Here is a 56,673-nt window from a genome sequence, read left to right on the forward strand (position 1 = left end):
TCCGTTAGAGTAGAGCAGCGCCGGCGGAGCCGGTGAGGGTCTTTAGCTCAGCTGGTAGAGCGCCACGCTTACACCGTGGATGTCATCGGTTCGATCCCGGTAGGACCCACTCTCTTCAATCCATGACCCCCGGCGATCCAGTTCCTGGACCCCGGCGTCAGAATGTCGGTGCCGGTCTATAGCTTCTGGGCATGGAGAAAGTCCTCGTTCGCATGGCCCCTGACGGTGCCCCCCGTTCCTTCACCCGCGGAAGCCTGGACTGGCGCGTCGCAGCCACCCCAGTGCGCTGGTTCGAGCGCGTGCGGTGGTGGGAGGCGAAGCGCGGGCTCCCACGCGGGCACGGGCGCGTCGACGTCGAGGTATGGCAGGTGCAGGCGTTGCCGGGCCCGCGCGGCCGCGGCCTCACGACCTTCGAGCTTGTACGTGACGCGACGGGCGGTTGGAGCGTGCGCGACAGCTTGAACTGATGCCGGCGGGGCATGGAAAGAGCCTCCCGCCGCAGCCATTGGGGGATGCCGCGGTGGGAGGCTCTGTGTGAATGCTAGGTGAACTGGATGTGAACTCCAAATCGGATCGCGGCCTTCTCGGCGCCCCTTCGGAGTGGTGCGCGTTCAGTATTCTGGACAGAGAGCGGGTAGCCCCCCGCAGACGTGAGGAGCGCCGTGGCACCGAGCCGATCATCACACCCGACCGACTCAGCGCGGAAGCCGGGTGACGCACTGGCCTCTTCGCCCGCGCCCGCCGTCACCCGCGCGGCGGCCGTGCTGGAGGTCCTGGGTGCCTCCGCCACCGGTCGGGCGACCCTGAGCGATCTTGCCCGCGAACTCGGGATTCCGAAGTCGTCGACGTCGAATATTCTCCAGGCCCTCGAAGATGCGGGCCTCGTATCCCGGGACGGAAGCGAGTTCTCGCTCGGACGGAAGCTCGTAGAGCTCGGCGCGTCCTACCTGAGCCGGAGGGACGAGATCCGCGAGTTCTACCAATTCTGCGGGCAGGCGCCGGCACTGTCCCGGGAGACGGTGCGCGTCGCACTCCTCGACGGCGACCACGTCATCTATCTGGCCCGATATGAGGGCCATCCCGCGGTGCGGCTCACCTCGACCATCGGCGACAAGATGCCGGCGTCGCTGTGCGCAGTGGGCAAAGCGCTCGTCGCCCGGCTCCACGAGCGCGACTGGGAGGAGATGTACCCCGACGACGCAGAGCTCCCCGTCCTCACGCCGCGTTCGATCAGCAGCGGCCGCCAGTTCAAGGAAGAGCTCCGCCGGATCAGGGAGGACGGCTACGCGTTCGAAGACGAGGAGTCCACGCTCGGCGTGGTGTGCGTCGCAGTTCCGGTTCCCACCCGCGGCGCACATGGACCCAACCTCGGCGTCAGCGTGACCGCTCTCAAGGCGACGTTCACGGAGGAGCAGAAGAAGACGATGGTCTCTGAGCTCAAGGAACTCGCCCGGGCGTTGGGCAACCCAATGGGGCAGTGGCCGACCGGCTGAACGGGAACTCCCGTGGTGCAGGCCGGCCACCCCGGGGCCGGCCACCCGGGGGCCGGTCAGTAGAAGTGCACGGGGTCCACGCGGTGGGGCAGCGGCTCGCCGGCGAGATACTTGCGCAGGTTCTCCGTGAATCTCTCTGCGATGAGACGGTTCTCGGCCGCGCTGAGCGCTGACGTGTGCGGCGAGACCAGAACGTTCGGATGGTCCCACAGGGGAGAGCTGGCGGGCAGCGGCTCGGTGGCGAAGACGTCGAGGCAGGCGTAGCCGACGGTGCCCGCCTCGAGGGCATCCAGGAGGGCGTCCTCGTCGACGACCGTCCCGCGCCCCACGTTGACGAGGGTCGTTCCGGGTCGCATGGCCGCGAACACGTCGCGGCCGATGAGCCGCTCCGTGAACGGTGTCCCGGGCAGGGTGTTGACGACGGCGTCGGCGCCCGCGACGAGCTCGGGCAGCCGCTCCGCTGTGGCCACCTCGTGGATGCCCTCGATCGGCTCGGCGTTTCGCTTCGTGCCGCTCACGGTCATTCCGAGGCCGCGCGCGAGCCGTGCCGTCTCGAGGCCGATTTCGCCAAGCCCTGCCACGACGACATGGGAACCGGCTGCAAGACGGGTCGGGGTGCGGAGTTCAGGCCAGTGCTTCTTGCGCTGGTCCGCGGCAAGTTCAGAGGTCCTCTTGAGGCCGTTGAGGATTCCCATGAGCGCGAACTCGGCGAGCGGGAGTGCATGCACTCCGGCCGACGTCGTGACGACGACACGTTCGAGGTCCGCCGTCGACACACCGCTTGCCTTGACGGCTCCGCCAGCCCCAGCGGCCATGGCGTGGACCCACCGCAGCCGCGGGTTCTCGCCGACCACCCGCGCGAAACCCGCTGGCGACTCGTTCGGGAACCCGTAGAGCACGTCCGCCGAGTTCATGAGCGACCAGTAGCGCTCCTCCGCATGAGGGGAGCGCCGAAAGCCGGGGTCGCCGGAATGGTCTGCGGGGAAACGCTCCGGCGGAAGGAGATCGGGTTCGTACAGGACCGTGATCTGGGGGTGGGCGACCCGGATGGTCTCGACGAGCTCGGGCTCGAGGGGGACTGCGATGGCCACCTTGAGCGGTTGGACTTCCTGAGCGGGCGGGGCAGCGACGACGGAGTGTGATTCGGGACTCATATGTCCAGTCTACTGAAAGGCGACTAGCATGCTGAACAAGCCTGCTCGTTCCTTGGCAACGGCGGCAACCTGGGCGAGAAGTTAGGTCCGCCGAAATAGGGTGTCAAGAAACCCCACCGCAGCGAGCGGTCCACTAGCGTAGTCTGCGGCACTTGGCTGCGGCCGCACCGCGCAGCAACCTGGGCACGGCCCGAGAAACGGAGAGTACATTGTCTGCACAGATCGGCGTCACCGGACTCGCGGTGATGGGCGCCAACCTCGCCCGCAACCTCGCTCGCAACGGCTACACCGTCGCACTCCACAACCGTTCGGTCGAGAAGACCGACGCCCTGCTCGCCAAGCACGGCGACGAGGGAGACTTCGTCCGCACCGAGTCCCTCCAGGAGCTCGTCGACTCGCTCGAGAAGCCCCGCCGCGTGCTCATCATGGTCAAGGCGGGCGGCCCCGTGGACGCGGTCATCGACCAGCTTGTGCCGCTTCTCGAAGAGGGCGACATCGTCATCGACGCCGGGAACTCCCACTACGAGGACACCCGCCGTCGCGAGGCCGCGCTGGCCGAGAAGGGCCTCCACTTCGTGGGCGTCGGCGTCTCCGGCGGCGAGGAGGGCGCGCTCAAGGGCCCGTCCATCATGCCCGGCGGCTCCAAGGAGTCCTACCAGGCGCTCGGCCCGCTGCTCGAGAAGATCGCAGCGAAGGCCGACGACGGCACGCCGTGCTGCGCGTGGATCGGCACCGACGGCGCGGGCCACTTCGTGAAGATGGTGCACAACGGCATCGAGTACGCCGACATGCAGGTGATCGGCGAGGCCTACGACCTCCTCCGCGCGGGCGCCGGCATCGAGCCCGCCGACCAGGCGGCGATCTTCGACGACTGGAACAAGGGCGAGCTCTCCTCGTTCCTCATCGAGATCACGGCCGAGGTCCTTCGCCACGTCGACGCGAAGACGGGCAAGCCGTTCGTCGACGTGGTCGTGGACGCTGCGGGGCAGAAGGGAACGGGCCGCTGGACCGTCCAGTCGGCGCTCGACCTCGGTTCCCCTGTCTCGGGCATCGCCGAGTCGGTGTTCGCACGCGGCATCTCCTCCCAGCGAGCACAGCGCGAGATCGCGCAGGAGACGCTCGCCGGCCACGAGGGCGACGTGAGCCTTCCGGAGAACTTCGTCGAGGACGTGCGCCAGGCGCTCTACGCCTCGAAGCTCGTGAGCTACGCGCAGGGTCTCGACATGCTCTCGGGTGCCGCGAAGGAATACGGCTGGGACCTCAAGCTCGACGAGATCGCGTCGCTGTGGCGCGCAGGCTGCATCATCCGCGCCGAACTCCTCAAGGACATCATGGAGGCGTACAAGGGCGACGAGAAGCCCGCGAACCTCCTGTTCGCGCCGGCCTTCGTCAAGTCCGTCGGCGACGCCGTGCCGGCCTGGCGCCGCGTCGTCGCCACCGCGGTGCAGCTCGGCATCCCCGTGCCCGTCTTCTCCTCCTCGCTCGCGTACTACGACGGTCTGCGCCGCAAGCGCCTCCCGGCCGCCGTCATCCAGGGCCAGCGGGACCTCTTCGGCGCCCACACGTATCAGCGGGTGGACACTGAGGGCACGTTCCACACGCTCTGGGGCGAGGACCGCTCAGAGGTGTCGGCAGTCGACACGCACTGACCCCGGGCAACTTGCGCGCCCCACGTGTCGGGCGCCTGACGGCACCAGACGACGACGGCGCCGCCCACCTCGCGTGGGCGGCGCCGTCGTCGTCTGTCCGATGCTCCAGACGCGCTTTAGCTAGCGGTGGGCGTCCGAGCGGGGACGGCGCAGCGTGAAGGTCTCGAACACCTCGAGTCCTCCGCCGACGCCGGTCACGTTGTAGTAGGTGACCTTCATGGTCGTCTCCCCGCCGGGCACGCCGGGATCGACCTCGAAGGCGCCGAAGCCATACGACTTCGCCGCGTCCCGGACTGCGGACCACGGGGCTGGCTCGTGCACGTAGACCGGCGTCCGGTGCCCCGTGCTCGGGTCCGGCTGGGCCGAGACGGAGACGATCACGCGGCACTCGGGCGGCGTGAAGAGGAGCTGGTTCGACGGCGCGGACGTCCCACCGCCGCCGAGGATCATGTGGACGGTGCCCTGCGTGGTGTCGACGCTCTGGGTCCCCTTGGCAGCGGGGATGGGAGTCAGGGTCTGGTTGGCCTGCTGGCCCCGGATCGGGTGCGAACGCTCGTAGTGGTGCTCGTGGCCGCACACGACGAGGTCCACCCCGTACCTGTCGAACAGCGGGACCCATTCCTGCCGGACGCCGAGGTCTGCGCCGTTGAAGTTGTTCGCCGTGCTGATCGCGACCTGGTGCATGCACACGACGATCCAATCGACGTCGCGGCTCGCCCGCGCTGCCTTCAGCTCGCTCTCGAGCCACGCCTTCTGGGCGCCCTTCGAGTATCCGCGGACGTAGGAGTTGCCGCCGTCCTGGTAGCAGATGTCGTCGTTCGCCAGTGAGATGACGCGCACCGCGCCGACCGTGAAGCTGTACCAGAGGCCGCGGGTCACGTCGGTCTGGCCACCGGCTTCGGGAACCTCGAAGTAGGTCTGGTAGGCCGCGTAGCCGATGGAGCCGTTCCCGAGCTCGTTCTCGTGGTTTCCCGCGGACGGCATCCACGGACGGTTCCGTGCGCTGCGGGAGTTGTTGGCCCAGAAGTCCCACCAGGTCCGGATGCGGTCGGTAGCGAGGTTCGCGTAGCAGAGGTCGCCGTTGAAGAGATGGAACATTGGCTGGACACGCTCGACGCCGCCGGTCGTGTCCCCCGCGGCGGGGGAGCCCAAGTTGTCGTTGACCCAGGTGGTGCTTCCGGGCTGCTGCTTCCCCAGGGTCGGGGTGCCCTGGTCGCCGAAGCTCGTGAACGTCACGCGGGCCCGGCCGCGTGGACCGGTCGTGAAGGTCCCGAATTCGGGGGTGGCGCCGGCGTGAACTGCTGCGTAGAGGTAGCCGGTCGAAGCGTGGAGCCCATCGAGGGCTGCGTGATGCGTGTAGACGGTGCGCCCGGACTTGGCGTCGACGTAGCTCTTGGTCACCGCGGCAACGGCCGCGTTGAAGTTGCCGTGCCCGTCGCCGAGGAGAACGCGCGCGTCGGCGACGGGCTGCAGCGTGTGCCACGAGACCACGACCACGCTCGACGCGTCGGCGCCGAACTGGAGGTGGAGGCCATCGACAGCGGGGACGGAGGCGGCGTCGGACGCCGAGAGGGACCCGGGGAGGTCCTTGTTCGAGCCCTGCGGCGTGCCGGGTGCGGCGTCCGCAGGGGCGGCGATGGCGGTTGAGCCGGCGGCCGCGGCGAGGCCCGCGCCGATGAGCAGGCGACGGCGCGTGACGGGGGAGTTTTCAGGAGGCGTCGTGGTCATGGGGCAACCATGCCCGCCTCAGTCCGCCAGCTAGCCAAGCCCGAGTGAACCCGGGGTGCACGCCCGGAGAAACCTCATCCGCTCAGAGGCGCCCGACTGGTCAGATGTAGTAGTACTCCGCGGGGTCGACCGCCGGCTTCGTCTCCTTGACGGCGTCCCGGTGGCGCCACGTCGCGGGGATCCCGGTGACGATCGAGTTCGGGGGAGCGTCCTTCACCACCACGGCGTTCGCGCCGACGGCACTGCCGTGGCCGATGGTGATCGGTCCGAGCACCTTGGCTCCCGCCCCGATCGTGACACCGTCGCCGATCGTGGGGTGGCGCTTGACCTTGGCGAGCGAGCGCCCGCCAAGGGTCACGCCGTGGTAGATCATCACGTCGTCGCCGATCTCGGACGTTTCCCCGATGACGACTCCCATGCCGTGGTCGATGAAGAATCGACGGCCGATGGTGGCGCCCGGGTGGATCTCGATCCCGGTGAGGAATCGACCGGCCTGGGAGAGGAGGCGCGCCGGGAAGCGGAGCTCGGGCTTCTGCCACAACCGATGGGTCACGCGGTGGATCCAGATGGCGTGAAGCCCGGAGTAGGCGAGGAAGTTCTCGACGTTCCCGCGGGCTGCGGGGTCGTGGGCCCGGGCGGACTCGAGGTCCTCCCGGAGCCGCGCGAAGGTGCGTTTGATCAGAGACACAGACTTCTTTCTACCGCAGCCCGCCGGAAGGGGCGACTTTAGCCGCGGATGTCGTCGAAGAGGACAGTCGAGACGTAGCGCTCGCCGAAGTCGGGGACGACGACGACGATGAGCTTGCCGGCGTTCTCGGGCCGCTTCGCGAGCTCGAGGGCGCCCCACACGGCAGCACCCGAGGAGATGCCGCCCAGGATGCCTTCCTGGGTCGCGAGGGCGCGGGCCGTCGCGACGGAGTCCTCGAGGCTCGCGTCGAGCACCTCGTCATAGACGTCCCGGTCGAGAACCTCCGGTACGAAGTTCGCCCCGAGGCCCTGGATCTTGTGCGGCCCGGGTGAGCCGCCGTTGAGGATCGCCGAGTCCTTCGGCTCGACGGCCACGATCTGGACGCCGGGCTTGCGCTCCTTGAGGAGCTGGCCGACACCCGTGATGGTGCCGCCCGTGCCGACGCCGCCGACGAAGATGTCGATCTTGCCGTCGGTGTCGTTCCAGACCTCTTCGCCCGTGGTCGCCCGGTGGATGGCGGGGTTCGCGGGGTTCGCGAACTGCTGTGCCCAGATCGAGTTCTCAGTGTTGGCGACGATCTCCTGTGCCTTCTCGACCGCTCCGCGCATCCCCTCGGATCCGGGCGTCAGGACGATCTCGGCGCCGTAGGCGCGGAGCAGAACGCGACGCTCGGTCGACATTGTCTCCGGCATCGTGAGGACGACCTTGTAGCCGCGGGCAGCGCCGACGAGCGCGAGCGCGATGCCCGTGTTGCCGGACGTTCCCTCGACGATCGTGCCCCCGGGCTTGAGTGCCCCTGCCTTCTCGGCAGCGTCGACGATGGCGACGCCGATGCGGTCCTTGACGCTGTTGGCCGGGTTGTAGAACTCGAGCTTGGCCGCGACGTCCGCGCCAAGGCCCTCCGTGAGGCGGTTGAGCCGGACGAGGGGCGTGTTGCCGACCAGCTGGGTGACGTCATCGTAGATGCGCATGTGTTCCTTCTTGTCGATTCGGGGCGCGTTCAATCCAGGCAGCGCGTGGGGCTGGCCGCGCTCAGCCTAGCCATGCCCCTAAATGAGAGCTAGGCGTCAAGCCATGCCGAGTAATATTTCCGCGCCTTGGCAAGCTTCGGATTGATGATGACGCTGCAGTAGCCCGCATCCGGGTTCTTGGCGTAGTAGTCCTGGTGGAATTCCTCGGCGGGGTAGAAGGTGCTCGCGCGAGTGACCTCGGTGACGATGGGACGGTCCCACAGGGGCTGATTCCGTTCGATCGCCTCCTCGAACAGGACCTTCTCCTCGTCGTCCACGTAGAACATCGAAGACCGGTACTGCGTGCCCACGTCGTAGCCCTGCCGATTGAGCGTGGTCGGATCGTGCATTGCGAAGAACATGTCGAGCACGGTTTCGGCGGGGATGACCGTTTCGTCGAACGTCACGGCCACCACCTCCGCGTGTCCGGTCATGCCGCTGCACACGCTGTAGTAGTCGGGATTGGGCAGCTCGCCGCCCGTGTAGCCCGAGACGACGGACGTCACACCCCGGGTCTTCCGGTAGAGGGCGTCGAGGCACCAGAAGCATCCGCCGCCCAGAATGAAGGTCTTCATGCTGCCTACAATGTCCGGGACGAGCGGAAGATTCCCGAGAGAGGGCCGGGTCTGGTGGCTGAGGAGAGCGGTACGGGGCAGAGCACTGGATCTGAGACGCCTGGCGACGAGGTCCTCGCGCAGGAGAAACGTCCTGAGCAGGCTCCAGAGAAGCCGGCCGATCAGGCGCCGGGAGAGCGGGCGCCCGGCGAGGCTGCCGACGATCAGGCCGCGGGCGACGCCGCCGGAGAACAGACCGCGGGCGAGGCTGCCGATGATCAGGCCGCGGACGACGCCGAGGCCCCGGCTTCCGTGCCGACCCTCGCCAAAGTGCTCCTCGCCGTCGAGGAACTCTGGCCCGAGTCGCTCGCCGAAGGGTGGGACGCCGTCGGGCTCGTGACTGGCCACCCCGCCCAGGAGGTGACGAAGGTCCTCTTTGCGGTGGACCCGGTCCTCGAAGTCATCGAAGAGGCCGTGACATGGGGAGCCGACCTCCTGATCACCCACCACCCCCTGCTGCTGCGCGGCGTCCATTCCGTCGCCGCCAACACCCCGAAGGGACGCGCGGTTCACCGGCTCATCGAGTCCGGCACCGCGCTCCTGACCGTGCACACGAACGGCGACAGCGCCGTCGGCGGCGTCTCGGACGTGCTCGCCGACGCCCTGGGACTCGAGAATGTGGAGCCCCTCACGAAGGCGGAGAACGGCCTCCCGGAGGAGGGCATCGGCCGGGTTGGGGAGCTCCCAGAGGTCACGAGCCTCGCCGACTTCGCCGGTACGCTCTTCGGAATCCTCCCCACGGTTGCCGGGGGAGTACGGGTCTCGGGCGACCGCGACGGACTCGTGCGCCGCGTGGCGCTGTGCGGGGGCGCGGGAGACAGCCTGTTCGAGAGCGTCCGTGCCGCGGGGGCCGACGTCTATGTGACCGGGGACCTGAGGCACCATCCCGCTTCGGAGGCGCGCGAATCCAGCCCGGACGGCCGCCCCTACCTGATCGACGTGAGCCACTTCGCGAGCGAGTGGCTGTGGCTCCCTGCCGCTGCCCAGGCGCTCGACAACGTGCTCCACGACCAGGGCCACAACGTGGACATCCGCGTCTCCACGGTCAACACCGACCCGTGGGACTTCATCCTCACGCCGGGCGAGGGATAGAGTCGCAGCCACGAGCGGCACGCTCGATCCCGCTAGGAGGAACTATGCCCAAGGCCCCCGCCGCAGAACAGCTCAAGCTGCTCGACCTCCAGGCGCTCGACGCGAAGCTCCACTCCTTGGACCTGCGCAGACAGGCGCTCAACGCCGACCCTCGGCTCGCGCCGACTGCGGAGGAACTGGCCGCGGCCTCGCGCGCAGCGCGTGAAGCGGATCTCGCCGTCGAGGCGGCGCAGGCAGAGCTCGTCACGGTCGAACAGAACGTCGAGCAGGTCAGCACCCGGATCGAGAAGGACGAGGCGCGGCTCTATGCGGGGGGCCTCTCGAAGGACCTCCAGGCGCTCCAGCACGACATCGAGGGGCTCTCCGCGCGCCGCTCGGCCCTCGAGGACGCCGAGCTCGAGGTCCTCGAGCGGCTCGACGGGCTGCGAGCGCAGCAGGCCGCTGCGGCCGCCGAGCTTGCGCGGGTCCAGGCGGCGAGTGCCGCGCTCCGGAGCGAGCTCGACGCCCAGCTCGCTGCAGTCGCCGAGGAGCGCTCGCACGTCGCCGCCGAGCGGTCCGAGGTGGCGGGAAGGATCGAGCCAGGGCTCGTCGAGGTCTACGAGAAGACGCTCGCCAAACGGGGCGTCGGAGCCGCGCGCCTGTTCCATGGCACATCGGAGGGATCGGGCATGTCCCTCAGCCCGGGTGATCTGGCAGCCATCCGTGGGGCCGCCGAGGACGATATCGTCTTCTGCCCCGACTCCGGCTGCATCCTCGTGCGCTCGCCCGAATGGAGCTGATCACCCCTCGAGGATGAGCGCGAGCGAGGCCGGCTTCCGGCCAGTGCTCCCTTCGCGCAGCTCAGCGTTCCAGCGTTCGCGCGCGGCCGCCAGAAGCGCCTGCGGCGTCCCGGGGGTCCGCCCCCTGCGCGTGAGCAGATGGCGCACGAACTCGCCCCGATGATGCTTTGCGAAGTGGCTCACCACGGTCCGCTTGCCGTTCCGCTCAGTGAGGACATCGACCGTGACGGTCCGGGCTGGCGGGGGAGCGTAGGCAGCTGCATAGGTGCTCGAGCGGCAGTCGACGATGAGGCCGTCCGAGGCGCGTTCCTCGAGCGCCTCCGCGAGGAGCGGCTTCCAGAAGGAGGCGAGCCGCCCGAGGCCGGGAAGCGCCGTCGCCATCGAGAGGCGGTAGGCAGGGACGAGGTCGGCGAAGCCCACGGCTCCCCACAGGGCTGAGACGACGACGATGGCGGCGTCGGCCTTCCGACGCTGGGCCGGGGTGAGCGAGGCGTAGTCGAGCGCCTCGTACAGGACGCCCGAGTACACCCGGTGCGCGGGGGCCGCGGGCTCGGCATGGAGCCGCCGGTTGCGGTCGACGTCGTCCGCCAGCGAGGCGCCGACGCCTAGGACGTCGAGCGCGTCGTGGCGCCCGCTCACCTCTGCAAGGCTCTCCATGACCTGTTTGCGGGCCACCTCGAGGGAGGGGAAGCTCAGCGCGGAGAGGTCGACGGGGGCTCCGCCCGGCGCGGGGGTCTTGCCTTCGGAGGGCGGGAGGAGGATGAGCACCTCGGAATCCTACCCGCGAGGCCCGGGAGGCAGGGGCCGGTACAATATTCGGGCGAGGTCAGGTCGGCCGGGCGATCGCGGGACGGTTCCCCTCGGGGGCCGTCGCGAGGAAAGTCCGGGCTCCACAGGGCAGGGTGGTGGGTAACGCCCACTCGGGGAAACCCGCAGGCCAGTGCCACAGAGAAGAGACCGCCGACGCGTGCCGCGTCATCGACGCGGACCGCGACGGTAAGGGTGAAACGGCGGTGTAAGAGACCACCAGCTCCTCAGGTGACTGGGGAGGCTCGGTAAACCCCACCCGGAGCAAGGCCAGACAGGGCGCGTTCGAGGGCTGCCCGCCCGAGCGCCCGGGTAGGCCGCTCGAGGCCGCCGGCAACGGCGGTCCTAGATGGATGATCGCCTCCCACGCCCGGGCAACCGGGCGTGGTGACAGAACCCGGCTCATAGGCCGGCCTGTCCTCGCATCCCCCGGGAAGTGAGAGCCTGTGAGTGAGTTCACAGGGCTCGCCACCCCTTCCCGGTGGGGCGCCCCGTAGAATTGAAGACGAACGTAGAAGTTCAGGAGCCGGCTCTGCGATCGCAGTTGTCGGCTTTCTTCGTGTCGGGCGCCAGCACCAGGCCCCGGCCGCGCACGACGGCGTGCGCAAGACCGCAGAGAAAGGCACCTGTGTGAGCATGACGGAGACCGCCCGCAAGACGGAGGCCGACCTCAGCACGTGGATCGGCCGAGAGGCCGCGGCGGAAGCGATGATCCCCCTGATCGGGCGCCTGTACCGTGAGAACAACGTCGTGACCTCGGTCCACGGGCGGAGCCTCATCAACCAGTCCGTGGTCAGCCTGCTCAAGCTCCACCGCTGGGCCCGCCAGATCGACAGCGAGGAGCTCGACCTCGAGGAGACGCTCCCCATCCTGAAGGTGCTCGACTCGCTTCAGCTCGGCGCCGCATCGATCGACCTTGCGCGGCTCAACGAGAAGTTCCGCTCGGAGGGCGCAGGGCGCACGCTCGAGTCCTTCCTCCGCGACGAGCTGGCTCCCATCGTGGGCCAGCATGGTGCCGATCCCCGGCCCAGCACCGACGTCGTCCTCTACGGCTTCGGCCGCATCGGCCGTCTCGTGGCCCGCATCCTCATCGAGCACGCTGGCGGCGGCCATGGCCTCCGCCTCCGGGCCATTGTCGTGCGCAAGGGCTCCGAGAGGGACATCGTCAAGCGCGCGAGCCTCCTGCGCCGCGACTCGGTCCACGGCCCCTTCGACGGCACCATCACTGTCGACGAGGAGAACGGCACGATCCTTGCCAACGGGACGCTGATCCAGGTCATCTACTCGGACAGCCCGGCGGCCGTCGACTACACCGCCTACGGGATCGACGACGCCATCGTGGTCGACAACACGGGCCGGTGGCGCGACGAGGCGGGCCTCTCCCAGCACCTCGAGAGCAAGGGTGTCGCCCGCGTTCTGCTGACGGCACCGGGCAAGGGCAGCCTGCCGAACATCGTCCACGGGATCAACCACGAGGACATCGCCGACTCGGACCGGATCGTCACCGCCGCTTCCTGCACGACCAACGCGATCACGCCCGTCCTCAAGGCCATCCACGACAAGTACGGCGTCGTTCACGGGCACGTCGAGACGGTGCACTCGTTCACGAACGACCAGAACCTCACGGACAACTTCCACAAGGGCGACCGTCGCGGCCGCTCCGCAGCGCTGAACATGGTGCTCACAGAGACCGGTGCGGCGAAGGCAGTCGCGAAGGCGCTCCCGGAGCTCGCCGGAAAGCTCACTGGCAACGCGATCCGGGTCCCCACGCCGGACGTCTCGATGGCGATCCTCAACCTGACCCTCGAGCACGAGACCACGAAGGACGAGGTCAACGCCTACCTGCGCGACATCTCGCTGCACTCCGCATTGCGCAAGCAGATCGACTACATCGCGTCCCCGGAGGTGGTGTCGACCGACTTCGTCGGCTCGCGTCGGGCCGGGATCGTCGACGGGCTCGCGACCATCAGCAACGGCAGAAACCTCGTGCTGTACGTCTGGTACGACAACGAGTTCGGCTACAGCTGCCAGGTCGTGCGGGTCCTCGAGGAGATGGCGGGCGTCCACGCGCCGTCGTTCCCCGCGCAGGCCGCCGAGCCTGCAGCCCAAGAGCTCTTGGCCTCAACTCGGTGACGTCACTGGATTCGCCCAGTGAGCGGGGGCAAGATGCATCTATGGAAGCGACTGAGCACGAGAGCACACTCGAACACGCACTCGACGTGGCGAGGGAGAACGCGAAGCAGGCACGCCGCCTGCTCGAGCACGCGCGGGCGCAGCTCGAGAGCGGCATCGTGGGCCCCGAGCGGGTGGCCCAGCTCGAAGAGCTGCTCCAGACCGCCGAAGAAGATCTGGCCAGGGTGACGAGGGAACAGTAGCGCCTGTCCCCGAAGGGGCGCGCACGACCGACAGGGCGCCGCCCGTCTGAAATCGCTGCGGCGCCCTTTCGGCGGTCAGTGGCCGAAAGGATCCGGGTCGACCCCAGGCATCCACGTCAGGCCGGGAACGCCCCAGCCATGCTTCTTGGCCGCCTTCTTCGCCTTGCGGGCATATCGGTCGATGAGCTTGTCGACGTAGAGCTTCCCGTCGAGGTGGTCGTACTCGTGCTGCACGACCCGAGCGAACCAGCCCGTTGCAATGAAGTCCACGGGCTTGCCGTCGCCGTCGAAGCCCTCGACGTGGGCCCAGTCGGCCCGCTTGAGGGGGTACGACTCGCCGGGGAACGAGAGGCAGCCCTCCTCGTCCTCCTCGGGATCCGGGGCCGTGCCGGGGACCTTCGTCAGGGTGAGCTTGGGGTTCACGACGACGCCGCGGGGCGGAACGCCGTCGTCGTTCTTGTACTTGTAGACGAAGATGCGGAGGCCCACGCCGATCTGGGGGGCCGCGAGCCCGACGCCGTTCGCGGCGTCGTTCGTCTCATGCATGTCGTCGATGAGTGCCCGCAGCCCGTCGTTGAACTCGGTGACCTCCGCGGCCCTCCGGTGCAGCACAGGTTCGCCCCAGATGGTCACGGGATGGACGGTCATGTGTGTGGCTCCTCGGTCTTGCGCGGGGGAGCGGGCCAATGCGAGAGGCCGCACGGCGAACCGTGCGGCCTCTCGCGCGGGGAGCGCCCGCTGTCAGGGTGAGTAACGGGGGTCGAACCCGCGACCTTCTGGACCACAACCAGACGCTCTGCCGACTGAGCTATACCCACCATGTGCACCAGCGCGCAACAGAGACCGAGTCCTCGAGACAACGTCTTCGAAACACCGGGTCCCAGCGTACCGCGCCGGCAACGACAACTAGTCTACCTGCTGTTCATCGATGCTTTTGCCACTTTGAACGGCTTGCCGCGACTTTTTCGCCCCGAGTGGCGCAAGCTCACAGGCTGGCTGCTGTGTCCTCGGTCCCCGGGGATCTCGAGGCTCCTTCGGTGATGCGCTCGGCGATGCTGCGGGCCGTTGCCGAGTCGGGCCCGGGCTGGGGCACGAAGACTGCCTCCCGGTAGTAGCGGAGCTCGTCGATCGAGTCCCGGATGTCTCCGAGCGCCCGGTGGCCTCCGGTCTTCGCAGGCGCCTGGAAGTAGGCGCGCGGGTACCAGCGACGGGCGAGCTCCTTGATCGTCGAGACGTCGATGATCCGGTAGTGGAGGTGCTCGACGACCTGCGGCATGTCCCTGGCGAGGAACATGCGGTCGGTCCCCACAGAGTTCCCGCCGAGCTGCGCCTTGTTGGGCTCCGGAACCCACTGGCGGACGTATGCCATGACCTCGGCCTCGGCTGCCTCGAGCGTGAGGCCGCGGGGGAGCTCGTCGAGCAGCTTCGACGTCGTATGCATCTGCCGGACAAAGTCGTTCATCCCGGCGAGCGCGTCGTCCGAAGGGCGGATCACGACGTCGACTCCCTCGCCGAGGACATTGAGCTCCGAGTCGGTCACGAGCACGGCCACCTCGATGAGGGCATCGCGTGCGATGTCGAGCCCAGTCATCTCGCAGTCGATCCAGACGATGCGTTCAGCATGATTTGACACCCTGCCAATGTACCCGAGGGCCCCGTCGACCGGGCCCAGAGGGAGGCCCGATGCTAAACTGGGGCTCTCTCCCGGCTCTGATCGAAGGGTGACCCATGTCCACGACACGCTTTGGCCTTCTCGGGAGGATTCTCGAGTGGCTGAAGTCGCTCTGGACCGCCCTTCCTCCCGTCGGAGTGAACGAGCCTCCCCATTGGGCCATCGGCCAGGGCTTCGTCGGATCGCTCCTCATGGTCTACGGGTCATTCGGTGTGGGGCGCTTCGCCGATGTCTCCCCGCTGACCCGAAATCCGCTCCTCATCCCGCTGCGGACCGAAACGTGGGGTGTCACGAGCTGCATCCTCGCTCTGGCCCTCGGTGCGATGCTGCTCACTCGTTCGTGGCTGCGGCTCGGCCAGCGACTGCGCTTCTGGGGCCCCGGCACGATCCGCCCGGTCGGTCTCGCCATCGCCCTGTGGGGGCTTCCGCTTGTCGTCGCGGTCCCGATCTACTCGCGCGACGTCTACGCGTACGTGGGGCAGGGGCGTCTCATGGCGGCGGGCCTGAACCCCTACACGACGGGGATTTCGACCCTGAACAACTGGCTCGAGCTGGGCACTGATCCCTCGTGGGCCACGACGCGGACGCCCTACGGGCCGTACTTCCTCTGGCTCGAGCGGTGGATCGTGCAGATGACGGCCGGCCAGCCCGACTCGTCGGTCCTGCTGTTCCGAGTGGCCGCGCTCGGCGGCGTGGCCCTCTGCGCCTACTACGGCTACCGGCTGGCCGAGCTCCACGGGGTGGACGGCGCCCGTGCCGTCTGGATGACTGCCGCCAACCCGCTGTTCCTGATCAGCTGCATCGCGAGCGCCCACAACGAGGCGCTCATGATCGGTTTCGCCGTGGCCGGCGTCTACTACGCGGCACGGGGGAATTGGCTCGCGGGCATCGTGCTCACGACCGTGTCGATCGGCATCAAGCCGATCACCGCCGTCGTCCTCCCGTTCATCGGGCTCCTCTGGGCGGGACCAGGGGCCACGTGGCTCCGCCGCCTGGCGTGCTGGGCGGGGACGGGCCTCATCAGCCTCGCGATCTTCGCTGCGAGCGCCCCCGTCTACGGCCTCGGCTTCGGATGGGTCAACGCGATCGTCGATCCGACGCCGGGATTCATCTCCTACACGCCCTCGGGTTTCGCGAGCAGCCTCGTGGACACGCTCACGACCATCGTCGGGCTCGACGGCGGGTCCATCGCGGACGGCTTCCGCACCGTCGTCAAGTGGGTCGGCATCGGGCTCGCGGTCTGGTTCATCCTCCGGGGCGACGACCGCAAGGTGGTCAGGCGCCTCGGAATGGCCTTCATGTCGATCGTCGTGCTCGGCCCGATCATCCAGCCCTGGTACGTCCTGTGGTTCATCCCGTTCCTCGCGGTGACGGGCATCAGGGACAACTGGGAGATCAAGCTCTGGTACCTGACGGTGGTCTTCTTCGTCGTCTTCGGGGCGCAGGACCAGCTCTACGTCTTCAGCTTCGTGAACACGCCGCTGGCCCCTGAGTCCCTCGCGGGCCTCGTGGCGTTCGTCTTCCTCGGATACCTCGTGCTGCTCGATCCGAAGACACGCCGCCTCGTCTTCGAGCGGGCGGTGCGGCGCCGCGATCTAGCGGCCCGCAGCTCCTGATCCGCTGCCTGCCCGCAGCGCCTCGTCGGCAGCGGGCGCCCCGCGGCGGCCCAGCCGCACCAGGCGCATGCCCGACCACACGAAGAGCCCGACGAGCATCAGGTTGCGCAGCGTGAGCACCATCGCCATATAGGGGTTGTTGTGGCTGAGCGCGTCGTAGTACAGCGGGTAGATGAAGTACGTGGCGACGCCGATGGCGATCAGGAGGATCGCGGGAAGGCGCCAGCTGCGGCGGTCCTGGGCGAGGCCGAGGGCGACGACGGGGCCGAGCCAGACCATGAACTGGGGTGAGCCGACCTTGTTGAAGACGATGAACGCACTCACCATGGTCAGGGCGCCGGCCAGCAGGAGCTCCGAGCGGTCCTCGTGACCGCGCTTCTTCCCCTCGTGCAGGGCCCAGAAGATGACGGCCGCCACCGCGAGCGCGATGACGACGAACAGCGGCTGCATGAGGGCGGAGGCCACGGTGCTCCCGGGGCCGTCGACCTGCATCGAGTTGATTTCGTTGTTCATGTACATCTGCGCCCCGCCGATGTGTAGCACGGACATCCAGAGCCAGGGCGTCGTGAAGGTTGCCTCGAGCTGCATGCCGCGGGAACCCTGCGTGGTGAGGAAGTCGAAGAGGTGCGAGGTCACCCCGAGGACCGCCGCGACGAGGGCGACGAGCGCCGTCACGGCGGCTCCGCCCGCCACGACCTTCCAACGGTCGCGGACGACGGCGAACAGCGGCACGAGAGCTGCGGCGGGCCATACCTTCATCCAGGTCGCGAAGGCAAGGATCGCGGTGGCCGCGAAGGGGCTCGCGACGCCGAGGCTCAGGCCCATTAGCACGATGGGTGCGGTGACGCCGTCCACACGCGCGAAACCGAGGTTGCCGAGGAGCGCGATGAACACGAGCCACCACCAGGCTGCGCGGACGCCCTCCGGACTCTTGCCCCAGCGGCTCAGGATCCCGAGGGCAACTCCATCGAGAATCGAGATGAGGATCACCCACACGGCGAGGAACGGACCCGGGCCGAAGAGGCCCGAGATCCAGATCGGGAGGAGGCCGGCGAACGGGTACACCCACGGGGACGGCTGCACGTTCTGGGGGAACCCGGACGCGGCCCAGTCCCGGTAGATGTTGGTGTCGCTGAAGGCCTGTCCCTGGAAGACGTAGACCAGGAAGTACGCGAGGTAGCCGAGGTGGACCAGCAGGTAGCCCACCAGTAGGCCGCGGGGGGAGAACAGCAGGCGCTTCAGCAGGTGGAGCCGATTGTTCCAAGGGCTGAGGTTCGCGGGGCGGGGCGTCTCGATGGAAATGGTGCTCTCCTGGGCGTCTTGACGGCCGCAGACGGTCGTGGCGGCCGCCGGCCAGTCTATCAGCGGGCCCTTTCGAGCCTTCTCTGACAGTTACTGCTGGTAGCATCGAGAGGATGTCATCCTGAGCGGATGGCGCGCCGATCTGGCGCCACGAGGCGGCGCCCGGGCGCGGCGAACCGCTCGGCTCCTTGAGTAAACAGTAGGGACTCCGATGCCTCAGCCTTCGGCGGGCCACAGCCTCAGCGCTGTACCCAGCGCCCGAACCATCGCGGGGCTCCCCGGCAGGGGAAGCCTTGCCGTGTGGCAGGGCTTCATCGCCTCGGTCTGCATGATGGCCGGGGGACTCGGTGTCGGCTGGATGGCGAGCGGGTCCTCGCTCATCCGGGTTCCCTTCTTCATCTTCCTCCGCGACAATCCGTTCCTCGTCGTCGCGTGCACGGTGCTGGTCACCTTCGGCGGACTCTTCCTCGTTCGGTCCTGGCTGCGCCTGGGCCAGCGGGTAGGAGACTGGGGCGCCGTCCATCCGGCCGCCCTGTGCCGCATCGCGGCCCTGTGGTGTGCGCCCCTCATGCTGACGTTCCCGCTGTTCAGCCGCGACGTCTACGCGTACATCGGTCAGGGGCGCCTCATGGTCGCCGGCCTCAATCCGTACGTCAACGGCATCTCGGCGCTGAACAACTACCACAACCTCGGCCCCGACTCGCTCTGGACGGAGGCTCCGACACCGTACGGACCGCTCTTCCTCTGGATCGAGCAGGGCATCGTGTGGATCAGCGGGGGAAACCTTGAGATCGCGATCGCACTGTTCAGGATTGTCGCCGCAATCGGCGTCGCCCTCTGCGCCGTCGCCGTCATCGGTCTCGCCCGCCACTACCGGCTCCAGACGGCGAGGACGCTCTGGCTGACCGTCGCGAACCCGCTCTTCGTCATCAACTTCGTCGCGAGCATCCACAACGATTCGCTCATGCTCGGCCTCGTCCTGCTCGGGGTCCTTGCCACCGTCCGCGGGCGTCCGGTCCTCGGGGTCGTCTTGGTGACCCTGTCGATCGGCATCAAGCCGATCACGCTCATCGCCCTGCCGTTCATCGGCCTGATCTGGGCGGGACGGCAGGCCGGGTGGGGACGGAAGATCTCGTGCTGGGCCCTGACCGTCCTCATCTCAGGGGGACTGCTGACGATCGAGGGCGCGGTCACCGGCTTCTGGTTCGGATGGCTCCCGGCAATGACGACATCCGGCACTGTCTGGACCTGGTACGCCCCCTTCGGGCTCCTCTCGGTCACGGCAGCGACCCTAGTCCAGTACGTGAATGGGCCGGGCGACGTCGTCGCCGAGATCATCAAGGCCATCGGCCGCGGCCTCGGGATGCTCGTGGCCCTCTGGTACGTGTTCCGGGGGAGCTTCGACAAGCTCGTTCTGCGGATCGCGCTCGCCCTGACCGCCGTCGTGGTCACCGCGGCCGCCATCCAGCCGTGGTATGTCACGTGGCTTGCCGCCTTCTTCGCCCTCGCGGGGGTGGCGGAGGGGTGGTACCTGCGGGCGTACTACTTCGCGACAGTCTTCTTCACGGTCATCGCGCTCACCGACCAGCTTGACGTCTTCGACTGGATTCCGCTCGTCGCAATCCGTTCGGTGGCGATCGTGCTGAGCGTCATCTTCGTCGCATACATGATGTTCTGGGACTGGAAGACGCGGAGCCTCTTCACCCGGTTCACCTCCCTCAAAGGGGCTCCGGCCGCGCGATAGACTGAGCAGGCATGCCGCGCACTGCGCCCGCCCCAGTAGCTCAGCGGATAGAGCAGGGGCCTTCTAATCCTCTGGTCGGGGGTTCGACTCCCTCCTGGGGCGCGTTTGTGGCTCGGGACGTCCGCCGCGTCTCGGGACGATTGAACACCCCCGGTCTTCGGATCGGGGGTGTTCTGTCTTTAATCCCAGCCGCCCCTTGGTCCCGGCGGACTTGGCCGGGGTTGGACCTCCACAGACCCTCGTCACGGCGCGTCGTCCACATCCGGACAGCGACCCCGCCGCGTCCGCCAGCGCATGACGGACGCTGGTAGCACCCGCAGGGGCGGGAACCGGATTCCAGAGAGACAAGGATGTGTGATGAGCGACACGATCATCGTGCGAGGATTCGTTGCGACGGACCCGAGGGCCAACACGACAAACGGTGGTGACATCGTCTCGAACTTCAGGCTCGCAGTCACCGAGCGGCGCTACGACCGGGAGGCTGCTGCGTGGGTCGACGGCCACACGAACTGGTTCACCGTCGTGGGCTTCAGGCAGCTCGCCGCCAACATGTGCGGAAGCCTCAAGAAGGGCCAGCGCGTGATCGTCGTGGGCAAGCTGCGGCTCAAGCAGTGGGACAAGGACGGCCGCGTCTACCACGCCGCCGAGGTGGAGGCGGAGTCGGTGGGCCACGACCTCTTCTGGGGCTCCGCGAAGTTCTCCCGCAACCCCCAAGACGGCCAGCGGCAGGAAACGGGCAGCGCGCGCGTCGCCGTCGAGGGGGTCGGTGTTGTGGACCTCGACACCGGCGAGGTGCCAGAGGACGAGGGCCACGGCGAAGGCGATCCGGACGACGACGCCGTGTCACCCCCGGTGATCGACCTCCCGGCCGCCGCTCCCCACCGGGATGATACGGATCGGGCGACGGACCTCCTGAGCGCCTGAGGATGCAAGCGCCAGAGGACCCCGCCGTCTGGAACTAAGCAGTCCTGGCCGTGCTCTCCCTCAGGACGACGTCCCCGAAGGCAGGGGTGGGATCAGCGCCGGTCAGGGCAGCCTCCGCGGCGCTGCGCCCGATGTCCTCGAGCGGAAGGCGAACTGTCGTCAGGCCGGGGATGAAGTCCTCGAGCGTGTTGATGTCGTCGAAGCCGGCGACGGCGTAGTCGGCCGGCGCGCGGAGGCCGCGGTGGCGGAGTGCGGCCACGACGCCCATGGCCATCCGATCGTTGACAGCGAAGATGCAGCAGGGATTCCCGGCGCTCGCCGCTAGCCGCACGGTTTCCTCGAGGTCGAGGCCGGCGCCGAAGCCTCCGTCCCGGTTGAAGGCGGCGCGGAGTACCTCAGCCTGGGGGAGTCCCTGTTCGGCCAGTCCCCGTTGGAATCCTCCGACCCGCAGGTCAGAGGTGATGAGGCCCTCGGGCCCGGCGACGATGACAAATCTGGAATGGCCCTGCCCAGCAAGGTCCCGAGCGAGGTCGTAGGCCAACGACTCGTTCGGAATCTCGACGAGAACAGGGGAGCTGCCGCCAGCAGGGTGCGCCCCGCCGGCGTGATCGGACACCCCGCGACCGGACACGCCGTGACCGGACACGCCTCGATGGGTCGGGTCCACCAAGTCGTGGCCTACCAGCACAAGCCGGCCCCCGTTGGCCAAGTAGCGGTTGGCATCGCGCAGAAGGGCGGAATTGGCCGGCTCGTCCTCGGAACGGCTCGAGCGGCTGCCTGCCAGGACGATCGCGTCCGCACGGCGGGAGGTGAAGGCTTCGACGGCCAACCGCTCCTCCGCCGGGGTCCCATCGGTGCTCGTGAGCAGAAGGATCTTGTTGAGCTCCCGAGCGGCAGACTGCACCCCTCGGGCGATAGAGGAGAAGTACGGGTCGGCGATGTCATGGACGATCAGGCCGAGGAGGCCGGAGCTCGACCGCGCAAGAGCCTGTGCCTGAGCGTTGGGAATGTACCCGAGCGACGTCGCCGCGGCGCGGACTCGCTCGGCGATGTCCGGTCCCGGGGTGCGGCTGGACCCGTTCAGGACGCGGGACGCAGTGGCGGGCGATACCCCCGCAGCTCGGGCGACCTCGCTGAGGGTCACGGCAGGCATATAGGTCTCCCTCTTCAGGCTCTGGCCTGATTATGGCATTGGGGACCCGGCCGTCCGGGGCTTGCGCAGCGAGCAGCGGATATGAGTTCGGCCCACGGAACCACTAGATTAGACGGCATGGCGGAATTCATCTACACCATGACCAAGGCCCGGAAAGCCGTGGGCGACAAGGTGATCCTCGACGATGTCAGCATGTCGTTCTTCCCCGGTGCCAAGATCGGTGTCGTGGGTCCCAATGGCGCTGGCAAGTCGACCATCCTCAAGATCATGGCGGGGCTCGACAGCCCGTCCAACGGCGAGGCCCGGCTCTCCCCGGGCTACAGCGTGGGCATCCTGCTCCAGGAGCCACCGCTCAACGAGGAGAAGACAGTGCTCGGGAACGTCCAGGAGGGCGTCGGCGAGATCTACTCCAAGATCCAGCGGTTCAACGAGATCTCCGAGGAGATGGCGAATCCCGACGCAGACTACGACTCGCTGCTCGCGGAGATGGGCAAGCTCCAGGAAGCGATTGACGCCGCGGATGCGTGGGATCTGGATTCCCAGCTCGAGCAGGCCATGGATGCCCTCCGCTGCCCTCCGCCCGAGGCAGACGTGCGAGTCCTCTCGGGTGGCGAGCGCCGCCGCGTCGCGCTCTGCAAGCTCTTGCTCCAGAAGCCCGACCTCCTGCTCCTCGACGAGCCGACCAACCACCTCGACGCCGAGAGCGTCCAATGGCTCGAGCAGCACCTCGCAAGCTACGCCGGCGCCGTGCTGGCCGTGACCCACGATCGCTACTTCCTCGACCACGTGGCCGAGTGGATCTGCGAGGTCGACCGCGGCCGGCTGTACCCCTACGAGGGGAACTACTCGACGTACCTCGAGAAGAAGCGGGCCCGACTCGAAGTCCAGGGCAAGAAGGACGCCAAGCTGGCGAGGCGCCTTGCCGAAGAGCTCGACTGGGTTCGCTCGAACGCCAAGGGGCGCCAGACGAAGTCGAAGGCCCGTCTGGCCCGCTACGAGGAGATGGCTGCGGAGGCCGAGCGCACCCGCAAGCTCGACTTCGAGGAGATCCAGATCCCGCCGGGACCACGGCTCGGCCAGCTGGTCATCGAGGCCTCCAACCTCAAGAAGGGCTTCGGCGACAGGATCCTCATCGAGGGCCTCTCGTTCTCGCTCCCGCGGAACGGCATCGTGGGCGTCATCGGCCCGAACGGCGTCGGCAAGACGACGCTGTTCAAGACCATCGTCGGCCTCGAGCCGCTCGACGGGGGAGACCTCAAGATCGGCGATTCGGTGAAGATCTCCTACGTCGACCAGACGCGCGGTGGGATCGACCCGAACAAGTCCCTGTGGGAGGTCGTCTCCGACGGGCTCGACCACATCCAGGTCGGCCAGGTAGAGATGCCATCCCGCGCCTACGTGTCCGCGTTCGGCTTCAAGGGGCCGGACCAGCAGAAGAAGGCGGGTGTCCTCTCCGGCGGTGAGCGCAACCGCCTGAACCTCGCCTTGACCCTCAAGCAGGGCGGGAACCTCCTGCTCCTCGACGAGCCCACGAACGATCTGGATGTCGAGACGCTCACGAGCCTCGAGAATGCCTTGCTCGAGTTCCCCGGCTGCGCTGTGGTGGTCTCCCACGACCGCTGGTTCCTCGATCGCGTCGCCACGCACATCCTCGCCTACGAGGGCACGGACGAGGACGAGTCGAAGTGGTACTGGTTCGAGGGGAACTTCGAATCGTACGAGCAGAACAAGATCGAACGCCTCGGCCCCGACGCAGCCGCGCCGCACCGCGTGACGCACCGGAAGCTCACCCGCGACTGATCCCGTCAGGCGACCGATGCCGCCACACGAGTGACGCTGTATCGGATGGCCAGGTTCCGTGGGCCGCGGCCCACGGAACCTGGCCATCGCGCGTCTGCGCCGGTCGGTATTAGCTGCGCCGTCGGAGGCAGCTGCGCTGAGGGGCCGTTCGCCCTAGGCGAGCGGGATCCGGACCATGCCCTCCTGGCCGACGGTCGCGACGTGCACGCCGTCGCGCGTGAAGATCCTTCCCACGCCGAGCCCACGTGCCCCATGCGCACTCGGCGACTCCTGCACGTAGAGGAGCCACTCGTCGACGCGGACCGGGCGGTGCCACCACATGGCGTGGTCAAGGCTCGCAATGTTGAGCTCGGGGTTGACCCAGCTGAGGCCATGACGCCGCAGGACCGGCTCGAGGACCGTGTAGTCGCTCGCGTAGGCGAGCGCTGCGCGGTGGAGGCGGTCGTCGTCCGGCATGGGCCCGAAGGTCTTCATCCAGACGGCATTGCGCGCCACGTGGTCGCCGGACGCCGAGAGGTACAGCGCGGAATCGACGTGGCGGACGTCGAAGGGCCTGTCGAAGGCCCAGTACTGGGCGACCGGATGGTCGATCGAGCCTAGGAGGTCGGCGGTGCTCGGCAGGGATTCCGGCTCCGGCACGCCTGCGGGCATCTCGGACTGGTGGTCGACGCCCAGTGACTCGGTCTGGAACGACGCGATCATCGAGAGGATCGGCGCGCCGTCCTGGTAGGCGTGGACCTGGCGGGCGGAGAAGGAGCGTCCGTCGCGGAGCCTCTCGACGCCGAAGGTGATGGACTTGTCAGCGTCGCCGGGGCGTAGGAAGTAGCCGTGCATCGAGTGGACGATGCGGTCGTCCGGGACAGTCCTCGTCGCGGCCATCAGGGTCTGGGCCAGCACTTGGCCGCCGAATACGCGGTGCCTCGGCTGCCGCTCGCTCGGCCCCACGAAGATGTCCTTGTCCGTCCGGGCGCCGCCGAGGTTGTCGAGGTCGAGCAGTGTCAGCAGGGTGTCCGTGGGGCCGGACGAGCGGGCGGGCGACGTCATGCCTTGACACTAGACGGGCCGCCGGGAAGCCAACAACCCGGCGTGCCGACGGCGGTTCGCGTGCCGGCGGCGGTTCGCGAGCCGAGTTGCGGCAGGGGAAGATGGAAGCATGCCTGCTGCCTACCAATTCCCGCTTCAGCTGCGCTTCGGCGACGTGGACTCGTACGGGCACGTCAACAACGTGCGCTTCCTGCAGTTCCTCGAGGACGCGCGCGTCCACTGGCTCCGCGAACCGCTTCCCGAAGGCGTCCCAGGCAGCGGCGACGGATCCGGTCCCGAGTCGACGATGTTCGACTTCGTGACGTCGGAGAACTTCACCCTCGTCGGGCGGCACGAGATCGAGTACCTCGCCCCGCTCCTCTACCGGCCGACTCCGATCGTCGTGAATCTCTGGCTGACGAGGCTCGGCGGGTCGAGTTTCGACCTCGGTTACTCGGTTGCGGAAGCGGACGGCAGCCCGCTCTACGCCTACGCGGCGACGTCGATGGTCCTCGTGAGCCGGTCGACTGGCCGGCCGGTCCGTGTTCCGCAAGGTCTCCGGGAGGCCTTCGGCCATTACGCCGGGCCCGCGGTCCCCTTCCGCAGACGGCCGCCTCTGCCCGCTCGGGTCCCGTCCGACGCGCAGCCGGGACTGTCCGATGAGGGTTCTGCGGCCGCGTCGGCAGAGGGCGGCGCGGCATGAGCGCCGCCGACGTGCAGACCGTCTTGGACCTCGGGGACCGCGAGGCGGTCGCGGACCTCGGCACGTTCATCGCCCGTGCCCGGGCTGTCGACCCCGCCGGAGCCATCAGGTTCCAGGCCGTGGGACGCGTCCTCGCCATGTACGTGTGCGTCCTGCGGCCGCACATGCTGGGTGAGGCCACGCCGACGGTGCTCGGCATGCGGGCGGTGCCGATCGCGTCGTCGGCCGACGTCGACACGACAGTGCCCATGGCGTCCGTCGCGGACCGGCTCGCGCGCCTCGGCGACGAGGGCACCCTCCTCGACGTCCCGCCGTCGTCCGTCCACGTGCCCTGGGCCGCCGTCACACCCCCACGGGGCCCTTGGGCCCCCACCGGCGAGATCCCGGCGGAGGTTCTGAGCGCGGCGGCGGCAGCCGGGATGGCCGAGGTGGCGGCCCTGGTGCCGGAGCAGCCGGGGGCGGCAATGGTCGACGTCGCGCGGGCGCAGGTGTGGGGGAGGGGCGTCGGCGACGCGGATCGGATCCCTGCCGGCGCGGCCTTCGCGGCGGAGGCGCTCGGCTTCCTGCGGCCCGGCGAATCCCTCGCGGTCTTCGAGTCCGGGGCGTGGCTGCGGATCAGCTCGCCCCGCGGGCACGTGCTGTGCCGAGTGCCGGGCGGCAGGGTTCCGGGCGGCCGGAAGCCGAGCTGAAGCCCGGGCTCACTCCTCGAACGTGTTGACGAGGGAGTGGGCCGCGCGCTCGAGGTAGTCCCAGAGCGTGGCCTCGTGGAGCGGCGGCAGGTGCAAGGCGTCCACGCCGGCCCGCATGTGGTGGAGCCACCTGTCACGGGCCTCGGGGCTGACCTTGAACGGCATGTGCCGCATGCGCAGGCGAGGGTGCCCCCGTTCCTGCCCGTACGTGCTCGGGCCGCCCCAGTACTGCTCGAGGAACATTGTGAGCCGCCGCCGCGCAGGGCCGAGGTCCTCCTCGGGATACATGGGGCGCAGCACGGGATCCTCGGCCACGCCGTCGTAGAACACGTCGACGAGCTTGACGAAGGCCTCGTGGCCCCCGATCTCGGAGTAGAACGTGTTGGCGTAGTCCTCCCGGGCGAACGGGTCGTTAACCTTCAACAGGTTCCGACGGGCCGGGCCCTCGCCCTGGTTCTCGGTCACTGGCGTGAGCCGTCCTTCCTCGTGCTGTCCTCGATCCACCGTAGCCCGATCCAAGGGCTCCGTGTCATTCCGCTGCCCGCTGGCCCTGCGCATCCGGCTTCGTGGCGGCGGCTCCGGGACTGTGGGTGGCTGGAGCACCCTGGGCGGGGTGAGCCGCCGTATCGTCGGCGATCGGGACATAGGAGCCCTGGGAACGGTTCCCGACTCGGAGGATCTCACCGTTGCGCAGGTACCAGATCGCACCGTCCTCTGCTCGGACACGCGTGATCCGGAGGCCGACGCTCTCGACTGTGCCGACCACCTCGCCGGCGCCGAGCTCGATCACGTCGCCGATCCCGAACTGGTCCTCGAGTGTGAGGAAGATCCCGGAGAGGAAATCGCGGATGAGCTGCTGGGCGCCGAAGGCGACTGCGACGCCGAGGATGCCGACGCTGGTCAGGAGCGGCGCGATGTCGACCCCGAAGGCCTTGAGCACGTAGATGAGGACGATCGTCGTGATGACGACGACCACCACCGAGTTCAGGAGCGATCCGATGGTCTTGGCCCGCTGCGCCCGCCGTTCGGAATCGAGCACTCGGAGCGCAGGCGCTGCCCATCGGAAGAAGCGGCGGTTCGTGAGCTGTGAGCCCGCGAGGACGCGCTTGACGACCTGACGGATGAGGAACGAGGCCACGAGCCACGCGAGCAGGCCGAAGCCGATGGCGATCGCCACCTGCAGGAGGGTCGAATTGAACGTGCTCACCGCCGTGTCCAGCTCAGCGGCCGTGAGGTGCGGCATGGCGGAGTCTGTGGGCGACGGAGTGGCGGTGGGGGTCGGGGTGGGCGACGCGGTGGCGGTCTGGGCGGTCAGGGGCATACGCAGAACGAACTGCACGGTCCGAGTGCCTCCTCAGCTGGGGGAAAAGTGGTGCTTTTCCACCCTAGCGAGGTTTGCTGGACGTCAGGGAAACGAAGGTTCGGCGTGGACGGGGAAGTTCACGGAACGTGCTATGAAGCACAGCTCGTGGGCCTCCTCGTGCAGCGCATCGGCGAGTTCCCGCTGGCCCTCGTCCGCGAGTTCCACGCTCGGGTGGAGGATCGCCTGAGTGAATTCCCCGCTCCCGTCCCGGTTGAGGCGCATGGTCCCCTGCGCGGAGTCGGTGTAGCCCACGACGACGACGCCGTGGGTCACCGCGACGTGCAGGTACGAGAGCATGTGGCACTGCGAGAGGGCCGTCAGCAGAAGCTGCTCCGGATTGAAGCGATCTCGGTCACCCCGGAAGGTCGGGTCTGCGGAGCCGGGGAGGACGGGCAGGCCCGGGAGGGCGATGTCGTGCTCCCGCCCGTAATCCCGGTAGCCCGATGTCCCAGTTCCCCGGTTCCCCGTCCACGTTACGGTGACGCTGTACTGGTGCTCGTCGAGGGCCATGGCCAGAGGCTACCGGTCGGCTGCCCGCGCGCGAAGGGCGCGCGCCACACCGTCACGGTTCTCGAGCATCATGCGGCGCAGGGCACCCTGATCCTCGTCGAGTCCGGAGATGAAGGCGTCCGTGCGCTCGAGGGTCGCCTCGCTCGTCTGGCGGGCCGGGTAGAGGCCGACGACGATCTGCTGGGCGAGCGCGTGCGTGCGGTCTGCCACGATGCGCGGAACGGCGTCGAAGTACTTCTCTGCGTACGGTTCGATCAGGCGGGGATCGTGCACGCGGACGAAGCCGTTGACGGCGGCCTGCTGGACCGCGTTCGAGAGCTCGCCGGTCTCGACGATCCTGTGCCACGCCTCGGCCTTGGCCTCGGCGGTGGGGAGCGCGGCTCTGGCGAGCGCGGCTGCGCACTGGCCGCTCGAGGTGTTGTCGTGGGACAGTTCCTCCTCGATCCGGTCCTGGCCGATCCGGCCGCCTGCTGCGAGCGATGCGAGCAGCTCCCAGCGGAGGTCCTGGTCGACCTCGATCCCCGGGACGGTCAGGGAGCCGTCGAGCAGCCCCGAGACGGCGTCCAGGTGCTCCGGCGAGGCGGCGAGCGCGGAGAACGCCTTGACGAACTGGAGCTGCGAGTCGGAGCCGCCTGCGGCATTGCGGGCGAGAGCCCACAGACGGTCAGCGGCCGAGTGCTTGGTGTCGGCCTGCGCCTCGGGAGCGACGTAGTAGTCGAGGGTCGTGGCGAGCTGGCGCAGGAGGGTCTGCACGACCGACGAGTCGGTCTCTGCGCCGATGTTGGCGAGCACGAGGTCGACATAGGCTCGGGCCGGCGTCTCGCCATCGCGGGCCGCGTTCCAGGCCGAGCCCCAGACGAGGGTCCGGGGGAGGCTCTCGGCGATGTCGCGCAGATGCTCTGTGGCCGTCGCGAGCGAAACGGGGTCGAGCCTGACCTTCGCGTACGCGAGGTCGTCGTCGTTGAGCAGGATGAGCTCGGGGCGCGCCGCCCCGACGAGGGCCGGAACCTCCGTGAGGGCACCTTCGACGTCGAGCTCCTCGCGTCGCGTGCGGACGAGGCGGCCTTCCTCGTCGCGGCTGTAGAAGCCGATCGCGAGCCGATGCGGCCTGAGGGTGGGCTGCGTGTCGGCCGCCCTCTGCTCGACGCCGAATCGGGTGATGACGCCCTCGCCGTCGGTCTCGATGACGGGTGCGAGGGTATTGACGCCGGCGGTTTCGAGCCACAGGCCACCCCATGCGGAGAGATCGCGCCCGCTGGCCTCTTCGAGCTCCTTCAGGAGGTCGGCCAGGACCGTGTTGCTCCACGCGTGCTTCGCGAAGTAGCTCCGGACTCCCGCCATGAACTGCTCCTGGCCCACCCACGAGACGAGCTGCTTGAGCACCGAGGCGCCCTTCGCGTAGGTGATGCCGTCGAAGTTCACCTCGACGTCGGCGAGGTCGCTGATGTCGGCGAAGATGGGGTGGGTCGTCGGCAGCTGGTCCTGGCGGTAGGCCCACGACTTCTCGACCGAGGCGAACGTTGTCCACGCGTGTCCGAAGTCCGGCGTGTGGACGGCTGCGAGATGGGACATGTACTCCGCGAAGGACTCGTTGAGCCACAGGTCGTCCCACCAGCGCATCGTGACGTAGTCGCCGAACCACATGTGGGCGAGCTCGTGCAGCACGGTGATGGCCCGGCGCTCGACCGTGGCCTGGGTGGGCTTCGACCGGAAGACGTAGTTCTCGAGGATGGTGACGGCCCCCGCGTTCTCCATCGCGCCGGCGTTGAACTCGGGAACGAAGAGCTGATCGTACTTCTCGAACGGGTACTCGCAGCCGAACTGCTCCTCGAAGAACGCGAACCCCTGCTTGGTGGTCTCGAAGATGTTCTCCGCGTCGAGGTACTGCATGAGCGACTTGCGGGCGAAGATGCCGAGGGGGATCGTCCGTCCGGCGGAGTTCACGAGCTCGTCGTGGACGGACTGGTACGGGCCGGCAATGAGTGCCGTGACGTAGCTCGAGAGCCGTGCGGTCGGGGCAAACTCCCACACAGAGCGGGCCGCGCCGTCCTCGGCCGGTCCGATGCTCGTCGGCTCGGGGGTAGGCGAGTTGGAGACGATCGCCCAGTGCGACGGCGCCGTGACCGTGAACCGGAAGCTCGCCTTGAGGTCGGGCTGCTCGAAGACCGCGAACACGCGCCGCGAGTCCGGGACCTCGAACTGGGTGTACAGGTACACCTCGCCGTCGACCGGGTCCACGAATCGGTGCAGGCCCTCGCCCGTGTTCATGTAGCGCGCGTCGGCGTCCACCACGAGCTCGTTGTGTGCGTCGAGGTTGGGGAGCTGGATCCTGACGCCGTCCGAGACCTCGGCCGGGTCGAGTGCGCGGCCGTTCAGCGTCACGGAGCGGACGGAGTCGGTGATGGCGTCGATGAAGGTGCTCGAGCCGGGAACGGCGTCGAAGCGGGCCGTGGTGCGCGAGCCGAAGACGCGGTCCCCCCGCGTGAGGTCGAGTTCGACCGCATAGCTCTCAACCCTGAGCACAGCCTTCCCCCGCTCGACGGCCTCGGATCGGGTCAGGTTCGTTCCAGGCATGCGCGCCTCCTCGCACTAGCGTCCCGGCGCTGTGGCGCGCCGCACATATTTGAAATTATTCTTTCAGTTTCCGGATCAGTGCAAGTAGACGCCGGTGTGTGACACGCCGGCACGTGCCTGCGCTAGCGTGGTGGCATGGCTGAGACGGACGGGCGTTGGGACCGCAAGGCCGTCCGATTCGCGATCGGCTACCCGATCCTTCTTGCAGGCGGATTCCTCCTCGCCGCCTTCACGTTCAGGGGGCAGGTGCCCGAACCGGTCGCGTGGCTCTGGGACGCTGGCGGCGGCCGCTCCTTCATCCCCTTCTGGGCCTACCTGGTCGGCGGAGCAGCCCTCGTTGCCGTCATCGGGATCCTCCTGTGCCTTCAGGCAGGCGTCCAGAACCGGCCCCCCATCTCGCGGAAGATCTTCATGGCAGGCGGGGTGGGGATGTCCATGTTCCTCGTGACAGTCCTCGGGGCCGGGCTCATGGGCCAGGTGGGGGCAAAGGACGCACGTGACACCCACCCCGACCCCATCGTCCTCGCCTCGGGGAGCGGCGCGACGGTGGCACTCGCCGTCGTCATGTTCATGATCTTCAAGCCCGACGAGCAGTGGAGCCCGAGGGACGAAGAAGCGCTCCTCGAAGTCCTGGACCCCGAGCGAGTCAGGAACACGTTCGTCTTCTGGGCCCACGCCCGCTCGTCCGTGTTCGTGATGCTTGCCGTCGTCGGCATCAACCTCTCGCTCCTCATGCTCCTCGTCTCCCCATGGGTCTCTGGAATCATCGCCCTCGGATGCCTCGTGCTCGCGGCGATGCTGATCCTCCGTGTGAGCGTCGAGCCTGAGGAGGTGAGGCTCGCCGTCGGCGGGGTCGTGCGCGTCGCGACGATCAGCACAGCCCACGTCCTGCGCGCGGGAGCTGGTGCCGTGTCAGCTCGCTCCTACGGGGGCTGGGGCTATCGCAAGCGCGGCAAGCTCGTGACGGCCCTCGTGGCCAGCGGCCAGGCCGTCGACGTGCTCTGCCGGGACGGCAGCCACTACGTCTTCTCCGCCAAGGATCCGGCGCTCGCGGAGCACGTGGCAGAAGTGCTCGGCGGGCCTGCGGCAAAGTAGGCTTGACCCGCCCCACCGCTGACCGAGAGGAACCTTGCCGTGACCAAGCCCCGCGTCCACATCGCCACCGATCACGCCGGGATGGAACTGAGCTCCCATCTCGTGGGCCATCTGGGGGCGCAGGGCTACGAGGTCGTCGACCACGGTCCGCGCGAGTACGACCCGCTCGACGACTACCCGGCGTTCTGCATCCGGGCGGCGCTCGCCGTCGTCGCCGACCAGGCGGCCGGCGTCCACGCCCTCGGGATCGTCCTCGGCGGCTCGGGCAACGGCGAGCAGATCGCGGCGAACAAGGTCAAGGGCGTGCGCGCGGCGCTCGCCTGGAACCTGGACACGGCTCGCCTCGCGCGCGAGCACAACGACGCGAACGTCATCGCTGTCGGTGGCCGTCAGCACAGCGTCGAGGAGGCCACGGGGCTCATCGAGGCGTTCCTCGCCGAACCGTTCAGCCAGGACGAGCGCCACGTGCGTCGCATCGGGAAGATCGCGGTCTACGAGACCACCGGCGAGATCGTGGACTGAGGGCAGTGCCCGAAGGCCATTCCATCCATCGCCTCGCCCGTCAGTTCGACGACGTCTTCGCGGGCGAGCGGCTCGTCGTCACAAGCCCGCAAGGCCGGTTCGCGGACGGGGCGGCACTCCTCGACGGACGCGTTCTCGAGTCCGCCCGTGCCCACGGCAAGCAGCTCTTCCTCCGTTTCGAGGGCTCCCAGTTCCTCCACGTGCACCTCGGGCTCTACGGCGCCTGGGACTTCGGCGGGGATGCGTCGTTCCGCGGCGCCTCGAGCATCGGTGCCCCTCGCCGCGTCGGCGAGCGGGAGGTCGCGGACGACGACGAGGGGGCGGCCTATGCCGGGCCGCCCCCTCCCGTCGGTGCCGTGCGGGTGCGGCTCGCCTCGGAGCACGGGTGGGCGGACCTCCGCGGGGCGACGGTGTGCTCAGTCGCAACCGAGCCCGAGATCGAGGCCGTTCTGGCGCGCCTGGGCCCGGACCCCCTCGGACTTCCCCTCGAGGGGACCGATCCGGGGGAGGAGTTCGCTAGGCGCGTGAGCCGGCGTCGGACTCCCATCGCGCGGCTCCTCATGGACCAGTCCATCGTTGCAGGCATCGGGAACGTCTACAGGGCCGAACTGCTGTTCCGCACTAGGCTCGACCCGGCCACCGCAGGGAGTGCGCTCGGCCCGGAACGCGCCCTCGGGCTGTGGGTCGACGCCGTCCGCGCCATGACAGACGGCGTGCAGGCCGGGCGGATTGTGACGACGGACCCGTCGTACTGGACGTGCGGTGCCGGAACCCTCCCGGACCCCGAGGAAGCACATTGGGTCTACCGGCGGCACGGCCTGGGCTGCAGGATCTGCGGCACACCCGTCCGCCTCGCCGACGAGGCCGGACGCAAGCTCTACTGGTGCCCCGCGTGCCAGAAGGGCTGACATCTGCGCGCTTCGACGCCCCGGGATTTGACAGCGGTTCGGCCCAGCGGCTTTAGTTGAAGGCGCCCAAGGGGCTGTAGCTCAATGGTAGAGCGCCAGTCTTCCAAACTGGATACGCGGGTTCGATTCCCGTCAGCCCCTCTCTCGCGCCTTGTCGATGCGCGAGTGTGCGCCCCTGCAGCGTCGCCTGTATTGTGGTCTGTGCACCGGAGACGGGGTGTAGCTCAGCTTGGCTAGAGCGCCTGCTTTGGGAGCAGGAAGTCGCAGGTTCAAATCCTGTCATCCCGACAGTTCCGCCGTCGGCAAGCCAGCCAGGGCGGCAACCCTACCAGAACATCCAGGAGAGCCACGCTGTGAAGAGCGCTGCCGAGAATCTGACCCCCACCCGCGTCAAGCTCAACGTCGAGGTTCCGTTCGACGAGCTCAAGCCGAACATCGACGCGGCGTACAAGCAGGTCGCCGAGCAGATCCAGATTCCGGGCTTCCGCAAGGGCAAGGTCCCCTCCCGCATCATCGATCAGCGTGTGGGCCGCGGCTATGTCCTCGAGACCGCGATCAACGACGGCCTCAACGACTGGTACCAGCAGGCCGTTGCCGAGACGGGAATCCGCCCGCTCTCGCGCCCCGAGGTCGAGATCACCGAGGTGCCCGACCCCGCCGCTACCGACGGCCAGCTCACCTTCAGCGTCGAGGTGGACGTTCGCCCCGAGGTCGAACTCCCTGACTACGCAGGCATCAAGGTCGATGTCGAGGCGGTCGAGGCTTCTGACGAGGACGTCGAGAAGTCGCTCGACGAGCTCCGGTCTCGCTTCGGCACGCTCAAGCCCGTCGACCGCCCGTCCCAGGACGGCGACTTCCTCACCATCGACCTCACCGCAACGGTCGGCGGCGAGGAGGTCGACTCGGCGTCGGGCCTCTCCTACCAGGTGGGCTCCGGCACCATGCTCGACGGCCTCGACGAGGCCGTGACCGGCCTCAGCGTCGACGAAGAGGCGATCTTCGAGACCAAGCTCGCCGGGGGCGAGCACGCCGGCGAAGACGCCCAGGTGAACGTCAAGGTCACGGCGGTCAAGGAGCGCGAGCTTCCCGAGGCCGACGACGACTTCGCGCAGCTCGCGTCAGAGTTCGACACGATCGCGGAGCTTCGTGAGGACCTCGCGAAGCAGGCCGCGGAGGCCAAGGTCGCCCAGCAGGGCATCGAGGCCCGCGACAAGGTCCTCGACAAGCTCGTCGAGCTCGTGGAGGTTCCCGTCCCGGAGACCGTCATCGACGAGCAGGTCTCGGCGCACTTCAACCCGGAGAACGGTGGGCACGCCGCGGGGGAGGACCACGACACCGAGGAGCACCGCGCCGAGGTCAAGGCCAACGCCGAGCGCGCCTTCAAGAACGAGGTCATCCTCGACGCCATCGCAGACAAGGAAGAGGTCGGAGTCTCGCAGAACGAGCTCATCGAGTACCTGATCTCGACCGCCTCCCAGTACGGCATGGACCCGAACCAGTTCGCGCAGATCATGGACCAGTCCGGCCAGGTGCCGATGATGGTCGGCGAGGTGCGCCGCCGCAAGGCCCTCGCCGTCGTCCTCGGCCAGGCCGAGGTGACCGACTCGGAGGGCAATGCCGTCGACCTGAGCGAGTTCGTGCGCCCCGCGACCGAGGAGGAGCCCGCCGAGGCTTCGGAGGAAGCGGCCGCAGAGGTCATCCCGAGCGACGATCCCGCTGCTGCCAGGTTCTGATCCACCTGACAGGAGGCCGCCGACCCCGCGCAAGCGCGAGGACGGCGGCCTTCGTCGTTTCGCCGTGAGCGCACGATTTCTGGCCCCTCCGAAGCGCGTCGCCAGGGGGGCATGCGCCCAAAGCGAACAGCAGCGGCGCGCGGAACAAAGAGGCTTCGAAACGGGCTAGTGTCCCTGTAGCAACCGCTTTTGCAGCAGATCGAGAGGTATCGCACGATGCACCAGCAGGAGAGCACGCCGCGACTGGCGGGGCCCACCGAGGCGAACGGTCAGGACTACATCTACCAGCGGCTCCTCAAGGAGCGGATCATCTGGCTCGGCTCAGAGGTCAGGGACGACAACGCGAACACCATCTGCTCGCAGCTGCTCCTCCTCTCCGCCGAGGATCCGGAGAAGGACATCTTCCTCTACATCAACTCGCCCGGCGGCTCGGTCACCGCTGGCATGGCAATCTACGACACGATGCAGTTCATCCCGAACGACGTCGTGACGGTCGCCACCGGTCTCGCTGCCTCGATGGGGCAGTTCCTGCTCTCGTCCGGCACGAAGGGGAAGCGGTATGCGACGCCGCACGCGCGCATTCTCATGCACCAGCCCTCGGGCGGCATCGGCGGCACTGCGTCGGACATCAAGATCCAGGCCGAGCTCATCCTGCACATGAAGCAGGTCATGGCCCAGCTGACGGCGGAGCAGACCGGGCAGACGATCGAGCAGATCCTCAAGGACAATGACCGCGACAAGTGGTTCACGGCCCAGGAGGCGCTCGAGTACGGGTTCTTCGACAAGGTCGCCGAGCGCGCGGGGCATGTGACCGGCGGCGGCGGGACGGACAGGTAAGCGACGCCCGCGGCAACGCACGGCAAGAAGGAGCAACTGATGAACTACAACATGGGCGCCAATCCGGCGGGAATGCCGACGAGCCGCTACGTCCTTCCGCAGTTCGAGGAGCGTACGCCCTACGGTTTCAAGCGCCAGGACCCGTACACGAAGCTCTTCGAGGACCGCATCATCTTCATGGGGGTCCAGGTCGACGACGCCTCGGCGGACGACATCATGGCCCAGCTGCTCGTGCTCGAGGCCAATGACCCCGACCGCGACATCACGATGTACATCAACTCGCCGGGCGGTTCGTTCACGGCGATGACGGCCATCTACGACACGATGCAGTTCATCCGGCCGGAGATCCAGACGGTGTGCCTGGGAATGGCTGCCTCGGCGGCGGCGGTCATCCTCGCTGCGGGCACCCCGGGCAAGCGGCTCGCCCTCCCGAACTCGACCGTCATGATCCACCAGCCGTCCCTCTCGGGCGGCCAGGGCGGCCAGGCGACCGACCTCGAGATCCAGGCGAGGGAGGTCCTCCGTATGCGCGAATGGCTCGAGCAGACCTGGGCCAAGCACTCGAACAAGACCCCCGAGGAGATCAGCCGCGACATCGAGCGCGACCTGTTCCTGACGGCCGCCGAGGCCCAGGCCTACGGACTCGTGGACGAGGTCCTCGAGTCGCGCAAGATTCGGCAGAGCGCGATCGCCCGCTGACCGTGTGACACCCCCGGGCGCCAGTCGCCGGACCGCCGGTGCCGCCGAGAAATGTTCGGCGGCACCGGCGTTTGGCTTCGCTGCGCTGTCGGTGCGGTGTCCTACAGTGGAGTGGTCACGGCTTCTGCCCCTACACGAAGGGATTCGACGAATGGCTCGGATTGGTGAGAGCGCGGATCTGCTGAAGTGCTCGTTCTGCGGGAAGAGCCAGAAGCAGGTGCGGAAGCTCATCGCGGGCCCCGGGGTCTACATCTGCGACGAGTGCATCGAGCTCTGCAACGAGATCATCGAGGAGGAGCTCGCAGAGGTCTCGGACCTCGGGAGCTTCGAACTCCCGAAGCCCCGGGAGATCTTCGACTTCCTGCAGGAGTACGTGGTGGGGCAGGAGCACGCGAAGCGCGCACTTGCCGTCGCGGTGTACAACCACTACAAGCGGATCCAGGCCGGCCACGGGTCGAAGTCGGGATCGCTTGCTGAGGGGCACGGCCATGACGACGTGGAGATCGCGAAGTCGAACATCCTGCTGATCGGCCCGACGGGCTGCGGCAAGACCTATCTCGCGCAGACCCTCGCCCGCCGCCTCAACGTCCCGTTCGCCGTAGCTGACGCGACGGCCCTCACGGAGGCCGGGTATGTGGGCGAGGACGTCGAGAACATCCTCCTCAAGCTCATCCAGGCTGCCGACTACGACGTGAAGAAGGCAGAGCAGGGCATCATCTACATCGACGAGATCGACAAGATCTCGCGGAAGAGCGAGAACCCCTCGATCACCCGGGACGTCTCGGGCGAGGGCGTCCAGCAGGCGCTGCTCAAGATCCTCGAGGGAACCGTTGCCTCTGTTCCCCCGCAGGGTGGTCGGAAGCACCCGCATCAGGAGTTCATCCAGATCGACACGACGAACGTCCTGTTCATCGTCGCGGGTGCCTTCGCCGGTCTCGAGGAGATCATCGGGCAGCGCGCGGGCAAGAAGGGGATCGGCTTCGGCGTGCCCCTGAGCTCGATCACGAAGCACGAGAGCAGCTACGCGGACGTCATGCCGGAGGACCTGCTGAAGTTCGGGCTCATCCCCGAGTTCATCGGTCGTCTCCCGGTCATCACCACCGTCGAGAACCTCGATCGGCCCGCCCTCATGCAGATTCTGACCGAACCGAAGAATGCGCTGGTCAAGCAGTACCAGAAGATGTTCCAGCTCGACGGAGTTGAACTGCACTTCGAGGACGGCGCCCTCGAGGCGATCGCCGATCTCGCGCTCGAACGGGGGACGGGCGCACGCGGGCTCCGGGCCATCATGGAAGAGGTGCTCCTGCCCGTCATGTTCGATCTGCCCGGCCGCGACGATATCGCGGGCGTCGTCGTCAACCGCGACGTCGTCATGCGCCATGAGCAGCCGGCATTGATTCCGCACAGCGTGGTCGCGAAGCGCAGGACGAAGTCCGCCTGACGGGCGGGCAGTTCTGTCTGGCGACCGATAGAAGGAGTAGTGGATGACTGACCTGGTTCAGGAGAACAAGAACAAGGCCGACTTCTGGTTCGACCCCGCGTGCCCGTTTGCCTGGGTGACCTCGCGGTGGATCGGCGAGGTGGAGAAGGTCCGGGACATCGAGACGGAGTGGCACGTCATGAGCCTCTCGGTGCTCAATGAGGGCCGAGAGCTCGAGAGCGACTATCAGCGGGCGATGGACGAGAACTGGGGGCCCGTTCGCGTGATCATCGCGGCCTCGGAGCTGCACGGCAAGGAGCACATCAAGCCCCTGTATGACGCGATGGGGACCCTCATCCACAACGAGGGCGTCAAGGACCGGCCCGAGGTGATCCGACGGGCACTCGAACAGGTCGGGCTTCCAGCAGACCTCGCGCAGTACGCCGATTCCGACGAGTACGACGCGCAGCTGCGCGCGAGCCACAAGCAGGGAATCGAGCTCGTCGGGCAGGACGTGGGCACGCCCGTCGTCGCGTTCAACGGGACCGCTTTCTTCGGCCCGGTCATGACCCGGGTCCCGCAGGGCGAGGAAGCGGGGCAGGTCTGGGACGCGTCCGTGACGCTCGCCGGCTACCCGCACTTCTTCGAGATCAAGCGCACTAGGACCGAGCGCCCCAAGGCCGTCTGAGCGCGGCCATCCAGGGGCCGGGCGAATTACGGGACTGTACTTCGCCCGGCCCCCTTGCACCCTCCTGTGATCCGGCTCACAATGATGAGTACCTCCTCCCCAACAGGATGAGGACGCGGAAGCCGAAGATCCAGTGACAGCCGCCATGACGCAGCCTCAGGCACAGTCGGCGACTGGCTCTCAGTGACGGAGAGCAAGACCTGGATGCCAAGGATTCCGCCAGACTGCGCGACGTCACCGAGCAGCCGTAAAGTCGAAGCCCCACCAACGCGAGAACGCTGATGGGGCTTCCCCTTTGCCCGGAAGGGCTTCAGGACCTTGCGGCCGCAGGCCTCGGGCTATGCCTCGACTGCCGCGAGCTCGACTCCGGAGACGTGGAGCTCATCGGCCCCGTCCTCGAGCCGGATCTCGCGAGCGTTCGCCGCGGCCTGCAGGTCCCCGAGGCCGCCCTTGAGCTGGGCAAGCTGGCCGGACGGCGCCGAGACGGTCGCGGAGAGCACCTCCGTCCGCTGCTTGACCTTGGCCTCCGACTTGGCCTTGCGGATGCCAGACAGCGCGAGGCCCACGGTGGCCAGCATGCCGAGGTCGCCCTCGACGGGCAGCGGTTCGGGCCAGGATGCCCGGTGGACCGACCCGGCACGCCACCAGCCCCATACCTCTTCCGTCGCAAACGGGAGGACTGGGGCGAACAGCCGCAGGAGTGAGTCGAGCGCTGTCGCCAGGGCCGCGAGGACGGAGGCCTTCTGGGCGTCGCCCTGGGCACCGTACGCACGATCCTTGACGAGCTCGACGTAGTCGTCCGTGAACTGCCAGAAGAAGGTCTCCGTCAACTGGAGCGCCTTCGCCGGATCATAGGCCGCGAACGCGCTCCCGGCCTGGGCGACGACGTCTGCAAGCTGGGCGAGAAGTGCTCGGTCGAGCGGGTTCACGAGCACGGGATCGGCCGGGTCGCGGAGAACGTCCGCCTCGGTCGCGCCGAGACCCAGCACGAACTTCGAGGCGTTGAGGATCTTGATCGCGAGGCGTCGGCCGATCTTCATCTGCGCGACCTCGAACGCTGTGTCGGCACCGAGCTTGGCCGAGGCAGCCCAGTAGCGCACCGCGTCCGCGCCGAACTCCTCGAGGATGTCCGTCGGCACCACGACGTTGCCCTTCGACTTGGACATCTTCTTCCGGTCCGGGTCCAGGACCCAGCCGGAGATCGCCGCGTTGGTCCAGGGCACACAGCCGTGGAGGGCATCCGCCCGCACGGCAGTTGAGAAGAGCCACGTGCGGATGATCTCGTGGGCCTGGGGGCGGAGGTCGAACGGGAAGACGTTCGCGAAGAACTCGTCGTCGCGGCTCCACCGGCCCACGATCTGGGGCGTCAAGGAGGACGTCGCCCAGGTGTCGAGAACATCCGGATCACCCGTGAAGCCGCCCGGCTGGTCCCGCTGCGACTCTTCGAAACCCGGGGCGGGCTCGGCGACCGGGTCGACCGGGAGCAGTGAGTCGTCGGGAACGATCGGGTTCTCGTAGTCAGGGTTCCCACCCTCGTCGAGCCGGTACCAGACCGGAATCGGGACGCCGAAGAACCGCTGCCGGGACACGAGCCAATCTCCGTTCAGGCCGTCGACCCAGTTCTCGTAGCGCGAGCGCATGAAGGCTGGATGCCACGCGAGCTCCCGGCCGCGCTCGATGAGGCGCGCCCGGCGGTCGGCGTCGCGGCCGCCGTTCCGGATGTACCACTGCCGGCTCGTCACGACCTCGAGGGGCTTGTCGCCCTTCTCGTAGAAGTTGACCGGATGCATGATCTTCTTGGGCTCGCCGTCGAGCAGGCCCCGCTCGTCGAGCATCTTCACGACGCCCTCCTTCGCGGAGAACGCCGTCTTGCCGGCGATCTCGGCGTAGGCTGCGCGGCCCTCTTCCGAGGTGATCCACTCGGGCGTCTCAGCCTGGAGCCGGCCGTCGCGGCCGATGATCGACCGAGTCGGGAGCTGCAGCTCGCGCCACCACGTGACGTCGGTCAGGTCGCCGAACGTGCAGACCATGGCGATGCCGGAGCCCTTGTCGGGCTTGGCGAGGGGGTGCGCCTTCACCTCGACTTCGACGCCGAACAGCGGCGAGCGGAGGGTCGTGCCGAAGAGGGGCTTGTAGCGTTCGTCCTCGGGGTGCGCGACGAGGGCAGCGCACGCGGCGAGGAGCTCGGGACGCGTGGTTTCGATGTAGACCTTGCGGCCGTCGTCGGACGTGAAGGCGTAGCGGTAGTAGGCGCCCGGGACCTCGCGGTCCTCGAGCTCGGCCTGGGCCACCGCGGTGCGGAAGGTGACGTCCCACAGGGTTGGCGCCTCGGCGAGGTATGCGTCGCCCTCGGCGAGGTTCTGCAGGAAGGCCCGCTGGGAGACAGCCCGCGAGACGTCGTCGATCGTGCGGTAGGTCATGTCCCAGTCCACCGAGAGGCCGAGCGTCTTGAAGAGGTGCTCGAAGACCTTCTCGTCCTCGACCGCGAGTTCCTCGCACAGCTCGATGAAGTTGCGGCGCGAGATGACGTCGAAGTCGCGCTGGTTCTTGGCCGGCTGGGCAGGGGGCCGATAGTCGGCGTCGTACGGGATGCTGGGGTCGCAGCGGACGCCGTAGTAGTTCTGCACGCGCCGCTCGGTGGGGAGGCCGTTGTCGTCCCAGCCCATGGGGTAGAAGACGTTCTTGCCGGTCATGCGCTGGTAGCGCGCGAGCAGGTCGGTCTGCGTGAACGAGAACATGTGGCCGACGTGCAGCGAGCCAGACGCGGTCGGCGGGGGAGTGTCGATCGAGTAGACCTGGCCGCGGCTCGTCTCCGGGTCGAACCGGTAGGTGCCGTCGGCAAGCCACCGCTCTGTGAGCTTTGCCTCGAGACCCTCGAGCGCGGGCTTGTCGGGGACGGTCGGGGAGATGGCGGCTGTGGGCGTGTCTGTACCCGTGGGGTTCGCTTCAGGCATGGTTGCAATTCTACGTACGAATCCGAACCATGGGCCCATGGGTACAGTCGGCCTCAGGCGCGTGTACGAACGGTCGCCCCAGGGGACCTATCGAATCCTCGTGGACCGCGTCTGGCCGCGGGGCGTGAGCAAGGAGAAGGCCGGCGTCGACCTGTGGCTCAAAGATGCAGGTCCCTCGACGGAACTGCGGAAGTGGTTCGGCCACGACCCGGAACGCTTCGACGAATTCGCGCGCCGCTACCGGGAGGAGCTCAAGGACTCGGAGGCCCTCCAGCAGCTCGAGGACGCGATCAGGGAGCACGATACGGTCGAGCTCGTCTACTCGGCCCACGACGAGGAGCACAACCAGGCGGTTGTTCTGCGCGATGTCCTGGGCGGCCGCAAGGGGAAGTGAGCGAGCGGGGGTAGTTTGGCTCCCATGACCTCCGATGCAACGCAGCTCACCCCCGCCCCGGATGCAGCCTCACCCTCCCACGGCCAGAGGGCAGCCCTCGTGACCGGTGCCAGCACCGGCATCGGCGAGGCAACCGCCCGCGCGCTCGCCGCGCAGGGCTGGCGCGTCTACGCCGTCGCTCGCCGAGCCGAGCGGCTCGAGCGTCTCGCGGCCGAGACGGGCGCCGTCGCGCTCCCTGCGGACATCGCGGAGGACGACGACGTCGCCAGCCTCGTGCGGGCGGTCGAGGGCACCGGAGGCATCGACACCCTGGTCAACATCGCGGGCGGCGCACGCGGCACCGAATGGGTCGCCGACGCGAAGACCGAAGACTGGGAGTGGATGCTGCGCGTGAACGTGATCGGCACCATGAAGGTCACCCGGGCCTTCCTGCCCATGCTCCGCGCCCACGGCCACGGGACCGTGCTGAACCTGACCTCCGTTGCCGGACTCGTCTCGTACGAGGGCGGCGGCGGGTACAACGCCGCGAAGTTCGCCGAGCACGGCATGACCCGCGCGCTCCGCCTCGAGGAGGCCGAGCACAACGTGCGCGTCATCGAGGTGATGCCGGGTCTCGTGAAGACGGAAGAGTTCTCGCTCCGGCGCCTCGACGGCGACGCCGAGGCCGCCGAGAAGGTTTACAAGGGGGTAGAGGAGCCGCTCACCGCGGAGGACGTCGCCGACGTCATCCGCTACGCCGTGACCGTGCCGCACCACGTCAACCTGGACGACATCGTGATCCGCCCCGTCGCGCAGGCAGCCGCGCACAAGCTCATCCGCCGCGGCTGAGTGTGCAACGTTTGCGCAGACGTTAGACTGGACAGCAAAGCGTCGACCCGGCCATCACCGGCGAGCTTCCGGAAGAACAGCAACTCCCACGGGTGTGGGAATCGCCCAGTAGAACCGGACGGGCAGGCCCGTCACAGCCCTCACGAGAGGCCCACGCGCGCTGCAGCCACTGCAGAGCGGGCGGGCAAGCGAGGTGGTACCGCGGTGCCGCCCGGCAGATCCGGGCGTACGCCGTCCTCGCATTCCGAAGCCTCGACAGCCAAGGACCTTCCGTGAGCGTGTACCCCAAGGCGACCACCTCGCCGAACCCCGAGAACGCCTCAGGCGCGCCGGCAACCGGCAGCGTGCGGTTCCCCGAACTCGAAGAGCGCGTGCTCAAGTACTGGGACGAGGACGGCACCTTCCAGGCCTCCATCGACCAGCGCGACAGCGGCCGCGACGGCTCCAACGAGTTCGTCTTCTATGACGGGCCGCCCTTCGCCAACGGCCTCCCGCACTACGGGCACCTCCTCACGGGTTACGCCAAGGACCTCGTGGCCCGGTACCAGACCCAGCGCGGCAAGCGCGTCGAGCGCCGGTTCGGCTGGGACACCCACGGACTGCCCGCCGAGCTCGAGGCGATGAAGCAGCTGGGGATGACCGACAAGGCCCACATCGAGAAGATGGGCATCGACAAGTTCAACGAAGCGTGCCGCGCCTCGGTGCTCAAGTACACCCACGAATGGGAAGCGTACGTGAAGCGCCAGGCCCGCTGGGTGGACTTCGAGAACGACTACAAGACGCTCAACGTCGAGTACATGGAGTCGGTCATCTGGGCGTTCAAGACGCTCTACGACAAGGGCCTCACCTACAGCGGCTACCGGGTGCTCCCGTACTGCTGGAAGGACGAGACGCCCCTCTCCAACCACGAGCTCCGCATGGACGACGATGTCTACAAGGACCGCCAGGACCAGACCGTCACGGTGACGTTCCCGCTCCTCGCGGGGGAGTCGGAGGCGTCGAAGGCCCTCGCAGGCGTCCTCGCGATCGCCTGGACGACCACCCCCTGGACCCTTCCCACGAACGAGGCGCTCGCCGTCGGTCCCGAGGTGCGCTACGCCGTCGTGCCCGCCGGACCGCGGGGGGCGGGGAGGACGGGCGCGGGCTCGGACATCCCCGCTGATGCCCGCTTCCTGCTCGCCGAGGATCTCGTCGCCAGCTATGCGAAGGACCTCGGCTACGAGGACGGCGAGGTGAGCGCCGCCGCGGCGGCCGCGAGCGCGGTCGAACGCACCTTCCTCGGCACCGAGCTCGACGGCATCCGCTACGAGCCGCTCTGGCACTACTTCACCGACGCCGAGACGTGGGGGACCGGCAAGGCGTGGCAGATCCTCGTCGCGGACTACGTCACGACGACGGACGGCACCGGGATCGTCCACCAGGCTCCCGCCTACGGCGAGGACGACCAGAAGGTGTGCGAGGCCGCGGGCATCCCCGTCATCCTCTCCGTGGACGACGGCGCGAAGTTCCTCCCGCTGTTCGCCTCGGGCGGGTCCGCGTCCGGGGAGGACGCACCCCTGCGGGAGATCGTGGGCCTCCAGGTCTTCGAGGCCAACAAGCCCATCACGCGCGTCCTGCGCGAGGAGGGGCGCCTGCTGAAGCAGGCGAGCTACGTCCACAGCTACCCGCACTGCTGGCGGTGCCGGAACCCGCTCATCTACCGTGCCGTGTCCAGCTGGTTCGTCGAGGTCACGAAGATCAAGGACCGGATGCTCGAGCTCAACGAGCAGATCAACTGGATCCCCGGGAACGTCAAGCACGGCCAGTTCGGGAAGTGGCTCGAGAACGCGCGCGACTGGTCCATCAGCCGCAACCGCTACTGGGGCTCGCCGATCCCCGTGTGGGTGTCCGACAACCCCGAGTACCCGCGCACCGACGTCTACGGCTCGCTCGCCGAGCTCGAGCGCGACTTCGGCCGCCTTCCGCTCAACCACGACGGCCAACCCGATCTGCACCGGCCGTTCATCGACGAGCTCACCCGACCCAACCCGGACGACCCCACAGGCCAGTCGACGATGCGCCGCGTCCCCGATGTGCTGGATGTCTGGTTCGACTCCGGCTCGATGCCGTACGCCCAGGTTCACTACCCGATGGAGAACCAGGACTGGTTCGAGACGCACAACCCCGGCGACTTCATCGTCGAGTACATCGGCCAGACACGCGGGTGGTTCTACACGCTCCACATCCTCGCGACGGCACTCTTCGACCGGCCGGCGTTCCGGAACGTCATCAGCCATGGGATCGTCCTCGGTTCTGACGGCCAGAAGATGTCCAAGAGCCTGCGCAACTACCCGGACGTCTCGGAGGTCCTCGACCGCGACGGTTCCGACGCGATGCGCTGGTTCCTCATGGCCAGCCCGATCCTGCGCGGCGGCAACCTCGTCGTCACCGAGCAGGGCATCCGCGACGGCGTGCGCCAGGTGATCCTGCCGCTGTGGAACGTGTACAGCTTCTTCACGCTGTACGCGAACGCCGCGCGCGGCGCGGGTGCCGCCCCGAACGGCTCCGTGGACGGCGGCTACGATGCGAAGCTCCGGTACGACGGCTACACCGACCCGCTGGACCGTTACCTGCTCGCCGAGACGGGCCGCCTCGTCTCGGGCATGCGCGGCCACCTCGACGCGTACGACATCTCCAACGCGTGCGATCTCCTTCGCGAATACCTCGAGATGCTCACGAACTGGTACGTCCGCCGGAGCCGCCAGCGCTTCTTCGACGAGGAGGCGGACGCGTTCGACGCGCTCTACACGGCTCTCGAGGCCGTGTGCCGGGTCGCGGCGCCGCTCCTGCCGCTCGTCGCGGAGGAGATGTGGCGCGGCCTCACGGGTGGGCGGTCGGTGCACCTGACCGACTGGCCCGACGCCGCGCTGTTCACGGACGAGCCAACGCTCGTCGAGCAGATGGACCGGACGCAGGCAATCTGCTCGGCTGGCTCCTCGCTCCGCAAGGCCGCGAAGCTCCGGGTGCGGCTCCCGCTCAAGGCGATGACCGTCGTCGTGCCCGCGGCCGGCTCGCTCGCCGGGTCGGAGGCAGTCATCGCCGACGAGCTGAACCTCAAGTCCGTGCGCCTGCTCGACGCAGACGAGGCCTCGCCCGAGGAGTTCGGCATCGAGCAGAAGCTCGTCGTCAACGCTCGGGCGGCCGGTCCACGGCTCGGCAAGGGCGTCCAGCAGGCCATCAAGGGCTCGAAGTCCGGCGACTGGTCTGTCGGCGAGGACGGCACGGTCACGGCTGGCGGCATCGCCCTCGAGCCGCACGAGTACACCCTCGAGACCATCGTCGCCTCCGAGAAGGCCGGCGCATCGAGCGCGGTCGCGATGCTCCCGGGCGGTGGGTTCGTGGTCCTCGACACCGAGGTCACGCCCGAGCTCGAGGCCGAGGGCCTGGCCCGCGACCTCGTGCGCGTGATCCAGCAGGCCCGGAAGGACGCCGACCTCAACGTGAGCGACCGGATCCGGACGAGCCTCACGGCGCGCCCGTCCATCATCGCCGCGGCCCTCGCCCACGCGGAACTGCTCAAGGGCGAGACGCTGAGCGTCGAACTCGAATTCCTCGAGGCGGAGGTCGATCCGACGGCGATCGTCGAGCGTGTCGAGACCGCGGCGGAAGGTGCACGATGACCGAGGCGACGAGCACCCCGACGACAGTCGACGAGGTCTACGCCGAGCTCCTCGGCCGCGCCCCCGAGAACAGGATGGAGCCGCGTCTGGCCCCACTGTTCCGGGCCATGGACGTGCTGGGCGAGCCGAACAAGGCGTTCCCCATCGTCCACATCACGGGCACGAACGGGAAGACGTCGACCGCCCGGATGATCGAGGCGGGCCTCCGGGCCCACGGCCTCAGGACCGGCCGGTACACGAGCCCGCACCTGAGCCGCGTCACCGAGCGCATCAGCATCGACGGCTCGCCGGTTCCCGATTCGACCTTCGTGCGGATCTGGAACGAGATCGCGCCCTACATCGCGATGGTGGACGCCGAGCTCGAGGCGGCGGGACAGCCGAGGCTCACGTACTTCGAGTGCGTGACGATCCTCGGGTTCGCCGTCTTCGCGGACGAGCCCGTCGACGTCGCCGTCATCGAGGTCGGCCTGGGCGGCATCACGGACGCGACCAACGTGGGCGACGGCGTCGTCTCCGTGGTGACCCCCATCTCTCTGGACCACACGGACCTGCTCGGTGACACCACTGAGGACATCGCCCGTGAGAAGGCCGGCATCATCAAGCCAGGCGGCTTCCTCGTGAGCGCGGCCCAGCCCGCCGACGCCGCGCAGGTCCTGCTCGAGAAGGCCCGCGAGGTCGGGGCCGAGTTCCGCTTCGAGGGCGTCGAGTTCGGCGTCGAGAGCCGCACCCTCGCCGTCGGCGGCCAGCTCGTGACGATCCAAGGCCTCGCCGGCAGGTACGACGACATCACCGTGCCCCTGCACGGGGCCCATCAGGCCGAGAACGCCGCCGTCGCCGTGGCCGCTCTGGAGGCCTTCCTCGGCGGCGGCCAGCGCGAGCTCGATCCCGACGTCCTCCGCCAGGGCTTTGCCACGGTGACGTCCCCCGGGCGTCTAGAGGTCGTCAAGTCCTCGCCGACGATCGTCGTCGACGCCGCGCACAATCCGGACGGCATCCGGGTGAGCGCCCAGGCGCTCGTCGAGGCGTTCGAGTTCAGCAGGCTCGTGGTCGTCCTCGGGGTGCTCCGCGAGAAGGACGCGGAGGAGATCCTCCGGGCCCTCGACGAGGAATTCCAGGAGCAGCAGACCGAATACGTCTTCACGCAGTCCGCCTCTCCCCGGGCGGTCCCGGCCGAGGAACTGGCGGACATCGCCCTCGACCTCGGCTTCGACGAGGACGCCGTCCACACTGAGCCCAAGCTCGACGAGGCGATCGCCTACGCCGTCGAACGGGCCGACGAGGTCGGGGACTACGCGGGCGGCGTGCTCATCACCGGATCGATCACGGTCGTGGGCGAGGCTCGGATCCTTCTGGGAAAGGAAGTGGACTGATGGCGCGCCTCACCAGGGCCCAGCGAGAGTGGCGTCCCGGGATGCCCCGCCAGCGGCGCTCCGTCCGGGTCCAGTTCGCGTCGATCGTGCTCCTCACCGAGGCCTTCGTCGCGTTCTTCGCGACGCTGGCTGTCCTCGGCCTGCATGCGAGCCAGTACGGAGGAGGAGGACTTGTCCTCGGCGCGGGCCTCGCCCTAGTGGCCGTCCTCATCCTCGCGTGCGCCGTCGTCAAGCGAGCGTGGGGCATGGCCCTCGGCTGGGTGCTCCAGCTCGTGCTCATTGCGCTCGGGTTCATCGAGCCCATGATGTTCTTCGTCGGCGCGCTCATGGCACTCGCCTGGTGGTATGCAATCCGCACCGGCGCGAGGCTCGACCGGGAGAACCTCCGGCGTGACCGCGAACAGGCCGAATGGGAGCGCACCCACCCCGAGGAGGGCGGCCCAGCCGGGTCCGGGGGAGAAGCCCAGACTCAGTAGACTGGCCTCGATCCAAGACCCCTCTACCTAGGAGCACCCGTGACCGCAGAGCGCACCCTTGTCCTCGTGAAGCCCGACGGCGTCTCCCGCGGCCTCGTCGGCGCCATCCTCGCCCGCGTCGAGGCCAAGGGCTACCGGCTCGTCGAACTCAAGCTGCTGGCCGCTACGCGGGAGCTGCTCGAGCAGCACTATGCCGAGCACGAGGGCAAGCCGTTCTACGAGCCGCTCCTCGAGTTCATGCTGAGCGGGCAGGTGGTCGCGGCCGTGTTCGAGGGCGAGCGGGTCATCGAGGGTTTCCGTTCTCTGGCGGGCGCGACCGATCCGACCACGGCCGCGCCCGGAACGATCCGCGGGGACTTCGGGCGCGACTGGGGCCTCAAGGTCCAGCAGAACCTCGTCCACGGCTCGGACTCGCCGGAATCCGCGGAGCGGGAGATCGCGATCTGGTTCGGCGCCTAGCCCCAATCGTTTCGGGTACAGCTAATCCGCTGTCCTGATCGTTTCGGGTACAGCTAATCCGCTGTCCGGATGGTTTCGGGTACAGCTAATCCACCCGGTTTGGGTCCCGCGTACGACGACGGGCGGTGGCTTCCGTCTGGGAGTCTCCGCCCGTCGTCGTGCTTCAGGCATTTCTCGATCCCACGATCAGCCTGGTCTCGTCCCTGTCGCCTGTGGCTCAAGAGCCGATCTCCCCAGGTTCCCCGCCGGTTTCCCCAACCCACCTGCCGGTTTCCCCAGAGTCTGGGGGGCGAGCCCCCGACACGCCGGCGTCAGGCGGCCGACACGCCGAACGGGACGGCTGAAGCTGGGGAGGTCGGCGCTGAAGCTGGGGAGGTCGGCGCCAGGCAGGTGGGGTGTTGGTGTACCCGAGACGGCGTGGGTGGGGTGTTGGTGTACCCGAGACGGAAGAGGTCGGGGCTAGATCGGTACTTCGCTACTTCGCTACTTCGGCACTTCGCTACATCGTGGAGTGCACGAACATCGGCAGGAAGCGGAAGAAGATCGACGCGGCCACGCCCACGTAGAGGATGACGACGATGATCCAGCCCCATTCGCCGAGCGTCTTCACGAGGCTCGCGGGTGCCTGGATGACTCCGTGCTGGAGGTTCCGGACCGTGGTCCAGACGAACATCGGGATCATCATGGCCCACACGATCATGCACAGCGGGCACAGGATTCCGATCGAGTAGAGCGCCTGGCTCCACAGCCAGACGACGAAAACGAACCCGAGCGTCACGCCGATCTGCAGGCAGACCCAGTACCACCGACGGAATTCGGCCCCGGCTAGGATTCCCAGCGCCGCCGTGGCCGTGATCGCGAACGCCACGATGCCGATGAACATGTTCGGGAAGCCGAAGAGGGAGCTCTGCCACGTGCTCATGACCTCCCCGCACGAGATCCAGGGATTCACGTCGCAGACGGTCACGAAGTTGGGGTTGGCAAGCTTCTGGAGCTTCTCGAGCACGAGTTCGCCCGATGCGAGCCACCCGACGATGCTCGTGATCAGGAGCAGCCACGCGAACGGCATCCTCTTCGTCATCGCGGGGCCGGCTTCGGCCGAGGTCGAAGTCACGGTCTGGGCGGAGGCGCGGGCCTGCGTCATGACGAGGGTTCCTTCCTGGGTGGCTTGCCCAGATTCTACGGCGCGGGTCTGACACCGAGCTGATTGGGGTCAGTGTGAGACAATGCAGTTGGCCGGACGCCGATCCACATTCGGTGGCCGGTCCGATGCACTGCCATGAAGACTGCCGGTCCAACGCCGGGCGCAGAGGCGATTCGCCTGCCTGCCGCCCGCTGGCCCCGGCGGCACCTTGTCGGCCTGACAGGCCGCGGGTCCCAGGGCAGCATCGGCTCGAGAGGTCGGCGACGCCGCAGCCGCTCGGGTACCAGAGACGACTTCGTCGGCGCCTGCGGGTGCCGGCACGTGGTGCCGTTCGGGCGCCGAATGTGGCGGCGTTGCGGGCGGCTTGTGGAGTACACAAATGGACATCGAACAGCAGGCCGCCGAGGGATCCGAACGTCCCAACGAAGAGGCTGCCCCCGCCGCCAGGACGCGTCGGGCGCCGCGCAGGGCGAAGGCACCCGCGGGCAGCCCGAGCGGGTCGCCCGAGCAGCCCGCCGAGGAAGCTCAGGGCGCCCAGGAAGCTCAGCCCGTCCAGGAAGCTCAGCCCGCCCAGGAACCCCAGGCCGGGCAGGCCGGGCAGGAGGCTCAGAACGACGCCGCCGGGCCGGACCGAGCGGTCGAGACCGCCGAGGCAGAGGCCCCCCAGAAGCCCAAGCGGGCTCCCCGCAGCCGCAAGAAGGCCGCACCGGCCGAGCTGCCGTCGGCCGAGGCGCCCTCCGAAGCCGGAGAAGCAGTAGCCCCGTCCGCCGCAGAATCGGCGATAGAGCAAGAGCAAGAGGACGTTCCGGCGGAGGCCCCCGCCGCACCGAAGTCACGCTCGCGCCGGGTCTCAGCCCGGGCGGCGGCAGCCCAAGCAGACTCGAAGTCGGCAGCGGCGACGCCCACGCTCCCGCTCCCGGACGACGGCGATCAGGGCGAAGAGCCGGGCAGCGGCTCGGGTTCGCGGGCGAAGAGCTCGGTGCGCGCGCGCCGTCGTGCTGTTGCTGCCGCCCAGGCGGGCCAGGTTGCAGTGGAGGAGTCGGAGACTCCGGACGGCGGCCCCGCGGCGGAGGCCGAGGCGGCAGCGTCAGAGCAGCCCGCGAGCGAAACCAGGCGCCCCTCCCGTCGCCGCGCCAGAGGGGCCGCCGCCGCGGCCCCGGCGGAGCCGACGGAGCCCGCGGGCGAAGAGCAGGCCGACTCGACTGAGACCCCAGGGGAATCAGCGGACCAGCCCGAACGCGAGCCTGAGGAGAGCGCCGTGGGTGCGCTTGCCGCGCTGTTCAGCGAGCCGCTCTCGCCGACGTCGATGATCTTCCAGGCCCCGGATCTCAGCATCGTCACGACGCGAGCGTCTGCGCCGTCCGTCCCGATCGACGACGACACCGAGGAAGACGAGGACGACGATTCGGCGGGCTCGCGTCGGCGTCGGCGCAACCGCGGCCGTCGCGGTCGCGGCCGCCTCGACGAGGGCTCGGAGGATACCGCCGAGGCCCCCGAGGAGTCAGACGACGAGCAGGAAGAGGTCATGTCCCGCCGCCGTCGCCGCCGCCGCCGCGGTGAGGCCGACCTCGAGCTTGAGGGCGGCTACGACGACGACCCGCCCAACACGGTCACCCGCGTCCGGGCGCCCCGGAGCCGGGCGGAGGTCACGAGCAACCGCGTCCAGAGCGTCAAGGGTTCAACCCGCCTCGAGGCGAAGAAGCAGCGCCGCCGGGAGTCCCGCGAGTCGGGCCGGCGCCGCCATGTCATCACGGAGGCCGAGTTCCTCGCCCGGCGCGAGTCGGTGGACCGCCAGATGGTTGTGCGGCAGAAGGAAGACCGCATCCAGATCGCGGTCCTCGAGGACGGCGTCCTTGCCGAGCACTTCGTGTCCAAGACGCAGCAGGATTCGCTCATCGGCAACGTGTACCTGGGCAAGGTGCAGAACGTCCTGCCGTCGATGGAGGCGGCGTTCGTCGACATCGGGCGCGGCCGGAACGCGGTGCTCTACGCGGGCGAGGTCAACTGGGACGCGGCGGGCCTCGAGGGCGCGCCGCGGCGAATCGAGAACGCGCTCAAGTCGGGCGATTCGGTGCTCGTCCAGGTCACGAAGGACCCGGTTGGGCACAAGGGCGCCCGCCTCACGAGCCAGATCTCGCTTCCCGGCCGGTACCTGGTCTACGTTCCCGGCGGCTCGATGACCGGCATCTCGCGCAAGCTGCCCGACGTCGAGCGCAACCGGCTCAAGCGGATCCTCAAGGACCGCCTCCCCGCCGACGCGGGCGTGATCGTGCGCACCGCCGCCGAGGGCGCGAGCGAGGAAGAGCTGACCCACGACATCAACCGGCTGCGCGCCCAGTGGGAGGCGATCCAGGGCCAGGCGACGTCGACCAAGGTCCTCGCACCCGAGCTCCTGTACGCGGAGCCGGACCTGACGATCAAGGTCGTGCGCGACGTCTTCAACGAGGACTTCTCGAAGCTCATCGTGAGCGGCGAGGAGGCGTGGGACACGATCGAGGCGTACGTCACCTACGTCGCGCCGGACCTCCTGGGCAGGCTCGAGAGGTACCAGGGCGAGGCCGACGTCTTCGCGGAGTGGCGCATCGACGAGCAGATCCACAAGGCGCTTGACCGGAAGGTCTTCCTGCCGTCGGGCGGTTCCCTCGTGATCGACCGCACCGAGGCGATGACCGTCATCGACGTCAACACCGGCAAGTTCACGGGCTCCGGGGGAAACCTCGAGGAGACCGTGACCAAGAACAACCTCGAGGCGGCGGAGGAGATCGTCCGGCAGCTGCGACTGCGGGACATCGGCGGGATCATCGTGATCGACTTCATCGACATGGTGCTCGAGTCGAACCGGGACCTCGTCCTGCGGCGCCTTGTCGAGTGCCTGGGCCGCGACCGTACGAAGCACCAGGTCGCCGAGGTGACGTCGCTGGGGCTCGTGCAGATGACCCGCAAGCGTATGGGCACAGGCCTGCTCGAGGTCTTCAGCGAGACGTGCGAGGTGTGCGGCGGGCGCGGGATCATCACGCATGAGGAGCCCGTCGAACGGGGTCGCACCCAGGGTTCGACGTCGGAGCACCAGCCGCTGCGCGGCGACGGCCAGCAGCCCGCTGCCCGGCCCGAGCGCCGCCGCCGGCGCGGCCGCGGCCCGCAGGACCAGCCGGAGACGGCACCGGCACCGGCGCATCAGCACCCGGTCGCCGAGGTCGACGACGCCGAGCGGCAGGCCAGGGCACAGGCGACGAGGGCGGCGCTCGCTGCGGTCGCTGCCGCGGCCCACGCCGCCCACGTGCAGGACGCCCCCCACGAGCAGGACAACGTGGAGAAGGCGCACCCCGAGGCCCACGAAGAGGCCCCGAAGCCTGCCGCGAAGCCGGATCTGCACCACGAGCCCACGCCGGAACCTCTGGCCGCCGCCGGCGGAGTCGTCCCGGTACTCACGATCGGCGGCGAGCGCATCGAGCTACCCGTCGGCGAGTCCGTTCCGGTCGCACCCCGGCCCGAGCCGACCCTCAGCCTCGACGCACTGAGCCACGCGTTCGACGAACTGACCGGCGAGCGGCACTCGGGTGAGGAACGCCATGGGCGCAAGCGCCGCAGTCGGGCTGCACAGAGCGGCCAGGGGTCGGCGGAGGTGACCCGCGTGGACGAGTCTGCGGGCGCCGTCGGCGGTCGCACGCGCACGTCGGCCGGACAGCCCGCGCCCGCCCCGGAGAAGCCCGAAGGCGACGGGCCCCTGATCCTTGGGGTCGGTGTACCCGCCTCGGAGCTCTGAGCCGCTGTGCGGCGCATACCCCGTGTCCTGAGCATCGCCGGCTCCGATCCCTCGGGCGGAGCCGGCATCCAGGCCGATCTGAAGAGCATCGCGGCGATGGGCGGCTACGGGATGGCGGCCATCACCGCGCTCACGGCCCAGAACACGCGCGGCGTCACCGGCGTCCACACGCCGCCGCCGGAGTTCCTGAGGGCGCAGCTTGACGCGGTGTCGTCGGACATCGCCGTCGACGCCGTCAAGATCGGCATGCTCTCGGACGCCGGGGTGATCCGCACGGTCGGCGAGTGGCTGGACGAGGTGCGGCCCGCCGTCGTCGTCCTCGACCCGGTGATGGTCGCGACGAGCGGGGACCGGCTCCTCGCGGACGACGCCGCGACCGCCCTGCGGGGGCTCCTCGCCAAGGCGGACCTCGTCACTCCGAACCTTCCCGAGCTCGGAGTGCTCCTCGACGAGCCGACGGCGGAGACCTGGCCGGCCGCGCTCGAGCAGGGGGAGCGGCTCTCGGAGCGCATCGGCGCCGTCGTCCTCGTGAAGGGCGGGCATCTCGGCGGCCCGGGCTGCCCGGATGCCCTGGTCGACGCGAGCGCGCCGGCAGGGCAGCGGGTCGTCGAAGTTGCGGGAACCAGGGTCGATACGCGAAATACCCATGGAACCGGCTGCTCGCTCTCTTCCGCCCTTGCGACCATGCAGGCGAGAACGGGGGACTGGGCCGCATCCCTTCGGGTGGTCAAGGAATGGCTGCTCGGCGCGCTTGCGGCCTCGGACGAGCTGGAGGTCGGCGGCGGCCACGGGCCAGTCCACCACTTCCACCACGCTGAGGGGACCGTGCCGCTCGCGGACGGCGAGTTCGCTGCACGGATGTGGGACGCGACGGCCAAGGTGCGGGCTGAGATCGACGCGCTGCCCTTCGTGGCGCAGCTCGATGCCGGTTCGCTCCCCGAAGCCCAGTTCGCGTACTACCTCGCCCAGGACGCGCAGTACCTCAACGGCTTCTCGAGGGCTCTCGCCCGCGCGAGCGCCCTCGCGCCGACCGAGGAGGAGCAGACCTTCTGGGCGAACTCCGCCCGGGTCTGCCTCGAGGTCGAGGCGGAGCTGCATCGTTCGTGGCTGTCCCATCATCCGCTTCCGTCCGGCGAGACGTCGGTCCGGGGCCCGGTGACGAAGGCGTACCTCGACCACCTCATCGCCGCCTCCGCGGTGGGGAGCTATGCCGTGCTCGCTGCGGCGGTGCTCCCGTGCTACTGGATCTACGCAGTGGTCGGCGAGGACCTCCACCGGCGGCATCTCCAGCGGACCCAAGCCGGAACGGCGTCGGGCGAGCACCCGTACGGGGCTTGGATCGAGACGTACGCCGACGAGGGGTTCGCCGAGGCGACGCGGCTCGCGATCAGCTTCGCCGACCGGGCCGGCCGAGCCGCTTCGGCGGGGGAGCGCGAGGCCATGATGGAGGCATTCGGGCAGTCGGTCGTGTATGAGCGGGACTTCTTCGACGCGCCGTCGAAGTTCGCGTGAGCCCGGCACCCCTCGCGGTGGGCTAAACTTGTACAGCGTGCTTCCGGCACGGGCTCCTCGGCAGGGCGATTCGGCTTGCTGAGGGCGCTCATTTGCGGCCGGGCGGAGGACTGGCGTAGTCTAGATCCTCGGTGCTGACGCCTACACTTGGGTTCTATTCCCAGGGAATCCCCTCGCGGGCTCACGGCAAGAAGCACAGTCGAGCGCTTCCAGGCCGCTGCAGGCAGCAGTGTGGGGCGCCGCGCGCAAGAGCTTTCAGTAATAACGTCGAGAGAAGTGAGTTCCCAGTGGTGTACGCGATTGTCCGCGCCGGCGGCCGCCAGGAGAAGGTTTCCGTCGGAGACTTCGTGACCCTCAACCGCGTGGCCGGCGGTGCCGGCAGCACCATCGAGCTGCCTGCCCTCCTGCTGGTCGACGGCGAGAAGGTCACGTCCGATTCCGCCGAGCTGGCCAAGGTCAAGGTCACGGCTGAGGTCCTCGAGGACCTCCGTGGCCCGAAGATCATCATCCAGAAGTACAAGAACAAGACGGGCTACAAGAAGCGCCAGGGCCACCGTCAGGACCTGACCAAGGTCAAGATCACCGGCATCACCGCCTGATCACGGTCCCCGCACTCCAGTAACCCAACCGACTCCAAGGTAGGCACAGCTCATGGCACACAAGAAGGGCGCAAGCTCCACCCGCAACGGCCGCGACTCGAACGCGCAGCGCCTCGGCGTCAAGCGCTTCGGCGGCCAGACCGTCAACGCCGGCGAGATCCTCGTGCGCCAGCGTGGCACGCACTTCCACCCGGGCAACGGCGTCGGCCGTGGCAAGGACGACACCCTCTTCGCCCTCGAGGCGGGCGCTGTGCAGTTCGGCACGCGTCGCGGCCGTCGGGTCGTGGACATCGTCGCCGCCCAGTAGTCTGGGGTGGCCCGGCTGAAGCCGGGACCGCAGTTTTATCACGGTGGAGCGGGCCAGTGGCCCGCTCCACCTGTTTTTTTGCTCATGCACCGCCCGGGAGGGCGGTCGCGGGACGCCGGGACCGGTGTGCCCCGCGAACTAGAATCGGGGGAGACCCCGGCGTAAGGAGAATGGCGTGGCGAGCTTCGTCGACCGCGTGGTGCTGCACGTCTCGGGTGGCCATGGGGGACATGGCTGCGTTTCCGTCAAGCGCGAGAAATTCAAGCCGCTCGGCGGTCCGGACGGCGGGAACGGCGGCAACGGCGGCGACGTCGTCCTGCGGGTCTCGTCCCAGACGACGACGCTGCTCGAGTACCACCATTCGCCGCACCGCCACGCCGAGAACGGCGGCCCGGGCATGGGCGACTGGCGCGCCGGCCACCGGGGCGAGACGCTCGTGCTGCCCGTTCCGGACGGCACCGTCGTCAAGTCGCGCGACGGCGCCGTCCTCGCCGACCTCGTGGGGGAGGGCGCGGAGTTCGTCGCTGCAGCGGGAGGCCAGGGCGGCCTCGGCAACGCGGCGCTCGCGACGTCGAAGCGGAAGGCTCCCGGCTTCGCTCTCCTCGGCATCGAGGGCGAGGAGCGGGACATCGTCCTCGAGCTCAAGTCCATCGCCGACGTCGCGCTCGTGGGCTTCCCCTCGGCCGGCAAGTCGAGCCTCATCGCGGCGATGTCCGCGGCACGGCCGAAGATCGCCGACTACCCGTTCACGACGCTCGTCCCCAACCTGGGCGTCGTCCAGGCCGGCGACGTCCGCTTCACCATCGCCGACGTTCCGGGCCTCATCGAGGGGGCGAGCGAGGGC

General features: G+C 68.5%; 50 protein-coding genes, 5 tRNA genes and 1 other RNA gene (2 of these 56 only partly in view). 38 read left to right on the top strand and 18 right to left on the bottom strand.

The genetic code is table 11. From position 1 onward, the window contains the following. The 4 genes from E6A21_RS07100 to E6A21_RS07115 all read left to right on the top strand — a co-directional run. Positions 1 to 8, top strand: the final stretch of a protein-coding gene (locus E6A21_RS07100; RefSeq protein ID WP_138443452.1) for a peroxiredoxin. It extends 475 nt beyond the left edge of the window; 8 of the gene's 483 nt are visible here — the last part of the coding sequence; its start codon lies off the left edge, out of view; the stop codon is at positions 6 to 8. A gap of 28 nt (positions 9 to 36) precedes the next feature. Then, positions 37 to 109: transfer RNA gene (locus tag E6A21_RS07105), tRNA-Val, on the top strand. 82 nt (positions 110 to 191) lie between these two features. Beyond that, positions 192 to 467 carry a hypothetical protein gene (locus E6A21_RS07110; protein WP_138443453.1) on the top strand — a complete coding sequence of 92 codons (276 nt, stop codon included), beginning with the start codon at positions 192 to 194 and terminating at the stop codon, positions 465 to 467. A 195-nt stretch (positions 468 to 662) separates the two neighbouring features. Further along, a complete protein-coding gene (locus tag E6A21_RS07115) occupies positions 663 to 1,493 on the top strand; it encodes an IclR family transcriptional regulator (RefSeq protein ID WP_171041305.1) in 831 nt (276 codons plus the stop codon). A gap of 56 nt (positions 1,494 to 1,549) precedes the next feature. On the opposite strand, the gene E6A21_RS07120 is transcribed toward E6A21_RS07115, so the two are convergent. Beyond that, entirely contained in the window at positions 1,550 to 2,647 is a 1,098-nt protein-coding gene (locus tag E6A21_RS07120; protein WP_138443454.1) for a D-2-hydroxyacid dehydrogenase, read from the bottom strand. 209 nt (positions 2,648 to 2,856) lie between these two features. On the opposite strand from E6A21_RS07120, the gene gndA reads away from it, so the two are divergent. Beyond that, on the top strand, positions 2,857 to 4,296 hold the full coding sequence (gndA, locus tag E6A21_RS07125) for an NADP-dependent phosphogluconate dehydrogenase (RefSeq protein ID WP_138443455.1): 1,440 nt from the start codon (positions 2,857 to 2,859) through the stop codon (positions 4,294 to 4,296). Between the two features lie 120 nt (positions 4,297 to 4,416). On the opposite strand, the gene E6A21_RS07130 is transcribed toward gndA, so the two are convergent. From E6A21_RS07130 to msrA, 4 genes are all read right to left on the bottom strand, one after another. Continuing rightward, the gene (locus tag E6A21_RS07130) at positions 4,417 to 6,024 is read right to left on the bottom strand and encodes a purple acid phosphatase family protein (RefSeq protein ID WP_138443456.1); all 1,608 of its coding nucleotides are present in this window, start codon (positions 6,022 to 6,024) and stop codon (positions 4,417 to 4,419) included. 100 nt (positions 6,025 to 6,124) lie between these two features. Continuing rightward, positions 6,125 to 6,712 (bottom strand): serine O-acetyltransferase EpsC, encoded by a 588-nt coding sequence (gene epsC / locus E6A21_RS07135; protein WP_171041306.1) that lies wholly within the window; start codon positions 6,710 to 6,712, stop codon positions 6,125 to 6,127. A 38-nt stretch (positions 6,713 to 6,750) separates the two neighbouring features. Next, a complete protein-coding gene (cysK, locus tag E6A21_RS07140) occupies positions 6,751 to 7,683 on the bottom strand; it encodes a cysteine synthase A (RefSeq protein WP_138443457.1) in 933 nt (310 codons plus the stop codon). Positions 7,684 to 7,772: 89 nt separating this feature from the next. Beyond that, positions 7,773 to 8,297, bottom strand: a complete 525-nt coding sequence (msrA, locus tag E6A21_RS07145; RefSeq protein WP_138443458.1) for a peptide-methionine (S)-S-oxide reductase MsrA — start codon at positions 8,295 to 8,297, stop codon at positions 7,773 to 7,775. Between the two features lie 291 nt (positions 8,298 to 8,588). Here msrA and E6A21_RS07150 point away from each other — a divergent pair, with 291 nt between their 5' ends. Together E6A21_RS07150 and E6A21_RS07155 are read left to right on the top strand one after the other, a co-directional pair. Then, the gene (locus E6A21_RS07150) at positions 8,589 to 9,428 is read left to right on the top strand and encodes a Nif3-like dinuclear metal center hexameric protein (protein WP_138443618.1); all 840 of its coding nucleotides are present in this window, start codon (positions 8,589 to 8,591) and stop codon (positions 9,426 to 9,428) included. Between the two features lie 44 nt (positions 9,429 to 9,472). Next, positions 9,473 to 10,207: a zinc ribbon domain-containing protein gene (locus tag E6A21_RS07155; protein WP_138443459.1), complete on the top strand. Its 735-nt coding sequence runs from the start codon at positions 9,473 to 9,475 to the stop codon at positions 10,205 to 10,207. Here E6A21_RS07155 and E6A21_RS07160 read toward each other — a convergent pair whose 3' ends face one another. Continuing rightward, entirely contained in the window at positions 10,208 to 10,975 is a 768-nt protein-coding gene (locus E6A21_RS07160; RefSeq protein WP_138443460.1) for a YaaA family protein, read from the bottom strand. A gap of 59 nt (positions 10,976 to 11,034) precedes the next feature. On the opposite strand from E6A21_RS07160, the gene rnpB reads away from it, so the two are divergent. From rnpB to E6A21_RS07175, 3 genes are all read left to right on the top strand, one after another. After that, positions 11,035 to 11,435, top strand: an RNA gene (gene rnpB / locus E6A21_RS07165) — RNase P RNA component class A. 215 nt (positions 11,436 to 11,650) lie between these two features. Beyond that, complete coding sequence (locus E6A21_RS07170; RefSeq protein ID WP_138443461.1) at positions 11,651 to 13,147, top strand: glyceraldehyde-3-phosphate dehydrogenase; 1,497 nt, start codon at positions 11,651 to 11,653, stop codon at positions 13,145 to 13,147. A 41-nt stretch (positions 13,148 to 13,188) separates the two neighbouring features. Further along, positions 13,189 to 13,389: a hypothetical protein gene (locus E6A21_RS07175; protein WP_138443462.1), complete on the top strand. Its 201-nt coding sequence runs from the start codon at positions 13,189 to 13,191 to the stop codon at positions 13,387 to 13,389. 75 nt (positions 13,390 to 13,464) lie between these two features. On the opposite strand, the gene def is transcribed toward E6A21_RS07175, so the two are convergent. The 3 genes from def to orn all read right to left on the bottom strand — a co-directional run bounded on the left by def (position 13,465) and on the right by orn (position 15,022). Further along, positions 13,465 to 14,037: a peptide deformylase gene (def, locus tag E6A21_RS07180; RefSeq protein ID WP_138443463.1), complete on the bottom strand. Its 573-nt coding sequence runs from the start codon at positions 14,035 to 14,037 to the stop codon at positions 13,465 to 13,467. Between the two features lie 97 nt (positions 14,038 to 14,134). Continuing rightward, positions 14,135 to 14,207 (bottom strand) — tRNA-His (locus tag E6A21_RS07185). Positions 14,208 to 14,374: 167 nt separating this feature from the next. Beyond that, positions 14,375 to 15,022 (bottom strand): oligoribonuclease, encoded by a 648-nt coding sequence (orn, locus tag E6A21_RS07190; RefSeq protein ID WP_138443464.1) that lies wholly within the window; start codon positions 15,020 to 15,022, stop codon positions 14,375 to 14,377. 95 nt (positions 15,023 to 15,117) lie between these two features. Between orn and mptB (E6A21_RS07195) the strand changes: the two genes are divergently transcribed. Beyond that, positions 15,118 to 16,677: a polyprenol phosphomannose-dependent alpha 1,6 mannosyltransferase MptB gene (gene mptB, locus E6A21_RS07195; protein WP_138443465.1), complete on the top strand. Its 1,560-nt coding sequence runs from the start codon at positions 15,118 to 15,120 to the stop codon at positions 16,675 to 16,677. Here mptB (E6A21_RS07195) and E6A21_RS07200 read toward each other — a convergent pair. Further along, positions 16,657 to 17,883 (bottom strand): glycosyltransferase family 87 protein, encoded by a 1,227-nt coding sequence (locus E6A21_RS07200; RefSeq protein WP_342777846.1) that lies wholly within the window; start codon positions 17,881 to 17,883, stop codon positions 16,657 to 16,659. The two genes, mptB (E6A21_RS07195) and E6A21_RS07200, sit on opposite strands and share 21 nt — an antisense overlap. 307 nt (positions 17,884 to 18,190) lie before the next feature. Between E6A21_RS07200 and mptB (E6A21_RS07205) the strand changes: the two genes are divergently transcribed. The 3 genes from mptB (E6A21_RS07205) to E6A21_RS07215 all read left to right on the top strand — a co-directional run bounded on the left by mptB (E6A21_RS07205) (position 18,191) and on the right by E6A21_RS07215 (position 20,647). Continuing rightward, positions 18,191 to 19,723 (top strand): polyprenol phosphomannose-dependent alpha 1,6 mannosyltransferase MptB, encoded by a 1,533-nt coding sequence (gene mptB, locus E6A21_RS07205; protein WP_138443467.1) that lies wholly within the window; start codon positions 18,191 to 18,193, stop codon positions 19,721 to 19,723. Positions 19,724 to 19,752: 29 nt separating this feature from the next. Next, a tRNA-Arg gene (locus tag E6A21_RS07210) sits at positions 19,753 to 19,825 on the top strand. A 255-nt stretch (positions 19,826 to 20,080) separates the two neighbouring features. After that, complete coding sequence (locus tag E6A21_RS07215) at positions 20,081 to 20,647, top strand: single-stranded DNA-binding protein (protein WP_138443468.1); 567 nt, start codon at positions 20,081 to 20,083, stop codon at positions 20,645 to 20,647. A gap of 34 nt (positions 20,648 to 20,681) precedes the next feature. On the opposite strand, the gene E6A21_RS07220 is transcribed toward E6A21_RS07215, so the two are convergent. Then, on the bottom strand, positions 20,682 to 21,800 hold the full coding sequence (locus tag E6A21_RS07220; protein ID WP_138443469.1) for a LacI family DNA-binding transcriptional regulator: 1,119 nt from the start codon (positions 21,798 to 21,800) through the stop codon (positions 20,682 to 20,684). A gap of 117 nt (positions 21,801 to 21,917) precedes the next feature. Between E6A21_RS07220 and ettA the strand changes: the two genes are divergently transcribed. Next, entirely contained in the window at positions 21,918 to 23,600 is a 1,683-nt protein-coding gene (ettA, locus tag E6A21_RS07225) for an energy-dependent translational throttle protein EttA (RefSeq protein ID WP_138443470.1), read from the top strand. A gap of 153 nt (positions 23,601 to 23,753) precedes the next feature. Here the strand turns inward: ettA and E6A21_RS07230 are convergent, their stop codons facing one another. Beyond that, positions 23,754 to 24,644 (bottom strand): acyl-CoA thioesterase, encoded by an 891-nt coding sequence (locus E6A21_RS07230; RefSeq protein ID WP_138443471.1) that lies wholly within the window; start codon positions 24,642 to 24,644, stop codon positions 23,754 to 23,756. A 109-nt stretch (positions 24,645 to 24,753) separates the two neighbouring features. Between E6A21_RS07230 and E6A21_RS07235 the strand changes: the two genes are divergently transcribed. Continuing rightward, a complete protein-coding gene (locus tag E6A21_RS07235) occupies positions 24,754 to 25,326 on the top strand; it encodes an acyl-CoA thioesterase (RefSeq protein WP_138443472.1) in 573 nt (190 codons plus the stop codon). Then, positions 25,323 to 26,015 carry a DUF8185 domain-containing protein gene (locus tag E6A21_RS07240; protein WP_138443473.1) on the top strand — a complete coding sequence of 231 codons (693 nt, stop codon included), beginning with the start codon at positions 25,323 to 25,325 and terminating at the stop codon, positions 26,013 to 26,015. The genes E6A21_RS07235 and E6A21_RS07240 overlap by 4 nt, the downstream gene beginning before the upstream one ends. 9 nt (positions 26,016 to 26,024) lie before the next feature. On the opposite strand, the gene E6A21_RS07245 is transcribed toward E6A21_RS07240, so the two are convergent. The 4 genes from E6A21_RS07245 to pepN all read right to left on the bottom strand — a co-directional run bounded on the left by E6A21_RS07245 (position 26,025) and on the right by pepN (position 30,462). Further along, positions 26,025 to 26,480: a globin gene (locus E6A21_RS07245; RefSeq protein ID WP_281281562.1), complete on the bottom strand. Its 456-nt coding sequence runs from the start codon at positions 26,478 to 26,480 to the stop codon at positions 26,025 to 26,027. Between the two features lie 64 nt (positions 26,481 to 26,544). Next, entirely contained in the window at positions 26,545 to 27,258 is a 714-nt protein-coding gene (locus tag E6A21_RS07250; RefSeq protein ID WP_138443619.1) for a mechanosensitive ion channel family protein, read from the bottom strand. A 162-nt stretch (positions 27,259 to 27,420) separates the two neighbouring features. Further along, a complete protein-coding gene (locus E6A21_RS07255) occupies positions 27,421 to 27,888 on the bottom strand; it encodes an OsmC family protein (RefSeq protein WP_138443475.1) in 468 nt (155 codons plus the stop codon). A gap of 9 nt (positions 27,889 to 27,897) precedes the next feature. After that, positions 27,898 to 30,462 carry an aminopeptidase N gene (pepN, locus tag E6A21_RS07260; RefSeq protein ID WP_138443476.1) on the bottom strand — a complete coding sequence of 855 codons (2,565 nt, stop codon included), beginning with the start codon at positions 30,460 to 30,462 and terminating at the stop codon, positions 27,898 to 27,900. Positions 30,463 to 30,597: 135 nt separating this feature from the next. Here pepN and E6A21_RS07265 point away from each other — a divergent pair, with 135 nt between their 5' ends. From E6A21_RS07265 to E6A21_RS07310, 10 genes are all read left to right on the top strand, one after another. Then, on the top strand, positions 30,598 to 31,557 hold the full coding sequence (locus E6A21_RS07265; RefSeq protein ID WP_138443477.1) for a hypothetical protein: 960 nt from the start codon (positions 30,598 to 30,600) through the stop codon (positions 31,555 to 31,557). Between the two features lie 39 nt (positions 31,558 to 31,596). After that, entirely contained in the window at positions 31,597 to 32,079 is a 483-nt protein-coding gene (locus E6A21_RS07270; protein ID WP_138443478.1) for a ribose-5-phosphate isomerase, read from the top strand. A 5-nt stretch (positions 32,080 to 32,084) separates the two neighbouring features. Beyond that, positions 32,085 to 32,987: an Fpg/Nei family DNA glycosylase gene (locus E6A21_RS07275; RefSeq protein WP_138443479.1), complete on the top strand. Its 903-nt coding sequence runs from the start codon at positions 32,085 to 32,087 to the stop codon at positions 32,985 to 32,987. Between the two features lie 70 nt (positions 32,988 to 33,057). Next, positions 33,058 to 33,128 (top strand) — tRNA-Gly (locus E6A21_RS07280). A 72-nt stretch (positions 33,129 to 33,200) separates the two neighbouring features. After that, positions 33,201 to 33,275, top strand: a tRNA-Pro gene (locus E6A21_RS07285). A gap of 65 nt (positions 33,276 to 33,340) precedes the next feature. Then, on the top strand, positions 33,341 to 34,720 hold the full coding sequence (tig, locus tag E6A21_RS07290) for a trigger factor (RefSeq protein WP_171041307.1): 1,380 nt from the start codon (positions 33,341 to 33,343) through the stop codon (positions 34,718 to 34,720). Positions 34,721 to 34,936: 216 nt separating this feature from the next. Beyond that, positions 34,937 to 35,557, top strand: a complete 621-nt coding sequence (locus tag E6A21_RS07295) for an ATP-dependent Clp protease proteolytic subunit (protein WP_138443621.1) — start codon at positions 34,937 to 34,939, stop codon at positions 35,555 to 35,557. 39 nt (positions 35,558 to 35,596) lie between these two features. After that, entirely contained in the window at positions 35,597 to 36,256 is a 660-nt protein-coding gene (locus tag E6A21_RS07300; RefSeq protein WP_138443480.1) for an ATP-dependent Clp protease proteolytic subunit, read from the top strand. A gap of 151 nt (positions 36,257 to 36,407) precedes the next feature. Next, the gene (gene clpX / locus E6A21_RS07305) at positions 36,408 to 37,697 is read left to right on the top strand and encodes an ATP-dependent Clp protease ATP-binding subunit ClpX (protein ID WP_138443481.1); all 1,290 of its coding nucleotides are present in this window, start codon (positions 36,408 to 36,410) and stop codon (positions 37,695 to 37,697) included. A gap of 43 nt (positions 37,698 to 37,740) precedes the next feature. Continuing rightward, a complete protein-coding gene (locus tag E6A21_RS07310; RefSeq protein WP_138443482.1) occupies positions 37,741 to 38,364 on the top strand; it encodes a mycothiol-dependent nitroreductase Rv2466c family protein in 624 nt (207 codons plus the stop codon). Between the two features lie 338 nt (positions 38,365 to 38,702). Here E6A21_RS07310 and valS read toward each other — a convergent pair whose 3' ends face one another. Then, entirely contained in the window at positions 38,703 to 41,318 is a 2,616-nt protein-coding gene (gene valS / locus E6A21_RS07315; protein WP_138443483.1) for a valine--tRNA ligase, read from the bottom strand. Positions 41,319 to 41,355: 37 nt separating this feature from the next. On the opposite strand from valS, the gene E6A21_RS07320 reads away from it, so the two are divergent. The 6 genes from E6A21_RS07320 to ndk all read left to right on the top strand — a co-directional run bounded on the left by E6A21_RS07320 (position 41,356) and on the right by ndk (position 48,504). Further along, a complete protein-coding gene (locus tag E6A21_RS07320; protein ID WP_138443484.1) occupies positions 41,356 to 41,712 on the top strand; it encodes a DUF488 domain-containing protein in 357 nt (118 codons plus the stop codon). A 24-nt stretch (positions 41,713 to 41,736) separates the two neighbouring features. After that, positions 41,737 to 42,540, top strand: a complete 804-nt coding sequence (locus E6A21_RS07325) for an SDR family oxidoreductase (RefSeq protein WP_138443485.1) — start codon at positions 41,737 to 41,739, stop codon at positions 42,538 to 42,540. A gap of 272 nt (positions 42,541 to 42,812) precedes the next feature. Then, on the top strand, positions 42,813 to 46,199 hold the full coding sequence (gene ileS / locus E6A21_RS07330) for an isoleucine--tRNA ligase (RefSeq protein WP_138443486.1): 3,387 nt from the start codon (positions 42,813 to 42,815) through the stop codon (positions 46,197 to 46,199). Next, complete coding sequence (locus tag E6A21_RS07335) at positions 46,196 to 47,569, top strand: bifunctional folylpolyglutamate synthase/dihydrofolate synthase (RefSeq protein WP_138443487.1); 1,374 nt, start codon at positions 46,196 to 46,198, stop codon at positions 47,567 to 47,569. Before ileS ends, E6A21_RS07335 begins: the two co-directional genes overlap by 4 nt. Then, positions 47,569 to 48,045 (top strand): DUF4233 domain-containing protein, encoded by a 477-nt coding sequence (locus tag E6A21_RS07340; RefSeq protein ID WP_138443488.1) that lies wholly within the window; start codon positions 47,569 to 47,571, stop codon positions 48,043 to 48,045. Before E6A21_RS07335 ends, E6A21_RS07340 begins: the two co-directional genes overlap by 1 nt. A 39-nt stretch (positions 48,046 to 48,084) precedes the next feature. Next, entirely contained in the window at positions 48,085 to 48,504 is a 420-nt protein-coding gene (gene ndk, locus E6A21_RS07345) for a nucleoside-diphosphate kinase (RefSeq protein WP_138443489.1), read from the top strand. Positions 48,505 to 49,003: 499 nt separating this feature from the next. On the opposite strand, the gene E6A21_RS07350 is transcribed toward ndk, so the two are convergent. Then, positions 49,004 to 49,648, bottom strand: coding sequence for a vitamin K epoxide reductase family protein (locus tag E6A21_RS07350; RefSeq protein WP_138443490.1), 645 nt, complete (start codon positions 49,646 to 49,648; stop codon positions 49,004 to 49,006). A gap of 379 nt (positions 49,649 to 50,027) precedes the next feature. Between E6A21_RS07350 and E6A21_RS07355 the strand changes: the two genes are divergently transcribed. The 5 genes from E6A21_RS07355 to obgE form a co-directional block, all read left to right on the top strand. After that, positions 50,028 to 53,411, top strand: coding sequence for an Rne/Rng family ribonuclease (locus E6A21_RS07355; protein WP_138443491.1), 3,384 nt, complete (start codon positions 50,028 to 50,030; stop codon positions 53,409 to 53,411). 6 nt (positions 53,412 to 53,417) lie between these two features. Further along, positions 53,418 to 54,923 (top strand): bifunctional hydroxymethylpyrimidine kinase/phosphomethylpyrimidine kinase, encoded by a 1,506-nt coding sequence (locus E6A21_RS07360; RefSeq protein WP_138443492.1) that lies wholly within the window; start codon positions 53,418 to 53,420, stop codon positions 54,921 to 54,923. A gap of 287 nt (positions 54,924 to 55,210) precedes the next feature. Beyond that, positions 55,211 to 55,522 carry a 50S ribosomal protein L21 gene (gene rplU / locus E6A21_RS07365; protein ID WP_138443493.1) on the top strand — a complete coding sequence of 104 codons (312 nt, stop codon included), beginning with the start codon at positions 55,211 to 55,213 and terminating at the stop codon, positions 55,520 to 55,522. Between the two features lie 52 nt (positions 55,523 to 55,574). Further along, positions 55,575 to 55,829, top strand: coding sequence for a 50S ribosomal protein L27 (gene rpmA, locus E6A21_RS07370; RefSeq protein WP_138413372.1), 255 nt, complete (start codon positions 55,575 to 55,577; stop codon positions 55,827 to 55,829). A gap of 175 nt (positions 55,830 to 56,004) precedes the next feature. Then, a protein-coding gene (gene obgE / locus E6A21_RS07375; protein ID WP_138443494.1) for a GTPase ObgE crosses the window boundary here: on the top strand, positions 56,005 to 56,673 show its 5' end (the start). It continues 918 nt past the right edge of the window; only the first 669 of its 1,587 coding nucleotides appear in the window; the start codon lies at positions 56,005 to 56,007; its stop codon lies off the right edge, out of view.

The organism is Sinomonas susongensis (genome assembly GCF_005877005.1).
GTDB classification, from domain to species: Bacteria; Actinomycetota; Actinomycetes; order Actinomycetales; family Micrococcaceae; genus Sinomonas; species Sinomonas susongensis.

Excerpts from the sequence above, each read along its gene's own strand:
- E6A21_RS07110 (WP_138443453.1), top strand. The coding sequence starts at position 192 with ATGGAGAAAGTCCTCGTTCGCATGGCCCCTGACGGTGCCCCCCGTTCC.
- E6A21_RS07120 (WP_138443454.1), bottom strand. The coding sequence starts at position 2,647 with ATGAGTCCCGAATCACACTCCGTCGTCGCTGCCCCGCCCGCTCAGGAA.
- E6A21_RS07130 (WP_138443456.1), bottom strand. The coding sequence starts at position 6,024 with ATGACCACGACGCCTCCTGAAAACTCCCCCGTCACGCGCCGTCGCCTG.
- cysK (WP_138443457.1), bottom strand. The coding sequence starts at position 7,683 with ATGCGCATCTACGATGACGTCACCCAGCTGGTCGGCAACACGCCCCTC.
- msrA (WP_138443458.1), bottom strand. The coding sequence starts at position 8,297 with ATGAAGACCTTCATTCTGGGCGGCGGATGCTTCTGGTGCCTCGACGCC.
- E6A21_RS07155 (WP_138443459.1), top strand. The coding sequence starts at position 9,473 with ATGCCCAAGGCCCCCGCCGCAGAACAGCTCAAGCTGCTCGACCTCCAG.
- E6A21_RS07170 (WP_138443461.1), top strand. The coding sequence starts at position 11,651 with ATGACGGAGACCGCCCGCAAGACGGAGGCCGACCTCAGCACGTGGATC.
- E6A21_RS07175 (WP_138443462.1), top strand. The coding sequence starts at position 13,189 with ATGGAAGCGACTGAGCACGAGAGCACACTCGAACACGCACTCGACGTG.
- def (WP_138443463.1), bottom strand. The coding sequence starts at position 14,037 with ATGACCGTCCATCCCGTGACCATCTGGGGCGAACCTGTGCTGCACCGG.
- mptB (WP_138443465.1), top strand. The coding sequence starts at position 15,118 with ATGTCCACGACACGCTTTGGCCTTCTCGGGAGGATTCTCGAGTGGCTG.
- mptB (WP_138443467.1), top strand. The coding sequence starts at position 18,191 with ATGCCTCAGCCTTCGGCGGGCCACAGCCTCAGCGCTGTACCCAGCGCC.
- E6A21_RS07215 (WP_138443468.1), top strand. The coding sequence starts at position 20,081 with ATGAGCGACACGATCATCGTGCGAGGATTCGTTGCGACGGACCCGAGG.
- E6A21_RS07220 (WP_138443469.1), bottom strand. The coding sequence starts at position 21,800 with ATGCCTGCCGTGACCCTCAGCGAGGTCGCCCGAGCTGCGGGGGTATCG.
- ettA (WP_138443470.1), top strand. The coding sequence starts at position 21,918 with ATGGCGGAATTCATCTACACCATGACCAAGGCCCGGAAAGCCGTGGGC.
- E6A21_RS07230 (WP_138443471.1), bottom strand. The coding sequence starts at position 24,644 with ATGACGTCGCCCGCCCGCTCGTCCGGCCCCACGGACACCCTGCTGACA.
- E6A21_RS07235 (WP_138443472.1), top strand. The coding sequence starts at position 24,754 with ATGCCTGCTGCCTACCAATTCCCGCTTCAGCTGCGCTTCGGCGACGTG.
- E6A21_RS07240 (WP_138443473.1), top strand. The coding sequence starts at position 25,323 with ATGAGCGCCGCCGACGTGCAGACCGTCTTGGACCTCGGGGACCGCGAG.
- E6A21_RS07250 (WP_138443619.1), bottom strand. The coding sequence starts at position 27,258 with ATGCCGCACCTCACGGCCGCTGAGCTGGACACGGCGGTGAGCACGTTC.
- E6A21_RS07255 (WP_138443475.1), bottom strand. The coding sequence starts at position 27,888 with ATGGCCCTCGACGAGCACCAGTACAGCGTCACCGTAACGTGGACGGGG.
- pepN (WP_138443476.1), bottom strand. The coding sequence starts at position 30,462 with ATGCCTGGAACGAACCTGACCCGATCCGAGGCCGTCGAGCGGGGGAAG.
- E6A21_RS07265 (WP_138443477.1), top strand. The coding sequence starts at position 30,598 with ATGGCTGAGACGGACGGGCGTTGGGACCGCAAGGCCGTCCGATTCGCG.
- E6A21_RS07295 (WP_138443621.1), top strand. The coding sequence starts at position 34,937 with ATGCACCAGCAGGAGAGCACGCCGCGACTGGCGGGGCCCACCGAGGCG.
- E6A21_RS07300 (WP_138443480.1), top strand. The coding sequence starts at position 35,597 with ATGAACTACAACATGGGCGCCAATCCGGCGGGAATGCCGACGAGCCGC.
- clpX (WP_138443481.1), top strand. The coding sequence starts at position 36,408 with ATGGCTCGGATTGGTGAGAGCGCGGATCTGCTGAAGTGCTCGTTCTGC.
- E6A21_RS07310 (WP_138443482.1), top strand. The coding sequence starts at position 37,741 with ATGACTGACCTGGTTCAGGAGAACAAGAACAAGGCCGACTTCTGGTTC.
- valS (WP_138443483.1), bottom strand. The coding sequence starts at position 41,318 with ATGCCTGAAGCGAACCCCACGGGTACAGACACGCCCACAGCCGCCATC.
- E6A21_RS07320 (WP_138443484.1), top strand. The coding sequence starts at position 41,356 with ATGGGTACAGTCGGCCTCAGGCGCGTGTACGAACGGTCGCCCCAGGGG.
- E6A21_RS07325 (WP_138443485.1), top strand. The coding sequence starts at position 41,737 with ATGACCTCCGATGCAACGCAGCTCACCCCCGCCCCGGATGCAGCCTCA.
- E6A21_RS07335 (WP_138443487.1), top strand. The coding sequence starts at position 46,196 with ATGACCGAGGCGACGAGCACCCCGACGACAGTCGACGAGGTCTACGCC.
- E6A21_RS07340 (WP_138443488.1), top strand. The coding sequence starts at position 47,569 with ATGGCGCGCCTCACCAGGGCCCAGCGAGAGTGGCGTCCCGGGATGCCC.
- E6A21_RS07350 (WP_138443490.1), bottom strand. The coding sequence starts at position 49,648 with ATGACGCAGGCCCGCGCCTCCGCCCAGACCGTGACTTCGACCTCGGCC.
- E6A21_RS07355 (WP_138443491.1), top strand. The coding sequence starts at position 50,028 with ATGGACATCGAACAGCAGGCCGCCGAGGGATCCGAACGTCCCAACGAA.
- rpmA (WP_138413372.1), top strand. The coding sequence starts at position 55,575 with ATGGCACACAAGAAGGGCGCAAGCTCCACCCGCAACGGCCGCGACTCG.